At 74.4% G+C, this 54,600-nt stretch carries 47 protein-coding genes, 1 pseudogene and 3 riboswitches; of the genes and pseudogenes, 21 read left to right on the forward strand and 27 right to left on the reverse strand.

Annotated elements, in window-relative coordinates; all coding sequences use genetic code 11:
* Nucleotides 1-70 precede the first annotated feature (70 nt).
* The 4 genes and pseudogenes from CNO22_RS03580 to glpK (CNO22_RS03595) all read left to right on the forward strand — a co-directional run.
* Nucleotides 71-271: pseudogene (locus CNO22_RS03580) on the forward strand (hypothetical protein); the annotation flags it as partial.
* Nucleotides 272-344: 73 nt separating this feature from the next.
* Nucleotides 345-1,853, forward strand: a complete 1,509-nt coding sequence (gene glpK / locus CNO22_RS03585; protein WP_100497987.1) for a glycerol kinase GlpK — start codon at nt 345-347, stop codon at nt 1,851-1,853.
* Nucleotides 1,854-2,005: 152 nt separating this feature from the next.
* Nucleotides 2,006-2,728 (forward strand): MIP/aquaporin family protein, encoded by a 723-nt coding sequence (locus CNO22_RS03590; RefSeq protein WP_100497988.1) that lies wholly within the window; start codon nt 2,006-2,008, stop codon nt 2,726-2,728.
* A 51-nt stretch (nt 2,729-2,779) separates the two neighbouring features.
* Nucleotides 2,780-4,297, forward strand: a complete 1,518-nt coding sequence (gene glpK / locus CNO22_RS03595; protein WP_100497989.1) for a glycerol kinase GlpK — start codon at nt 2,780-2,782, stop codon at nt 4,295-4,297.
* A gap of 57 nt (nt 4,298-4,354) precedes the next feature.
* On the opposite strand, the gene pgm is transcribed toward glpK (CNO22_RS03595), so the two are convergent.
* The 5 genes from pgm to CNO22_RS03620 form a co-directional block, all read right to left on the reverse strand.
* Nucleotides 4,355-5,989, reverse strand: a complete 1,635-nt coding sequence (gene pgm, locus CNO22_RS03600) for a phosphoglucomutase (alpha-D-glucose-1,6-bisphosphate-dependent) (RefSeq protein ID WP_100497990.1) — start codon at nt 5,987-5,989, stop codon at nt 4,355-4,357.
* Between the two features lie 125 nt (nt 5,990-6,114).
* Complete coding sequence (locus CNO22_RS03605; protein WP_100497991.1) at nt 6,115-6,888, reverse strand: S1 family peptidase; 774 nt, start codon at nt 6,886-6,888, stop codon at nt 6,115-6,117.
* A gap of 770 nt (nt 6,889-7,658) precedes the next feature.
* Nucleotides 7,659-9,407 (reverse strand): 5,6-dimethylbenzimidazole synthase, encoded by a 1,749-nt coding sequence (bluB, locus tag CNO22_RS03610; RefSeq protein ID WP_100497992.1) that lies wholly within the window; start codon nt 9,405-9,407, stop codon nt 7,659-7,661.
* Nucleotides 9,408-9,413: 6 nt separating this feature from the next.
* Nucleotides 9,414-11,168: a phosphomethylpyrimidine synthase ThiC gene (gene thiC / locus CNO22_RS03615; RefSeq protein WP_100497993.1), complete on the reverse strand. Its 1,755-nt coding sequence runs from the start codon at nt 11,166-11,168 to the stop codon at nt 9,414-9,416.
* Nucleotides 11,163-11,275: riboswitch (TPP riboswitch) on the reverse strand. Its footprint overlaps the gene before it by 6 nt.
* A 118-nt stretch (nt 11,276-11,393) precedes the next feature.
* Nucleotides 11,394-12,998 carry a methyl-accepting chemotaxis protein gene (locus CNO22_RS03620; protein ID WP_232806763.1) on the reverse strand — a complete coding sequence of 535 codons (1,605 nt, stop codon included), beginning with the start codon at nt 12,996-12,998 and terminating at the stop codon, nt 11,394-11,396.
* A gap of 185 nt (nt 12,999-13,183) precedes the next feature.
* Between CNO22_RS03620 and CNO22_RS03625 the strand changes: the two genes are divergently transcribed.
* Nucleotides 13,184-14,056 (forward strand): phosphatidylinositol-specific phospholipase C/glycerophosphodiester phosphodiesterase family protein, encoded by an 873-nt coding sequence (locus CNO22_RS03625; protein WP_100498026.1) that lies wholly within the window; start codon nt 13,184-13,186, stop codon nt 14,054-14,056.
* A 59-nt stretch (nt 14,057-14,115) separates the two neighbouring features.
* Here the strand turns inward: CNO22_RS03625 and CNO22_RS03630 are convergent, their stop codons facing one another.
* Both CNO22_RS03630 and CNO22_RS03635 read right to left on the reverse strand, forming a co-directional pair.
* Nucleotides 14,116-15,384 carry an alpha/beta fold hydrolase gene (locus CNO22_RS03630; RefSeq protein WP_198588078.1) on the reverse strand — a complete coding sequence of 423 codons (1,269 nt, stop codon included), beginning with the start codon at nt 15,382-15,384 and terminating at the stop codon, nt 14,116-14,118.
* Nucleotides 15,381-15,605 (reverse strand): FitA-like ribbon-helix-helix domain-containing protein, encoded by a 225-nt coding sequence (locus tag CNO22_RS03635; RefSeq protein ID WP_232806768.1) that lies wholly within the window; start codon nt 15,603-15,605, stop codon nt 15,381-15,383. Before CNO22_RS03635 ends, CNO22_RS03630 begins: the two co-directional genes overlap by 4 nt.
* Before the next feature lie 165 nt (nt 15,606-15,770).
* On the opposite strand from CNO22_RS03635, the gene CNO22_RS03640 reads away from it, so the two are divergent.
* The gene (locus CNO22_RS03640; RefSeq protein ID WP_100497995.1) at nt 15,771-17,495 is read left to right on the forward strand and encodes a DEAD/DEAH box helicase; all 1,725 of its coding nucleotides are present in this window, start codon (nt 15,771-15,773) and stop codon (nt 17,493-17,495) included.
* 28 nt (nt 17,496-17,523) lie between these two features.
* Here the strand turns inward: CNO22_RS03640 and CNO22_RS03645 are convergent, their stop codons facing one another.
* From CNO22_RS03645 to CNO22_RS03655, 3 genes are all read right to left on the reverse strand, one after another.
* On the reverse strand, nt 17,524-18,258 hold the full coding sequence (locus tag CNO22_RS03645) for a sulfite exporter TauE/SafE family protein (RefSeq protein WP_157936784.1): 735 nt from the start codon (nt 18,256-18,258) through the stop codon (nt 17,524-17,526).
* Between the two features lie 55 nt (nt 18,259-18,313).
* Nucleotides 18,314-18,826: a DUF3291 domain-containing protein gene (locus tag CNO22_RS03650; RefSeq protein ID WP_100497997.1), complete on the reverse strand. Its 513-nt coding sequence runs from the start codon at nt 18,824-18,826 to the stop codon at nt 18,314-18,316.
* 23 nt (nt 18,827-18,849) lie between these two features.
* Nucleotides 18,850-19,863: an alcohol dehydrogenase catalytic domain-containing protein gene (locus CNO22_RS03655; protein WP_100497998.1), complete on the reverse strand. Its 1,014-nt coding sequence runs from the start codon at nt 19,861-19,863 to the stop codon at nt 18,850-18,852.
* A riboswitch (TPP riboswitch) is annotated at nt 19,856-19,964 on the reverse strand. Its footprint overlaps the gene before it by 8 nt.
* Before the next feature lie 59 nt (nt 19,965-20,023).
* Nucleotides 20,024-20,119, forward strand: a riboswitch (TPP riboswitch).
* Between CNO22_RS03655 and thiM the strand changes: the two genes are divergently transcribed.
* From thiM to thiD, 3 genes are all read left to right on the forward strand, one after another.
* On the forward strand, nt 20,113-20,901 hold the full coding sequence (gene thiM, locus CNO22_RS03660) for a hydroxyethylthiazole kinase (protein ID WP_100497999.1): 789 nt from the start codon (nt 20,113-20,115) through the stop codon (nt 20,899-20,901). (Overlaps the previous riboswitch by 7 nt.)
* On the forward strand, nt 20,898-21,563 hold the full coding sequence (thiE, locus tag CNO22_RS03665; RefSeq protein ID WP_100498000.1) for a thiamine phosphate synthase: 666 nt from the start codon (nt 20,898-20,900) through the stop codon (nt 21,561-21,563). Before thiM ends, thiE begins: the two co-directional genes overlap by 4 nt.
* The gene (gene thiD, locus CNO22_RS03670; protein ID WP_100498001.1) at nt 21,560-22,375 is read left to right on the forward strand and encodes a bifunctional hydroxymethylpyrimidine kinase/phosphomethylpyrimidine kinase; all 816 of its coding nucleotides are present in this window, start codon (nt 21,560-21,562) and stop codon (nt 22,373-22,375) included. Before thiE ends, thiD begins: the two co-directional genes overlap by 4 nt.
* A 121-nt stretch (nt 22,376-22,496) precedes the next feature.
* Here thiD and CNO22_RS03675 read toward each other — a convergent pair whose 3' ends face one another.
* Together CNO22_RS03675 and CNO22_RS03680 are read right to left on the reverse strand one after the other, a co-directional pair.
* Nucleotides 22,497-24,020, reverse strand: a complete 1,524-nt coding sequence (locus tag CNO22_RS03675) for a flotillin family protein (protein ID WP_232806764.1) — start codon at nt 24,018-24,020, stop codon at nt 22,497-22,499.
* Nucleotides 24,021-24,023: 3 nt separating this feature from the next.
* Nucleotides 24,024-24,560: an NfeD family protein gene (locus CNO22_RS03680; protein WP_198588079.1), complete on the reverse strand. Its 537-nt coding sequence runs from the start codon at nt 24,558-24,560 to the stop codon at nt 24,024-24,026.
* Between the two features lie 149 nt (nt 24,561-24,709).
* Here CNO22_RS03680 and CNO22_RS03685 point away from each other — a divergent pair, with 149 nt between their 5' ends.
* Entirely contained in the window at nt 24,710-26,053 is a 1,344-nt protein-coding gene (locus tag CNO22_RS03685; RefSeq protein ID WP_100498003.1) for a DNA polymerase IV, read from the forward strand.
* A 38-nt stretch (nt 26,054-26,091) separates the two neighbouring features.
* Here CNO22_RS03685 and CNO22_RS03690 read toward each other — a convergent pair whose 3' ends face one another.
* On the reverse strand, nt 26,092-26,361 hold the full coding sequence (locus CNO22_RS03690; RefSeq protein WP_100498004.1) for a hypothetical protein: 270 nt from the start codon (nt 26,359-26,361) through the stop codon (nt 26,092-26,094).
* A 134-nt stretch (nt 26,362-26,495) separates the two neighbouring features.
* Here CNO22_RS03690 and CNO22_RS03695 point away from each other — a divergent pair, with 134 nt between their 5' ends.
* Nucleotides 26,496-27,101 carry a class I SAM-dependent methyltransferase gene (locus tag CNO22_RS03695; protein WP_100498005.1) on the forward strand — a complete coding sequence of 202 codons (606 nt, stop codon included), beginning with the start codon at nt 26,496-26,498 and terminating at the stop codon, nt 27,099-27,101.
* A 189-nt stretch (nt 27,102-27,290) separates the two neighbouring features.
* On the opposite strand, the gene CNO22_RS03700 is transcribed toward CNO22_RS03695, so the two are convergent.
* On the reverse strand, nt 27,291-28,478 hold the full coding sequence (locus tag CNO22_RS03700) for a PucR family transcriptional regulator (RefSeq protein ID WP_100498006.1): 1,188 nt from the start codon (nt 28,476-28,478) through the stop codon (nt 27,291-27,293).
* Between the two features lie 109 nt (nt 28,479-28,587).
* Between CNO22_RS03700 and CNO22_RS03705 the strand changes: the two genes are divergently transcribed.
* From CNO22_RS03705 to CNO22_RS03715, 3 genes are all read left to right on the forward strand, one after another.
* Nucleotides 28,588-29,688, forward strand: a complete 1,101-nt coding sequence (locus CNO22_RS03705) for a ferredoxin reductase (protein ID WP_100498007.1) — start codon at nt 28,588-28,590, stop codon at nt 29,686-29,688.
* 25 nt (nt 29,689-29,713) lie between these two features.
* Complete coding sequence (locus CNO22_RS03710; RefSeq protein WP_100498008.1) at nt 29,714-30,940, forward strand: fatty acid desaturase family protein; 1,227 nt, start codon at nt 29,714-29,716, stop codon at nt 30,938-30,940.
* Between the two features lie 329 nt (nt 30,941-31,269).
* Entirely contained in the window at nt 31,270-31,734 is a 465-nt protein-coding gene (locus tag CNO22_RS03715; protein WP_100498009.1) for a DUF3237 family protein, read from the forward strand.
* Nucleotides 31,735-31,818: 84 nt separating this feature from the next.
* On the opposite strand, the gene CNO22_RS03720 is transcribed toward CNO22_RS03715, so the two are convergent.
* The 7 genes from CNO22_RS03720 to CNO22_RS03750 form a co-directional block, all read right to left on the reverse strand.
* A complete protein-coding gene (locus tag CNO22_RS03720) occupies nt 31,819-33,726 on the reverse strand; it encodes an Ig-like domain-containing protein (RefSeq protein ID WP_100498010.1) in 1,908 nt (635 codons plus the stop codon).
* Between the two features lie 170 nt (nt 33,727-33,896).
* Nucleotides 33,897-36,512, reverse strand: a complete 2,616-nt coding sequence (gene dnaB / locus CNO22_RS03725) for a replicative DNA helicase (RefSeq protein ID WP_100498011.1) — start codon at nt 36,510-36,512, stop codon at nt 33,897-33,899.
* Between the two features lie 606 nt (nt 36,513-37,118).
* Nucleotides 37,119-37,574, reverse strand: coding sequence for a 50S ribosomal protein L9 (rplI, locus tag CNO22_RS03730; RefSeq protein ID WP_100498012.1), 456 nt, complete (start codon nt 37,572-37,574; stop codon nt 37,119-37,121).
* Nucleotides 37,575-37,576: 2 nt separating this feature from the next.
* The gene (gene rpsR, locus CNO22_RS03735; protein ID WP_089305905.1) at nt 37,577-37,813 is read right to left on the reverse strand and encodes a 30S ribosomal protein S18; all 237 of its coding nucleotides are present in this window, start codon (nt 37,811-37,813) and stop codon (nt 37,577-37,579) included.
* A 97-nt stretch (nt 37,814-37,910) separates the two neighbouring features.
* A complete protein-coding gene (locus CNO22_RS03740) occupies nt 37,911-38,396 on the reverse strand; it encodes a single-stranded DNA-binding protein (protein WP_100498013.1) in 486 nt (161 codons plus the stop codon).
* Between the two features lie 2 nt (nt 38,397-38,398).
* The gene (gene rpsF / locus CNO22_RS03745; RefSeq protein WP_100498029.1) at nt 38,399-38,686 is read right to left on the reverse strand and encodes a 30S ribosomal protein S6; all 288 of its coding nucleotides are present in this window, start codon (nt 38,684-38,686) and stop codon (nt 38,399-38,401) included.
* A gap of 181 nt (nt 38,687-38,867) precedes the next feature.
* Nucleotides 38,868-39,884, reverse strand: coding sequence for a hypothetical protein (locus tag CNO22_RS03750; protein WP_157936785.1), 1,017 nt, complete (start codon nt 39,882-39,884; stop codon nt 38,868-38,870).
* A 116-nt stretch (nt 39,885-40,000) separates the two neighbouring features.
* Between CNO22_RS03750 and CNO22_RS03755 the strand changes: the two genes are divergently transcribed.
* Entirely contained in the window at nt 40,001-40,813 is an 813-nt protein-coding gene (locus CNO22_RS03755) for a deoxyribonuclease IV (protein ID WP_100498015.1), read from the forward strand.
* A 67-nt stretch (nt 40,814-40,880) separates the two neighbouring features.
* Here CNO22_RS03755 and CNO22_RS03760 read toward each other — a convergent pair whose 3' ends face one another.
* The 3 genes from CNO22_RS03760 to CNO22_RS03770 all read right to left on the reverse strand — a co-directional run bounded on the left by CNO22_RS03760 (nt 40,881) and on the right by CNO22_RS03770 (nt 45,175).
* Nucleotides 40,881-42,401 (reverse strand): glycosyltransferase family 87 protein, encoded by a 1,521-nt coding sequence (locus CNO22_RS03760; RefSeq protein ID WP_100498016.1) that lies wholly within the window; start codon nt 42,399-42,401, stop codon nt 40,881-40,883.
* Between the two features lie 24 nt (nt 42,402-42,425).
* A complete protein-coding gene (locus CNO22_RS03765; protein ID WP_232806765.1) occupies nt 42,426-44,594 on the reverse strand; it encodes a transglycosylase domain-containing protein in 2,169 nt (722 codons plus the stop codon).
* A 167-nt stretch (nt 44,595-44,761) separates the two neighbouring features.
* Complete coding sequence (locus tag CNO22_RS03770; RefSeq protein WP_198588080.1) at nt 44,762-45,175, reverse strand: DUF5318 family protein; 414 nt, start codon at nt 45,173-45,175, stop codon at nt 44,762-44,764.
* A gap of 143 nt (nt 45,176-45,318) precedes the next feature.
* On the opposite strand from CNO22_RS03770, the gene CNO22_RS03775 reads away from it, so the two are divergent.
* From CNO22_RS03775 to CNO22_RS03785, 3 genes are all read left to right on the forward strand, one after another.
* Nucleotides 45,319-45,945 carry a PadR family transcriptional regulator gene (locus CNO22_RS03775; RefSeq protein WP_100498018.1) on the forward strand — a complete coding sequence of 209 codons (627 nt, stop codon included), beginning with the start codon at nt 45,319-45,321 and terminating at the stop codon, nt 45,943-45,945.
* Between the two features lie 112 nt (nt 45,946-46,057).
* A complete protein-coding gene (locus CNO22_RS03780) occupies nt 46,058-47,158 on the forward strand; it encodes an inositol-3-phosphate synthase (RefSeq protein ID WP_100498019.1) in 1,101 nt (366 codons plus the stop codon).
* Nucleotides 47,159-47,292: 134 nt separating this feature from the next.
* Nucleotides 47,293-48,051 (forward strand): hypothetical protein, encoded by a 759-nt coding sequence (locus CNO22_RS03785; protein WP_100498020.1) that lies wholly within the window; start codon nt 47,293-47,295, stop codon nt 48,049-48,051.
* A 272-nt stretch (nt 48,052-48,323) separates the two neighbouring features.
* On the opposite strand, the gene CNO22_RS03790 is transcribed toward CNO22_RS03785, so the two are convergent.
* Entirely contained in the window at nt 48,324-48,983 is a 660-nt protein-coding gene (locus CNO22_RS03790) for a YqgE/AlgH family protein (RefSeq protein WP_232806766.1), read from the reverse strand.
* 118 nt (nt 48,984-49,101) lie between these two features.
* On the opposite strand from CNO22_RS03790, the gene CNO22_RS03795 reads away from it, so the two are divergent.
* The gene (locus CNO22_RS03795; protein WP_100498021.1) at nt 49,102-50,406 is read left to right on the forward strand and encodes an MFS transporter; all 1,305 of its coding nucleotides are present in this window, start codon (nt 49,102-49,104) and stop codon (nt 50,404-50,406) included.
* Here CNO22_RS03795 and CNO22_RS03800 read toward each other — a convergent pair.
* Both CNO22_RS03800 and CNO22_RS03805 read right to left on the reverse strand, forming a co-directional pair.
* Complete coding sequence (locus CNO22_RS03800) at nt 50,357-51,337, reverse strand: matrixin family metalloprotease (protein ID WP_100498022.1); 981 nt, start codon at nt 51,335-51,337, stop codon at nt 50,357-50,359. The two genes, CNO22_RS03795 and CNO22_RS03800, sit on opposite strands and share 50 nt — an antisense overlap.
* Nucleotides 51,338-51,378: 41 nt before the next feature.
* Complete coding sequence (locus CNO22_RS03805) at nt 51,379-52,827, reverse strand: CCA tRNA nucleotidyltransferase (protein WP_100498023.1); 1,449 nt, start codon at nt 52,825-52,827, stop codon at nt 51,379-51,381.
* Nucleotides 52,828-53,093: 266 nt separating this feature from the next.
* Here CNO22_RS03805 and CNO22_RS03810 point away from each other — a divergent pair, with 266 nt between their 5' ends.
* Nucleotides 53,094-53,570, forward strand: a complete 477-nt coding sequence (locus tag CNO22_RS03810) for an NUDIX hydrolase (protein WP_091220955.1) — start codon at nt 53,094-53,096, stop codon at nt 53,568-53,570.
* Between the two features lie 76 nt (nt 53,571-53,646).
* On the forward strand, nt 53,647-54,495 hold the full coding sequence (locus CNO22_RS03815) for a DUF6049 family protein (RefSeq protein WP_100498024.1): 849 nt from the start codon (nt 53,647-53,649) through the stop codon (nt 54,493-54,495).
* Nucleotides 54,496-54,600 lie beyond the last annotated feature (105 nt).

Below are 54,600 nucleotides of genomic sequence, written 5' to 3' on the forward strand. Positions count from 1 at the left end.
TTGTTTGTGTTGTTTTTTTTTTTACTGATCCGGCGACCTCAGAGATCTAAACGTAGGGAGTCGTCGGCAGGGTCAGTGTTGTATAAGAGACAGGTACCGGCTGGGCGGGGGCGGGATCGCCGCACCGGTGCACGGGCCGGGTGGCTTCGTCGTCGGCGCGCTGGGCGTCAGCGGCCCGGTCGAGGAGTTGTTCGCCGACGGCGCACGGCCGGCGCTGCGGGCGATGGTGGTCGAGGCCGCGGCCGCGGTCTCCCGGGAGCTGGCCTCGTGACCGAGCTCGCGAGGTCACGCGGAGACACAGCACCCCCGGGCACGGACCCGACGAGCGCCGGCGAGGAGGGTCCGTGACCGAGCGGTACGTGCTCGCGGTGGACCAGGGCACCACCTCGACCCGGTCGATCGTGTTCGACCGCGCCGGCCGGCTGGTCGCCGTCCGGCAGCGCGAGCACCGCCAGCACTTCCCCCGCCCCGGCTGGGTCGAGCACGACCCGGAGGAGATCTGGGCCAACACCCAGCTCACGGCCGCCCAGGCGCTGCGCGACGTCGCCGGCGGGCCGGGGCAGGTGGTGGCGCTGGGCATCGCCAACCAGCGCGAGACGACGGTGGTGTGGGAGCGCGCCACCGGGCGACCGCTGGTGCGCGCGCTGGTCTGGCAGGACACCCGCACCGGGCCGCTGGTGGAGCAGCTGGCCGCCCGGCCGGAGGCCGCGCTGGTGCGCGAGCGCACCGGTCTGGAGCTGGCCGGGTACTTCGCCGGGCCACGGCTGCAGTGGATCCTCGACGGCGTCCGGGGTGCACGGGAGCGCGCCGAACGCGGCGAGCTGCTGTTCGGCACGATGGAGAGCTGGCTGGTCTGGAACCTCACCGGCGGGCCGGACGGCGGGGTGCACGTCACCGACGTGACCAACGCCAGCCGGACCCTCCTCATGGACGTGCACCGCTGCTGCTGGGACCCCGACCTGCTGGACTTCTTCGGCGTCCCGGCCGCGATGCTCCCGGAGATCCGCCCGTCGGTCGGCGTGCTGGGCACCGCGACCGCCCTGCCGGTGCCGCTGCCCATCGGTGGCACGCTCGGCGACCAGCAGGCGGCCCTGTTCGGGCAGACCTGCTTCGCCCCGGGCGAGGCCAAGTGCACCTACGGCACCGGCAGCTTCCTGCTGCAGAACACCGGCACCGATCTGGTCCGCTCCCGGCACGGGCTGATCAGCACGGTGGCCTACCAGCTGGCGGGGGAGCCGGTGCAGTACGCGCTGGAGGGCTCGATCGCGGTCACCGGCGCCCTGGTGCAGTGGCTGCGCGACAGCCTGGGGCTCATCGGTTCGGCGGCCGAGGTGGAGACTCTCGCGCGCAGCGTCTCGGACAACGGCGGGTGCTACATCGTGCCGGCGTTCTCCGGGCTGCTCGCCCCGCACTGGGAGGGCCGGGCCCGGGGGCTGGTCGCCGGTCTGACCTCCTACGTCACCAAGGGACACCTGGCGCGGGCGGTGCTGGAGGCGACCGGCTGGCAGACGCGCGACGTCGTCCGGGCCATGGACGCCGACTCCGGCCTGCCGCTCACCGCGCTGCGGGTGGACGGCGGGATGACCACCAACAACCTGCTCATGCAGTTCCTGGCCGACGTGCTCGGCAGCCCGGTGGTGCGCCCGATGGTGGGGGAGACGGTGTCCCTGGGTGCTGCGTACGCGGCCGGGCTCGCCGTGGGGGTGTGGTCGGACACCGGCGCGCTGCGGCGCAACTGGCATCGCTCGGCGCAGTGGGTGCCCGACGCCGGGCGGGTCGCCGCGCTCGACGCCGCCTATCCGGAGTGGGAGCGCGCCGTGCAGCTGAGCATCGCCTGGGGCGAACGCCCCTGACGCGGGGGCGTGCTGTCCGACATCGTCGTACAGCACCCGTTGTCCGCCTCCCACCTGTGTGAATAGCGTCACCGGCCCAGCCCGTCGTCCGGCCGCACCACGGTCCGGCCGCGACCCGGAGCACCCGCATCACCGGCGATGAGGAGCAGCGCATGAGCCTGTGGACAGTCTTCGGCAGCGAGGTCGTCGGGACCGGCATCCTGATACTCCTCGGCGTCGGGGTGGTCGCGAACGTCGTCCTCCCCCAGACCCTCGGCAACGGCGGGGGGTGGCTGCTCATCAACTTCGGCTGGGGACTCGCCGTGTTCGCCGGCGTCTTCGCCGGCGCGAGCTCCGGGGCGCACATCAACCCGGCGGTGACCCTCGGCCTGGCGGTGAGCGGCACCGCCGAGTACGCGCCCGGCGTGCCGGTCACCGTGACGACGTCGCTGGTCTACGTGGCCGGACAACTGGTGGGCGCCTTCCTCGGCGCCGTCGTGGCGTGGCTGGCCTACCGGTCGCACTACGACGCGGCGACCGAGCCGGTGCTCGGCACCTTCTCCACCGGCCCGGCGATCAAGAGCACGGCGAACAACGTGATCAGCGAGGTCATCGGCACCTTCGTGCTGGTCTACATCATCCTGCGCTTCGGTGACACGCCCATCGAGCTCGGTCCCCTGCCCGTGGCGCTGCTCGTCGTGGGCATCGGCGCCTCGCTCGGCGGGCCGACCGGCTACGCCATCAACCCCGCCCGCGACCTGGGCCCGCGCATCGCGCACGCCGTGCTGCCGATCCGCGCCAAGGGGGACAGCAACTGGGGCTACGCCTGGGTGCCGATCGTGGGACCGCTGATCGGCGCCGTCCTGGGCGGCCTGCTGTCGCGCGTCCCCATCTGACCCCGGACCGCAGACACGTCAACCACCGCAACGACGCGAGAGGAACCACCCGTGAGCCAGTACGTGGCAGCCATCGACCAGGGGACCACGAGCACCCGCTGCATGATCTTCGACCACGACGGCGCCGTGGTCTCGGTCGGCCAGAAGGAGCACCAGCAGATCTTCCCGCGCGCCGGGTGGGTCGAGCACGACGCCAACGAGATCTGGGCCAACACCCGCGAGGTCGTGGGTCAGGCGCTCGCCCGGGCCAACGTCGGCACCTCCGACGTGGTCGCCGTCGGCATCACCAACCAGCGCGAGACCACCGTCGTCTGGGACCGGACCACCGGCCAGCCGGTCTACAACGCGATCGTCTGGCAGGACACCCGCACCACGGCGATCGTCGAGCAGCTCGGCGCCCTCGGCGGCGGCGCCGACCGGTACAAGGACAAGGTCGGCCTGCCGCTGGCCACCTACTTCGCCGGGCCCAAGGTGCGCTGGATCCTCGACAACGTCGACGGCGCCCGGGAGCGGGCCGATCGCGGCGACCTGCTCATGGGCACCATCGACTCCTGGCTGATCTGGAACATGACCGGCGGGGCCGACGGCGGGCTGCACCTCACCGACGTCTCCAACGCCTCCCGCACGATGCTCATGGACTACCGGACGCTGGCCTGGGACGCCGGCATCGCGGAGGAGATGGGCATCCCGACGTCCATGCTCCCGGAGATCCGGTCCAACTCCGAGGAGTACGGCCGGGGCCGCAAGGCCGGCTTCCTCGCCGGGGTGCCGATCGCCGGCTCGCTCGGCGACCAGCAGGCGGCCACCTTCGGCCAGGTCTGCTTCACCAAGGGCATGGCCAAGAACACCTACGGCACGGGCAACTTCATGCTGCTCAACACCGGTGAGGAGGCCGTCCCGTCGCAGAACGGCCTGCTCACGACGCTGTGCTACCAGCTCGGCGACGGCAAGCCGATGTACGCCCTGGAGGGCTCGATCGCGGTCACCGGGTCGCTGGTGCAATGGGTCCGCGACAGCCTCGGCATGATCTCGAGCGCCCCGGAGATCGAGGACGTCGCCCGCTCCGTCGAGGACAACGGCGGCGCGTACTTCGTGCCCGCCTTCTCCGGGCTGTTCGCCCCGCACTGGCGCTCCGACGCCCGCGGCGCCATCGTCGGGCTCACCCGGTACGTCAACAAGGGGCACCTCGCCCGGGCCGTGCTCGAGGCGACGGCGTACCAGACCCGCGAGGTGCTCGACGCGATGAACGCCGACTCCGGCGTCGACCTGACCGAGCTGCGGGTGGACGGCGGCATGGTCGGCAACGAGCTGCTCATGCAGTTCCAGGCCGACCTGCTCGACGTCCCGGTGATCCGGCCGAAGATCGCCGAGACCACCGCGCTGGGTGCGGCCTACGCGGCCGGGCTCGCGGTCGGCTTCTGGTCCGACCTCGACGAGCTGACCGCCAAGTGGGCCGAAGACAAGCGCTGGGAGCCGCAGATGCCGGCCGACGAGCGCGAGCGCAACTACCGCAACTGGCAGAAGGCGGTCACCAAGAGCCTCGACTGGGTCGACGAGGACGTGCGGTAGGGACGATCGGGTGCCGGGTCCGGCGGTTTCCGCGGAAACCGCCGGACCCGACGGCCGTCAGGCGCCCAACGCGGCGGTGACGACCGCCTTGGCCTCCTCCTGCACCTGCGCCAGGTGGTCGGGGCCCTTGAACGACTCCGCGTACACCTTGTAGACGTCCTCGGTGCCCGACGGGCGGGCGGCGAACCAGGCGTTCTCCGTGGTCACCTTGAGCCCGCCGATCGCGGCGTCGTTGCCCGGCGCGCGGGTGAGCTTGGCGGTGATCGGCTCGCCGGCCAGCTCGGTCGCCGTCACGTCCTCCGGGGAGAGCTTCCCCAGCGCCGCCTTCTGCTCGCGGGTGGCCGGTGCGTCGACGCGGGCGTAGGCCGACTCCCCGTACTGCCGGGTCAGTGCGGCGTGCAGCTGGGACGGCGAGCTGCCGGTCACCGCCTGGATCTCGCTGGCCAGCAGCGCGAGCAGGATGCCGTCCTTGTCCGTCGTCCACACGCCGCCGTCCCGCCGCAGGAACGAGGCGCCGGCGGACTCCTCGCCGCCGAAGCCGACCGACCCGTCGAGCAGGCCGGGGACGAACCACTTGAAGCCGACCGGCACCTCGAGCAGCCGCCGGCCCAGGCCGGCGACGACCCGGTCGACGAGGGACGACGACACCAGCGTCTTGCCGACGGCGACGTCGGCGCCCCACTGCGGCCGGTGCGCGAACAGGTAGGAGATCGCGACGGCGAGGAAGTGGTTCGGGTTCATCAGCCCGCCGTCGGGGGTCACGATGCCGTGCCGGTCGGCGTCGGCGTCGTTGCCGGTGGCGATCTGGAACTGCTCGCGCTTGCCGATGAGCGAGGCCATGGCCGACGGGGAGGAGCAGTCCATGCGGATCCTGCCGTCCCAGTCCAGCGTCATGAACCGCCACGTGGGGTCGACCAGCGGGTTGACGACGGTGAGGTCGAGGCGGTGCCGCTCGGCGATCGCGGCCCAGTAGTCGACGCTGGCGCCGCCGAGCGGGTCGGCGCCGATGCGCACGCCCGCGTCGCGGACCGCGTCGAGCTCGAGCACCGACGGCAGGTCGTCGACGTAGTCGCCGAGGTAGTCGTGCGGCCGGGCGGCGGCGCGGGCCCGGGCGAAGGGGATCCGCCGGACACCCTTGAGGTCGTCGCGCAGCAGCTCGTTGGCGCGGGCGGCGATGACCTTCGTGGCGTCGGTGTCGGCGGGGCCGCCGTTGGGCGGGTTGTACTTGAAGCCGCCGTCGCGCGGCGGGTTGTGCGACGGGGTGACGACGATGCCGTCGGCGAGGCCGGCCGTGCGGCCGCGGTTGGCCCGCAGGATGGCGTGGCTGACCGCCGGGGTGGGCGTGTAGCGGTCCGCCGCGTCGACCAGCACGGTCACGTCGTTGGCCACCAGCACCTCCAGCGCCGAGGCCCAGGCCGGCTCGGAGAGCGCGTGGGTGTCCCGGCCGATGAACAGCGGCCCGTCGAAGCCCTGGGCCACGCGGTACTCGCAGATCGCCTGGGTGGTCGCGACGATGTGCGCCTCGTTGAACGCCCGGTCGAACGCCGACCCGCGGTGCCCGGACGTGCCGAACGCGACCTGCTGGGCCGGGTCGGCCGGGTCCGGCTCGAGCGTGTAGTACGCGGTGACCAGCGAGGCGACGTCGACCAGGTCGCTGGGGGCAGCCGGCTGTCCGGCACGGGGGTCGCTCATGCGCCGATCCTGGCCCGGCACCCGCTGCCCCCGCGACCCCGGCCGCGTCGGACCGGACCAGGGGCTCGCCATCGGGCCACTGCCCGCGGAGGACCTCCGTGGTCCGATCACGCGGGAGCGCCGGGTCAGGCCAGGTCGTCGACGACGGTGTCGACCCAGCCGGCGACCACGTCGACCCGGGCCGTGGTCTCCTGCAGCCGGTGCGGACAGGCGGGCCCGCTGCTCTCCACCGACACGAGCACCGGGCTGGACCCCTCGGTGACGTACGGGGCCCCCGAGTCGTAGGGGCAGGCGCTGGTGTCCGGAGCCGGCCAGTGTCCCTTGACCAGCACGGTCGCCGCCTTCACCGTGCTGACCTTCACCTGTCCCCAGTACAGCTGGTCGCTCCAGGAGCCGCTGCTCGTGGTGGCGCCCCAGCCGGCGAACGAGAGCACCTGCCCCTTGGCGGGCTTGGTCCTGTTCAGCGGCACGGGGGTGATCCCGTCGACCGGTTCGTCGAGGCGGGCCACGGCGATGTCGTTGCTGCCGGACTGCTCGACCCACACCACCGAGCGGGTCACCCCCGTGGCCGGGTCCGCGGTGTTGGTCGTCCCGAGACGCGCGACGGCGGTGTAGGCCGGCACACCGTTGCTGCGGTTGCGGTCCCCGTCGTGGAAGCAGTGCCCGGCGGTCATGATCCAGGTCGGCGAGATGAGGACGCCGGAGCACGCGCTGTCGTAGACCGTGCCGTCGGACCGGGTGATGTCGTCGAACCTCAGCTGCATGGCGAACGGGAACTGCCCCTCCTCCGCCGCGACGCCCTTGGCGATGCCGGCCGCCGGTGCGGCGCCCAGGACGCCGACGGTGGCCACCGCCGCAAGAGTGGAGACGACGCGGAACAGCAGTCGGCGTGCACGCATGCGCAGTCACCTTCGGAGGACGGGAGGGGGCGGTGCAAGGTATCAGCGACGGGCGAGCCGGCCCGGGCAGGCGCGTAGGCCGGCGCGGCTCTTCCTGCGAGCGGTCCGGCAGCCCGCGTCCGGCGACCGTTCCCCTGGGAACGGCGTTCCCGCAGCGGCCGGCTCGGGGTTCGACGGGGACATGGACGCATCGAGCCTCGCCGGCTGGCTGGCGACCTGGGACCGGGACGCGCTGACCGCACTGGTCGGGCACCGTCCCGATGTCACCCTCGGCCGGCCGCCGGCGACGCTCGGACAGCCGGCCGAGCGGTTGTCGCACCCCGGATCACTGGTGCGGCACTGCGCGGGCTGCCGTTGCCGTACCCGCAGGTGCTCGAGGCGCTGCAGGCCCTCGGCGAGCGCAGGACCCGTGCCGAACTGGTCAGCCTGCTGGCCGGGGATCGCGGCGTGGAGCACGAGCGGGCGGTGGACGATGTTCTGGCCGATCTGGCGGCACGCGCGCTGGTCCGGCCAGAAGACGACGGCCGGCTGACGGTACCCACGGCCCTCGGTGAGCTGTTCCCGGCGCCGCCGGGACTGGAGCCGCCCCTGCGCGAGCTGTGGAGCGAGCAGTACGCCGAGGCCATCCGCGCCGCCCTGCTCGCCGTCGGCGGCCCCCTGGGCCGCCGGAAGGCCGAGTCGCTGGAGGCGCTGGTCGCCCGGCTGGCCGACCTCAGGTCGGTGTCCGGGAGCCTGTCCGTGCTCGACGACGGGAGCCGAGCTCGTGCCGGTCAGTGGTCGACGCGGGCGGTGTCCCGGCGCAGCGCCAGGCCGGCGAGCAGCAGGCCGCTGGCCAGGGCCGCGCCGACGCCCTCACCGGCGCGCATCCGCAGGTCCAGCAGCGGCTCCCGGCCCAGGTCCTGGAGGACGAGCCCGTGCCCGCGTTCGCGGCTGCGCTGCCCGGCCACCAGGGCGGGCTGCGCGCCCGGCTCCAGCCGCACGGCCACGAGGGCGGCGACCGAGGTGGCGTAGCCGTCCAGCACGACGGCCGAGCCGGCTGCCGCAGCACCCAGGACCACCCCGGCCAGGACGGCGAGCTCGGGGCCGCCGAGCTCGGCGAGCGCCACCACCGGGTGCCGCGCCAGCCCGGGGTCGGCCCGCCGAGCCCGGCGCACGGCCTCGACCACCACCTGCCGCTTGCGGGCGAGGACCTCGGCGTCGGCTCCCGACCCCAGCCCGACGGCGTCGGCCGGGTCGGCGTCGAGCAGGGCGCACGCGAGCGCCGCCGCCACGGTGGTGTTGCCGACCCCGACCTCACCGAGGGCCACCAGCCCGGCGGCGGCCGCTCCGCGGCCCAGCGCGCGGCCGGCGTCGAGCAACCGCTGGGCGTCGTCCGACGTCATCGCCGGCCGGTCGACGAGGTCCCCGCGCGGATCCGTGGCTCGGAGCACCGTCGCACCCGGGACGGGGCCGCCGCGGACCCCGGCGTCCACGACCCACACCCCCAGGCCGGCGGTCCGGGCGGCCGTGGCCCCCAGCGAGGTGCCCGCGACGGAGGCACGCACGACGTCCCGGGTCACGTGGGGGGAGTAGGCCGACACTCCGCGGCTCGCGACCGGGTGGTCGGCAGCGGCCAGCAGGAGGGTGCCCCCGGAGGCCGCGGCGCCACCGACGGCCACCACGCCGTCCACGGCCCGGTCGAGGACGCCGAGCGAGCCCGGCGGGGTGAGCAGCCGGTCGGCCTGGTCCCGGGCCGCGACGACCGCCTCCCGGTCCGGCGCCCGCAGGTGCGAGGGCGGTGCCGCCGGCGCTCCGCCGTCCTCGACGGGCCACCGGTCGTGCAGGACGACGTCGGAGAGCGGCAGCCGCCGCGACCAGCCGGCCCGCTCGAGGCCCGGGGCGGGCGGCCGCTCGTCGGGCCAGCCGAGGCACAGCCAGCCCAGGGTCACGACGCCGTCGGGCAGGCCGAGCAGCCCGGCCAGGTCCTCCGGCCGGAACAGGGTCACCCAGCCCAGCCCCAGGCCCTCGGCCCGCGCCGCCAGCCACAGGTTCTGGATGGCCGCCGCGCAGCTCCACAGGTCCGCGTCGGGGAAGGTGGCCCGGCCCAGCACCCCGGCCGCCGGGGTGCGCCGGTCGCAGCAGACGACCACCCCGAGGGGCGCCTCCCGGACGCCCTCGAGCTGCAGGTCGAGCAGCCGGCGGGCGGCGTCCGGCTCCAGCTGCGCGGCCTGGCGCAGCCGTTCCCGGTCGGTGAGCACCGCGGCCCGGTCCCGGGTCGCCGGGTCCTGCACGACGAGGAAGCGCCACGGCTGGCTGTGTCCGACCGACGGCGCGGCGTGCCCCGCGCCGAGGACGCGTTCCAGCACCTCCGCAGGGACGGGGTCGGGCCGGAAGCGGCGGACGTCGCGGCGGGCACCGACCACCCGGTGCAGGGCCTCCCGGACCTGCTCGCCCATCGCCCAGCCGGTGGGGTCGGCGGCCCGCTGCGACGCGGAGGTCGGGTCCCCGATGAGCGGCACCGGCCGCGGCCACTCCGCCACGCCCGGCTACTCCGCCAGCGGCAGGTACACCCGCCCGCCGCGGTCGGCGTACTCGGCGGCCTTCTCCTCCATCCCGACCTCCAACGCCTCGGCGTCGGTGAGGCCGCGCTCCTCGGCGAACCGGCGGACGTCCTGGCTGATCCGCATGGAGCAGAAGTGCGGGCCGCACATCGAGCAGAAGTGCGCGGTCTTGGCCGGGGCGGCCGGCAGCGTCTCGTCGTGCATCGAGCGGGCGCTGTCGGGATCGAGGGCCAGGTTGAACTGGTCCTCCCAGCGGAACTCGAACCGCGCGTCGGAGAGGGCGTCGTCCCAGGCCTGCGCGCCGGGGTGGCCCTTGGCCAGGTCGGCGGCGTGCGCGGCGATCTTGTACGCGATCATGCCGTCCTTGACGTCGTCCCGGTCGGGGAGCCCCAGGTGCTCCTTGGGCGTGACGTAGCAGAGCATCGCAGTCCCGTGCCAGGCGATCATCGCCGCCCCGATGGCCGAGGTGATGTGGTCGTAGGCCGGCGCGATGTCGGTGGCCAGCGGCCCCAGCGTGTAGAACGGCGCCTCGCCGCAGATCTCCTGCTGGAGGTCGACGTTCTCCTTGATCTTGTGCATGGGCACGTGCCCCGGACCCTCGACCATCACCTGCACGTCGTGCTCCCACGCGATGCGGGTCAGTTCGCCCAGCGTGCGGAGCTCGGCGAACTGCGCCTCGTCGTTCGCGTCGGCGATGCTGCCGGGGCGGAGCCCGTCGCCGAGGGAGAACGTCACGTCGTAGGCCCGCAGGATCTCGCAGAGCTCGGCGAAGTGGGTGTACAGGAAGTTCTCCCGATGGTGGGCCAGGCACCAGGCGGCCATGATCGAGCCCCCGCGGCTGACGATGCCGGTCGTGCGTCGCGCGGTGAGCGGGACGTAGCGCAGGAGCACGCCGGCGTGCACGGTCATGTAGTCCACGCCCTGCTCGCACTGCTCGACCACGGTGTCGCGGTAGACCTCCCAGGAGAGCTCCTCGGCCTTGCCGCCGACCTTCTCCAGCGCCTGGTAGAGCGGCACCGTCCCGATCGGGACGGGGGAGTTGCGGAGGATCCACTCCCGGGTGCTGTGGATGTTCCGGCCGGTGGAGAGGTCCATCACCGTGTCGGCGCCCCACCGGGTCGCCCAGGTCATCTTCTCCACCTCCTCCTCGATCGAGGAGGCCACCGCGGAGTTGCCGATGTTGGCGTTCACCTTCACGAGGAACTCGCGGCCGATGACCATCGGCTCGGACTCGGGGTGGTTGACGTTGGCCGGCAGGACGGCGCGGCCGCGGGCGATCTCGCTGCGGACCTGCTCGGCCGGGACCCCCTCGCGGACGGCGACGAACTCCATCTCCGCGGTTATCACGCCCCGGCGGGCGTACGCGAGCTGGGTGACGGACGCGCCGGGGCGGCCGCGCTGCGGGCGGCGTCCCTCCCGCTCGAAGACGGCATCGAGGGTGCGCAGGTCCGCGGACCGGCGGCCGTCGTCCTCAGGCCGACGCGGCCGGCCGTCGTAGGCCTCGGTGTCGCCACGCTCGGCGATCCAGCCCGCGCGCAACGCGGGCAGGCCGCGGTTGACGTCGGCCTCGTACGTCGGATCCGTGTACGGCCCGGAGGTGTCGTAGAGGACGACCGACGCCCCGGTGGTCAGCACGACCTCCCGCATGGGCACCCGCATGTCCGGGCGGGACCCCGGCAGGTGGGTCTTGCGACTGCCGATCGTGTCGGTGGGGGACTCGTCGGTGGATGCAGCCGTCATCGGGCTCTCCCTTCCTACGCCGGTATGACCCGGATCAGGTTGTGGCGGTCAGCGGCCGTCTCAGCTCGCTTCTCAGCCCGGTACGCCGGGCTCCCGCGGTGGCGACGACGACTGTAACCACGGCACGGACGGCGGGCCGCCGGGGCCTCCGACGACGTCGCCCGGAGAACGCAGACGGGCGCCGCGGACACGGGGTCCACGGCGCCCGTCGGGCCTGCCTGGCGGTCAGTAGCGGAAGCGCTGCACCAGCTCCTGCAGGTCGCCGGACATGCGGGCCAGCTCCTCGGCCGCCTGCCGGGTCTGCGCGACGCCGGCCGTGGTGGCCGACGCAGCGTGCGCGACGCCGCCGATGCTGCCGGCGATCTCGCCGCTGCCGGTCGCGGCCTCGCTGACACTGCGGTTCATCTCCGCGGTGGTCGCCCCCTGCTCCTCCACCGCGGAGGCGATGGTCAGCTGGAAGTCGTTGATCTGGCTGATGATCCCGGCGATACCGGAGATCGCCGTCGTGGCGCCGGCGGTGTCGGCCTGGATGGCCTCGACCCGGCGGGCGATGTCCTCGGTCGCCTTCGCCGTCTCCTGGGCCAGCTCCTTGACCTCGTTCGCGACCACGGCGAAGCCCTTGCCGGCCTCACCGGCACGGGCGGCCTCGATCGTCGCATTCAGGGCCAGCAGGTTCGTCTGCTCCGCGATCGAGGTGATGGTCTTGACCACCTCGCCGATCTCCTGGGACGAGACGCCGAGCTTGCTCACCGTCCGGGTGGTCTCCTCGGCGGCCCGGACCGCGGTGCCGGCGACCCGCGCGGCCTCGGAGGCGTTCTGCGCGATCTCGTTGATGGAGGCGCCCATCTCCTCGGACCCGGACGCGACGGTCTGCACGTTGCGGGAGATCTGCTCGGCGGCCGCGGCGACGACGCCGGCCTGGGTCGCGGCCTCCTCCGCGCTGCCGGAGATCGACTCCGACGACGCGCTGAGCTCCTCGGCCGCGGCGGCGAGGGCGGACGCCGACCCGGCCGTCGAGGAGACCGTGCCCCGCAGGCTCTCGGCCGCCTGGTTGAGCGCCTCGGCCATCTGGCCGACCTCGTCACCGGAGGAGACCTCCACGCGGGTGGTCAGGTCACCGGCGGCCATGGCCACCAGCCCGTCCCGGACGGCGGTCACGGCGCGGACGACCAGGCGGACGACGAACCAGCCGAGCGCCAGCGCCGCGGTGAGGCCGATCGCCAGGACGGCGAGGATGAGCGTGCGGGCGCTCTGGTAGGTGCTCCGGGCCTGCTCGACGGTGGCCGCGGCGCTGGCCGCCTCGGACTCCTCCAGCCGGGTCAGGGCCTCGTTGAGGGCCACCGCGATCGGCTTGACCTCGGTGTTGCGCAGCTGCAGGTAGGCGTCCATCTGACCGGCCCGGGCGAAGGCGAGCAGCTGGCCGCCGACGATCTCCTCGTAGGCGGTCCAGGACTCGGTGAGGACCTCGACGTCCGCGCGCTGGGCCTCGGTCTGGCCCGCGTCGGCGGCGTAGGCCGCGATCGCGGCGTCCATGGCCTCGACATCGGCCAGGTACGCCTGGTGCTCGACGTCCTCGGGGCCCTTGGGCAGCAGCTCGTCGGCGAGGGCGTCGACGCGGGTCTGCAGGTAGGCGCGGCGGATCTCGGCCAGGTGCATGGAGGGCACCAGCGCCTCGCTGTGGATCTCGGCACTGCGTCGCTCGAGGGCCGCGAGCTCCCGGAGCGCGACCAGGCCGATGGTGAGGGCCACGACGCAGGCCACGGCGACGGCGGTGAGCACCTTGACCCGCAGGGGCAGGGCGAGCAGGCGGGAGGGGACGGAGAGCCGCACGGGACACCTCAGGGGCCGATGTGGAGGGGGCAACCGGGAGTTTCGACCGATTCCGACCGGACTTGACCCGAGAGCGTCCCGGAGGGGCCGCGGTGCCGGCCGATCGGCGCCGTGGCCGCCGGGAGTTCAGCAGGGAGTCACCGCTCGACCGCCGGGACGTGGCCTGCTGCGGCGACCGTGGCGGCATGGACTTCCCCCGCAACGCACTGACGCTGGTGATCGGCGTGGTGGTGGCGACCCTGGCGCCGGCGGCGACTCCGGCCGCCGCGGCCCCGGCCACCTATGGCGTCGAGCCCTTGGAACGGGCCCACGCCCACAACGACTACGAGCACGAACGCCCGCTCCACGACGCCCTGGACCACGGGTTCACCAGCGTCGAGGCCGACGTCTGGCTGGTCGACGGCGAGCTGCGGGTCCCCCACGACCTCGTGGACGCCCGGCCCGGCGTGACCCTGCAGTCGCTCTACCTCGACCCGCTGGCCGACCGGGTCGCCCGGAACGGCGGCTCGGTCCACCGCGGCTGGGACGGCTCGCTGCAGTTGCTCATCGACATCAAGAGCGAGGCGTCGGCCACGTACGCCGCCATCGACGAGGCACTGCGGGCCCACCCGCAGCTGATGACCCGCTGGACCGACGGCCGGATGCGGGAACGGGCGGTCACGGCGGTGGTCAGCGGCAACCGGCCGCTGGCCGTCATGGCCGACCAGCGGACCCGTCTCGCCGGGTACGACGGCCGGCTCGCCGACCTGGGGTCGGGGATGCCCGCGACGCTGATGCCTCTCGTCAGCGACAACTGGACCCGGCACTTCACCTGGCAGGGGATCGGGCCGATGCCCGAGCACGAGCGCGCGAGACTCCGCCAGATCGTCGCCACCGCGCACGGCCACGGCTATCGGGTGCGGTTCTGGGCGACCCCCGACCTGCCCGGCCCCCAGCGGGACGCGCTCTGGACCGAACTGGTGCGGGCCGGTGTGGACCACGTCAACACCGACGACCTCGCCGGGTTGCAGGCCTTCCTGCTGGCCCACGACCCGCAGGAGCAGCAGGCCGCGGCCTGAGCAGCGGGGCTCCGGGGCCGGTCGGGGCAGGGACGCCCCGCCGGCGCCGGTGCCCCGGCTCAGGTCTCCACGCGCTCCAGGAACCGCCTGACCGTCTCGAGGAACACCTCGGGCTGCTCGGAGTGCACCCAGTGGCCGGCGTTCTTCACCCGCACCAGCCGGGTGTTCGGGAACAGCTCCTCCATGCGCGCCCGGTCCTCGGGCAGCACGTAGTGGCTGGTGGCGCCGGCGACCCACAGCACCGGGCCGTCGTAGCGGGCGCCCGGCGGCGGCTCGGGGAAGCCGCGCAGCTCGCCCAGGTCGCGCCCGAGCAGCTCCAGGTTGAGCCGCCAGCGCCAGCCCCCGTCGGCCCCCACCCCGTCGCGCACCAGGCTCTGCAGCAGGAACGAGCGGACCATCCTGCTCGGGACGGCGGTCCGCAGGGCGGCGTCGGCGTCCTCGCGGGTCTCCAGCCGGTCCAGGTCGAGGGCGCGCATCGCCGCGATGTAGGCGGCGAAGGGCGAGGCCTCCTCGTCGGGGTCGTCGGTGCGGCCGCCGGAGACCGGGTACTCGACCGGGGCGATGTCGACGACGACCAGCGCGCGCAGCAGTTCGGGGTGCCGCAGCGCCAGCTGCATCGAGACCTTGCCGCCCATCGAGTGCCCGACGAGGGTGACCGGCTCCCCGAACGAGCGCAGCTCCGCGGCGACCAGCTCGGCCATGTCGACGTAGTCGACCCGGTCGGTCCACGGCGAGTGCCCGTGGTTGGGCAGGTCCAGCAGGGTGACGCGGTGGTCCGCGGCGAGGCCCTTGGCGATCGTCGTCCAGTTCTTGCCCTGGCCGAACAGGCCGTGCACGAACACCACCCGCGGCCCGGCCGAGCCCAGCGTGCGGGCGTGCAGCCGCTCCTCCGGATTGGACGTCACCCGGCGATTCCACCAGAACGGCGGCGGGTCGGTGCCCAGCAGCTCGACCGGACAGCGCACGCCGGGCGTCCGCGCCAGCGCCGGGTCGGCCGTCACCAGCGGCACGTCGAGCAGCTCGGCGAGGGCGACGTACTGCGCGGCGGAGGGGCCGATCGAGGTCCGCAGCTGCCACGCCCGGGCCAGGAGCGGGGCGTGCGGCCAGCGCTCCAGAGCGAGATCGGCGTGGTCCTGCAGCGCCGCGGCACCCCGCCCGGCGGGGATCCGTCCGGCGAGCACCGCCCACCGGACGACGGAGAGCACCTCCACGTCGACGAGTTCGGGGACGTGGACGTCGGAGGCGAGGAGCCGCTCGCGGGCGAGCGCCCCGGCCGCGCCGTCGTCCAGCAGGGCCGGGACGAGGACGGAGGCGTCGGCGACGATCACCCGGCGTCGGGACGCCCGGCGGCGAGCGCGTCGACCGCCTCACCGAAGGACAGCCGGCCACCCCGGCGCGCCGCGCGGGCGAGCACCTCCGCCCTGCTCGGCCGCGCCACGACGCTCTGCAGCTCGCGCAGCACGTACTCCGACAGGCTCAGCCCGCTCTCGGCCGCCCGTGCGCGGAGCGCGGCGTGCAGGTCGTCGGGCACGTGCCTGACCTGGAGCATCTTCGGCACCCGACCAGGCTACATGTGTCGCACATGTGATCTGCAGCCCGACACATGTGCCCTCCTCCGGCGGGGTGCCGCGCGTCGCGGCGCGTAGCGGCTGAACATGCTCGGGGCGGTCCGGCGATCGACGCGGCCGTGTCCCGAGGAGAGGAACGCGCACAGATGCCCGGACGGCGTCGGCGGACGACGAGCCGCTCGACCAGCACCACCCGCACCTCGACCGCGACCCGTCGCAAGGCCCCCACCCGCCGCCCGGCGAAGCCGGTGCCCGAGCGGCCGGTCGCCGGGCCGGGGGAGCGGGTGTGGGTGCTCGCCGTCCCGTTCCGCGCGCCGGCACCCGGCGCGCAGTGGCGGCCCGACCTGCAGGCGCACGTCTGGGTGGGCCGGGGGCTGCCGCCGGAACTGGCCGCCTACGACCCGCCGCCGTACACCTTCGAGCGGTTCCTCGAGGACGAGCTCAACGACTTCCCGCGGCCGGTGCCGCCGGGCCGCCCGCTGGTCCCCCGCGAGGAGCAGGCCACCGGCGCGGAGGCCGTCGTCGCCTCTGTCCAGGCGGGGCACCGGGTCTTCCTGCTCGGCGACGACCCCGGCGTCGGCAAGACGGGGACCGCCGTCCTGGCCGCCCGGGAGGTCTGCGAGCTGCGCGGCGGCGAGCGCGTCCTCGTCGTCGCCGACCGCCCGGCGGCCATCACGATCCCGCACTGGACCCGCTCGATCGCCGGCTTCGGCGACGGCGGGCTGCGCTGGTGCGTCACGACCTGGGACCGGCTGGCCAAGGTCGCGAAGCTGCGGTTCGACGTCGTGATCGCCGACGAGGCGCACATGGTCCGGCACACCACGACGCAGCGGTGGAAGCACTGGAAGGCGGTCTCCGGCGGCAGCCGCCAGAAGGACGTGCCGTTCGTCATCGCCGCCACCGCCACCCCGGCGCACACCCCGCTGGAGCTGCCCTACCTGGCCCCGCAGTTCGCCCAGCGGCACGGCGAGCCGCTGCGCGCCTGGGCCGACCTCCCGGCGAAGCTCGCCGAGCACGGGTTCCACGTGGAACGGAGCCGCTACGGGTGGGCGTGGACCGAGGACGCCGACGCCCGCCGCGCCGACCTCGCCCGGCTGCAGGGCTGGCTGGCCGATGGCGACCCGCCCGCGACGCTGCACCGACCGGCGCCGTGGGGTCCGGTGTCGGTCACCGGGACGCCGGTCGCCCTCACGCCGGCCGAGCAGGCCGCCTACGAGTCCGGGTGGCAGGAGTTCCGGGCCGAGATGCAGCTGGCCCGGCGGGCACGGCAGACCGCGCGCGGTCGGGCCGCGCTGCTGCGCTTCCGGCAGAAGGCCGGGCTGATCCGCGCGCAGGCCACCGTGGACTGGGTGCGCGCGCAGGTCGAGGCGGAGCGGCAGGTCGCGGTCTCGGTGGAGTTCGTCGAGACGGCGGCCGACCCGATCCGGGAGGCGCTGCAGGACGCCGGGATCGCGGTGGCCTGCATCTACGGCCGGGACCGCTTCGACGTCGAGGCCGAGCGGCTGCGCTTCCAGACCGGCGCGGCGCCGGTCTGCGTCCTCACGGTGACCGCCTCGATCAGCCTGCACGCCGGCGAGCTGCTGCCCGGCGGTGCGACGGCGTCCCCGACGCCGCGGGTCGGGCTGTTCCACCAGCCGCGGTTCTCCGGCATCCAGGCCCGCCAGGTCACCGGCCGCACGCACCGCGACGGCCAGGTCTCCCCGTGGCGGGTGGCCTTCGCCGAGGACACCGTCGAGGAGCAGGTGGCCCGGGTGATGGTGGAGCGGCTCGCGGTCAGCGGCTCCACCGCCGGGGCCGACACCTCGGCCCTCCAGGAGATCGCCGAGCTGCTCGACGCCGACTGGCTGCCGCCCGTCGCGCTCACCGACTGAGCCGGGCGGTCCGCGCCGGGCGGTGACCTCAGCCGAGCGCCGCGCCGATGCTGGCCACCCCCGCCAGGGCCGACAGCGTCAGCCCGACCGCCCGGAACCGGCGGACGTCGAGCAGGTGGAACAGCCGGCGGCCGACCACGTGGCCGACGACCGCCGCGGCCAGCAGCACCAGCACCACCTCCGGCCGGAGGGCCTGCCCGGCCCGGCCCGTGGCGGTGAGCACCGCTGCGCCGAGCAGGTTGAGGGCGAGGAACAGCGCCGCGAGGGTGTCGCGCATCTCGGCCGGGGCCACCTGCCGCCGCTCGAGCCAGAGCACCAGGGGCGGCCCGTTGGTGCTGGTCGTGGTGGTGAGCAGGCCGGCGACCAGTCCCACGCCCAGGGTGGCCCACCGGGAGGGCGGCGCCCGGCCGGGAACGGGGCGCCGCAGGACCTGCAGCGCCACGGCGGCGAGCACGCCCACGCCCACCGCGAGCTGCAGCGCCGACTTGCTGACCACGGCGAGCACCGCCACGCCGGCCAGGATGCCGGGGACGGCGGCCAGGGCGACCACCCGGACGTCGGCCCACCGGACGGCCGGCCGCGGCCCGCGGCGCACCAGCAGCAGGAGCAGGGTGGTGGTCGTGGCGAGCACCATCAGCGTGGTGACCGCCTCGGTGGGATCGAGCACGGCCACGAGAGCGGGCCCGGCGATGAGCGCCAGCCCGAACCCGGCGGCGGCCTGCACGGTCGCGCCCGCCAGGACGGCGAGGCACGCGAGCAGCACGCCGGCCATCCTGTCGTACGCGCCGGCTGCGCCCCGTGCGCCCGGGCGGTGCCGCTCAGGCGGGGCAGAGCCAGTCGCCGGAGGTCTCCACCTGCGCGCCGGTGGGCGCACCGGGCGGCGGGAACGGGTGCCGGAAGGTGAACGCGGCCGGCGTCGGGCCGTGCGCACGCAGCAGGCGGACGCGGTCCTCGGCGCCGTCCGTCGTCGGCACCGTGCCGGCCGGGAGCCACCACAGCGCGGTCGTCGCCTCGGCGGCGCGCTGGAACCAGGTCCGGCGGCGGCGCATGACCTCGAGGTGCCGGCCGCCGAAGACGTAGGCGGCCAGCGCCTCGACGTCCTGCCAGACGGTCAGGTTGATGATGACGCCGTGACTGTCCCGCGCGTCCCAGCCGAAGGCCCGGACGGCGGTGGCGTTGCCGTCCTCGGTCTGCAGCCGCCAGACGAACCCGGGGCTGCCGTCGGCCTCGGCGTTGACCTCGTCGAGCGCGGCGACGAAGTCGGCCAGCAACGGGCTGTCCAGCGGGGCGAGCAGCCGGGAGACGTTGACCTGGGCGAGGTGGTACCGCACCGGGCGGCCGCTACGCGGGCCGCTCAGGGGACGAGGACGGCGCGGCCCAGGACCCGGCCGGCGCGCAGGTCCTCGAGCACCCGCGGGGCGTCCTCCAGCGGGTGCGTCGTCACGGTGCTGACCAGGCGGCCCCGGGCGGCGAGGTCCAGGACCTCCACCAGCTCGGCCCGCCGGTTGCCCACCGAGGTCACGATCCGCTGCTCGGGCACGACCAGCGCCAGCGGGTCGATCTCGACCCGGTCGAAGGAGTAGCCGACGTAGACCAGCGTGCCCCGCTTGCCGAGGGCGGCCAGCGCGGCCGCGCCGGTGCCCTTCGTGCCCACCAGCTCGAACACCACGTCGGCGCCACGGCCGCCGGTGGCCTCCCGGACGGCGGCGGCGACGTCCTGCTCCGAGGCGTCCACGGTGACCGCGGCGCCCAGCTCCCGGGCCAGCGCCAGCCGCTGCGCGCTGCGGGCCACCGCGGTCACCCGCGCACCGGCCTCCCGCAGCACCTGCACGAGGGCCAGCCCCACCCCGCCGGTGCCGTAGACGACCGCCTCCGTGCCGGCCCGGACGCCGGCGACCTCGGCCGCGTGCAGCGCCGTCGTCCCGCTGCAGCACAGCGTCGCCGCGGTGGGCAGGTCGACGCCCTCGGGTACGGGCACCACCGACGAGGCCGGGACGGCGAGCTGCTCGGCGAACCCGCCGTCGGTGGCGAAGGCCAGGAAGCCCAGCGGCTCGTCGCAGAGGTGGTCGTCGCCGGCGAGGCACCAGCGGCAGCGGTGGCAGGCGTGCAGGTAGTGGACGGCGACCCGGTCGCCCACGGCCACGCCGCGGACGTCCTCACCCAGTTCGGCGACCGTGCCCGCGACCTCGTGGCCGAGGGTGATCGGCGTCCGCGCCGGGGTCAGCAGCCCGTCGAGGAAGTGCAGCTCGGTGCCGCAGACGCCGGCCGCGGCGACGTCGATCAGCACCTCGCGGGGACCCGGCCGCGGACGCTCCACGTCCTCGACCGTCAGGGGTTCCCCGGCCCCGGAGAAACGCACGGCACGCATGGTCCAGCCTCCCTACGCCGGTATGACCCGGACAGGTTCGAACGGTCGGCGGCCGCAGCCGCCCTCTCAGCCCACTCCGGTGGGCTCCCGCGATCAGCGGCGGGGACGCTACCTCCCGGCGACCGGGGCCCGGTGGCCGACCCGGTGTTACGTTCGGGGGGCACGTGGCACGGGGTGTCCCCGACCGGGGACTGAGAGCACACCCGTCGAACCTGCTCCAGTTCGCACTGGCGAAGGGATGTCACCGGCATGCCGGCCGTCGACCTGCGCGCCGCCCGCGCGGCGCTGCGCACCCGCACCCCCCTGGTGCACTGCCTGACCAACACCGTCGTCCAGACCATCACCGCCAACGCCCTGCTCGCCGCAGGCGCCGCCCCGGCGATGGTGGACGCCCCGGAGGAGGCCGGCGACTTCGCCGCGGTCGCCTCCGCGGTGCTGGTCAACGTGGGCACCGTGCACGCCCGCACCGCCGAGGCGATGCGGCTGGCGGCCCGCTCGGCCGGCGCGGCCGGGACGCCGTGGGTCCTGGACCCCGTCGCCGTCGGCGGTCTGGCCTACCGGACCGAGCTGACCGGTGAGCTGGTCGGGCTGCGGCCCACCGTCGTCCGCGGCAACGCCTCGGAGGTCATGGCGCTGGCCGGCGCGGGCGGCGGCGGCCGCGGCGTGGACAGCACCGACAGCACCGACGACGCCGCCAAGGCCGCCGTCGAGCTCGCCGGGCGCACCCGGGGCGTCGTGGCGGTCAGCGGCGAGGTCGACCTCGTCACCGACGGACGGCGGACCGTGCGCGTCGGCGGCGGCTCGGCGCTGCTGACCCGCACCACCGGCGCCGGCTGCGCGCTGGGGGCCCTGGTCGCCGCCTACGTCGCGGCCACCGGCGACGCGCTGACCGGGACCGTGGCCGCGCACGCGCACGTCGCCGTCGCCGCCGAGCGGGCCGCGCGGGTGGCCTCCGGCCCGGGCAGCTTCGCGCCCGCCTGGCTCGACGCGCTGGACGCCGTCGACGGCGAGGCCCTGGCCGCGGCGGACGTCCGATGAGGCGCGCGGTCGAGCCGACCCTCTACCTGGTCACCGACACCGCGCTGTCCGCCCCGCGACCGGTCGCCGACGTCGTCCGTGCCGCGGTCGCCGGCGGCGTCACGACCGTCCAGGTCCGGGACAAGACCGCCTCGCGCCGGGAGCTGCTCGAGCTCACCCGCGCGGTGCAGGCGGCGCTGGCCGACCGGCCCGACGTCGCGCTGTGGGTCGACGACGCCGTGGACGTCGCGCTGCTCGCCGGCGCCGACGGCGTGCACATCGGCCAGGACGACCTGCCGCCGGCCGAGGTGCGCGCCCTGCTCGGGCCCGACCGGCTGCTCGGGTTCAGCGTCTCCTCCGTGGCCGAGCTGGACGTCGCCCGCGCACTGCCGGCGGGGACGGTCGACCTGGTCGGCATCGGCCCGGTGTGGACGACGCCCACCAAGCCCGACGCCGGCAGCGCCCTGGGCCCGGACGGCGTCCGGGCGCTGGCCGACGCCGCCCGCGCCGCCGGGTTCGGCACCGTCGCGATCGGCGGCATCGACGCCGCCCGCGCCGCCGAGGTGGCCACGACCGGGGTGGACGGCGTCTGCGTCGTCTCCGCGATCTGCGCGGCGCCGGACCCGGCCGACGCCGCCCGCGCGCTGCGGTCCGCGATCGACCGTGGCCGGGTGGCGGCGTGAGCGGCGTCGCGGTCGCGCTGACCGTCGCGGGCAGCGACCCCAGCGGCGGCGCCGGCATCCAGGCCGACCTGAAGACCTTCAGCGCGCTCGGCGTCTACGGCACGGCGGTGCTGACCGCGCTGACCGCGCAGAACACCCGGGGTGTCACCGGCGTGCACGGCGTCCCGCCGGAGTTCGTCGCCGAGCAGCTGGCGACCCTGTTCGCCGACGTCGGGGTGCACGCCACCAAGCTCGGCATGCTCGGCACCGCCGACGTGGTGCGCGCGGTCGCCGCCGCGCTGGCCGATCACCCAGGCGGACCGGTCGTGTGCGACCCGGTGATGGTCGCGACCAGCGGCGACCGGCTCATCGACGACGCCGCGGTCGACGCCGTCCGCTCCGACCTGCTGCCGCTGGCCGACCTGGTGACGCCGAACGTGCCGGAGGCCGCCGTCCTGCTCGGCGTGCCCCCGGCGACTGACGTCGACGAGCTGCCCGGCCAGGCCACCGCACTGCTCGAGCTGGGGCCCCGGGCGGTGCTGCTCAAGGGCGGCCACTTGGGGGGCGGGGAGAGCGTCGACGTGCTGGCCACCGCGGACGGCGTCACGGTCACCCGCCGGCCGCGGGTCGACACCACCTCGACGCACGGCACCGGCTGCACGCTGTCCTCCGCCCTCGCCGCGCTGGCCGCCCGGGGCCGCACGGACGACTGGGCGCGGCTGGTCGACCCCGCCCGCGACTACCTGCACCGGGCGCTGGAGGCGGGGCAGGGCCTCGGCGTCGGCTCCGGCCACGGCCCCGTGCACCACTTCGCCGGCATCTGGGGGGTGTGACCGCGCAGCGGGTGGACCGATCGCGGGGGCCCGGAGGGTCCCCCGATCGGGACACGGGCAGCGGCTCAGTGCAGGTCGGGGACGGCACGTGGCCGCGGTGTCGGCCGGTAGGCCGACGATGTCATTGCTCGTCGGTCGTGATCGGGACGCGGGTGGCGCCGTCGGCGGCGGGCGTCGCGCCACCGAGCCGGCGCAGCAGGGCCGCGACGTCCACGCCGGTGAGGTCCCCGGACAGCTGCAGCCCCTGCGCCACGTTGGCCGCGACCGAGCGACCCAGCGCCCCGGCGCCGTCGGCGGAGATGACGGTCATCTTGTCCACGCCCGCCAGCGGGGCGGCGGCGGCCTGCACGACCTCCGGCAGCACCTTGACCAGCATCTCCAGGACGGCGGCCTCCCCGTACTTGGCGAAGGCCTCCGACCGGGCGTCGAGCGCCTCGGCCTCGGCCTGACCGCGAGCCAGGATGGCCGCGGCCTCCGCGCTGCCCTCCCGCTCGACGGCGTCGGCGATCGCCTGCCGGCGCAGCTTCTCGGCCTCGCCGCGCTTGGCGCCCTCGACGGCCTCGGCCTCGGCCTCGGCCAGCGCCGACCGGCGGGCCCGCTCGCCCTCGCCGGAGAGCCGGGCCTGCTCGGCGGAGGCCTGGGCGGCGGCGATGGTGGCCTGCCGCTGCGCCTCCGCGGTGAGGATCGCGGCGTTCTTGCGCGCCTCGGCCTCCTGCTCGACCTTGTAGCGCTGCGCGTCGGCGGGACGGCGCACCTGGGTGTCCAGCTGCCGCTCGGTCAGCGCCGCCGTCCGGACGGCGACCTTCTCCTGCTCGGTGAGGATGGCCTGGTCCTGCGCGGCCTGGGCCAGCGGTCCGGCCGCCGCCGCGCGGGCCGTGGCCGCGTCGGTCTCGGCGGTGATCTCGGCCTGCCGGAGCGCGAGCTGGCGCTGGGCCACCGCGATCGCCTCGTCGGCGAGCAGCTGCTCCTGCTGGGCCGCCTGCCGGGCGCGCGCCTCGGCGATGCTGGCCTCCTTGAGCACCCGGGCGGCCTCGGGCCGGCCCAGGTCGGCGAGGTAGCTGCCCTCGGCCTGGATGTCCTGCAGCTGGAAGGTGTCGAGCACCAGCCCCTGCCCGGTGAGCGAGGACTCGGCCTCCTCGGCGACGGCGGAGGCGAACGCGGCGCGGTCGCGGATGATCTCCTCGATCGTCAATCGGCCCACGATCGAGCGCAGCGCACCGGCGAGCACCTCCGAGGTGAACGTGTCGATGCCCTCCTGCTGGTTGAGGAAGCGCTGCGCGGCAGCACGGACGGAGTCCTCGGTGCCGCCGACCTTGACGATGGCCACGCCCTCGAGGTCGCACTTCACGCCCTGCTTGGACACCGCCCCGCGGATGCCGACCGGGATCCGGCGGCTGGACAGGTCCAGGGTGTGCAGCTTCTGCACGACCGGGAGCACGAAGACGCTCGCGCCCATGACGACCTTCTGCCCGGAGGCGTCCCGCGAGGTGATCCCCGAGGCGCTGGTCACCTCCCGGCCCTGGCGGCCGGTGACGATGAAGGCCTGGTTGGGCCCGGCGACCTTGATCCGGGACAGCACGAACAGCACGAGCAGGAGCGCCAGGACGGCGATGCCGCCGATGGCGATGAGCAGGGTCAGGTCCACGGTCTAGGTGCCTCCGGTCTCGGGCAGGGGGTCGGGCGCGGTGGAGACGACGTGGACGGCGGTCTCGCTGAGCGCCTCGACGACGTACACGGGGGTGCCGGCGCGCAGCGGGGAGTCGCTGCGCGCGGCGAACTTGAGGGACTGGCCGGCGACGACCAGGCGGACCTCGCCGTAGCCGGGGCTCGGGACGGCGGAGACGACGACGCCCTGGCTGCCGACCAGGTGGTGGCGGGTGAGGGTCTCGGCGGTCGACATGTCGCGCAGCCCGCGGGACAGCCGGACCGCGGCCCAGGCCAGCGGGACGGCGAGCAGCAGCCCGGCGACCAGGGCGAGCAGTGCGCGTCCGGCGTCCGGGAGCGTCTCGGGCAGCAGCGCGGCCGCGGCGGCGCCGCCGAAGCCCACCCCGCCGAGCAGCGCGGCCACCGCCGGGACGGAGAAGGGGCCGTCGGCGTCACCGAGGTCGCCGACCTCCCCGACCACCAGCGACAGCACCAGGACGCCGAGGCCCAGCGCGCCCACACCGAGGAAGACCGCCTCCACGCTGTCCCTCCCCGTCGGTGTACCGCGACGCAGACTCGCAGCCGGGGCTGCCCATGATCAACAGATTGCTGTACCGGGGCGTCCGCATCTCACCCGTGCGGAGGACGGGCGACCATGGGGAGCCGGCGACGACGACGAGGAGGTGGGGCGTGCGGCGGGAGGCGAGCATCCTGCACCTGGACCTCGACGCCTTCTTCGCCGCCGTCGAGCAGCGCGACAAGCCCTCGCTGCGCGGCCGACCGGTGGTGGTCGGCGGCACGGGCGGGCGCGGGGTGGTGGCGACGGCGTCCTACGAGGCCCGCGCCTACGGAGCCCGCTCGGCGATGTCCACCGCGGAAGCGCGCCGGCGCTGCCCGTCCGGGACGGCGTTCCTCGGCGGCCGGTTCGCCGCCTACCGCCGGACCTCCGACGTCGTGATGGCGCTGCTGCGCGAGGTCTCCCCGCTGGTCGAGCCGGTCTCGATCGACGAGGCCTACGTCGACCTCGCCGCCGGCCCCGGCCTCGACCTGTCCGTGGACGGCGTCACCGCACTCGCCCGCGGGCTCAAGGAGCGGATCGCCGCGGCCACCGGCGGGGTGACCGGGTCGGTCGGCATCGGCAGCTCCAAGCTGATGGCCAAGATCGGCTCGGACCTCGACAAGCCCGACGGGCTGGTCGTCGTCCCCCCGGGGCGCGAGCTGGAGGTGCTGCACCCGCTGCCGGTGACCCGGCTCGGCGGGGTGGGGCCGGCGACCGCCGAGCGGCTGCACCAGGTGGGCGTGAAGACCGTCGCCGACCTGGCCGCCAAGTCGCTGCCCGACCTCGTGGCGCTGGCCGGCCGGGCGCACGGCACGGGGCTGTACGCGCTGGCCCGGGCCGAGGACGACCGGCCGGTGGTCGCCGAGCGGGAGGCCAAGTCGATCTCGCAGGAGGAGACCTTCGCCCGCGACCTCACCGACCGGGCCGTGCTCGGCCGGTACGTCGACAGCATGGCCGCACGGGTCGGCAGCCGGCTGCGCGCGGCGGCCTACTCCGGCCGGACGGTGACGCTCAAGCTGCGCCGCTACGACTTCACCACGCTCACCCGCTCGCAGACGCTGCCCCACCCGACCGACGACCCGCGGGTCATCGCCTCGATCGCGCACCGGCTGCTCGCCGAGGCCGGCACCCAGGGCGGGCTGCGGCTGCTCGGGGTCGGCGTCTCCGGGCTGTCGCTCTACGCCCAGGGCGACCTGTTCGCGGTGGACGACGACCCGCAGCCGGACGACGCGGTCGAGGACGAGCCGGCCCAGGAGGTCCCGGAGCCGGTGACCGCCGAGTCCCGGTGGTGGCCGGGCCAGGACGTGCGGCACGACGAGCACGGCGCCGGCTGGGTGTGGGGCCGCGGCCTCGGCCGGGTCACCGTGCGCTTCGAGGGGCCGCTGACCCCGCCCGGGCCGGTGCGCACGCTGGCCGCCGACGACCCCGCCCTGCACCCGGCCGAGCCGCCGGACTGGCGCGCCGACGCCAGCTGAACCGTCCGCGGGTCGCCGCACACGACCGGACCGGGGGGTCAGCGCGCCAGCGCCGTCCACCCCATCACCGTGAGGTCCCGGTCGACCGGGACGACGACCTGCTGGCCGAACCAGGTGACGAGGTGGGCGGCGTAGCGGCCCTCGCCGTCCACCTCCACCCGGTCGATCGTCGCGCCCGGGTGCTCGGCGAGGGCGGCCGCCGCCACCCGCACCGCGAGGTCCGCGTCGAGGGCGTCGGCGGGCGGCGGGGTGAGGGGCAGCGCGCGCGGGCGGCGGCGGGACCGGCGTCCGGTCGGGGTCTGGGTCATGGCGGTGTCTCCCGTCGTCCTCCGGCCCCCGGTGGGCCGCTGACGGGGACGAGCCTCGGGCGCGCAGCTGTGGCCGGGCTGGACGCCGGGTGCCGGTTGCCTCGGGGTGCGCACGGGTCGGCCACCATGGGCGCATGACCGAACAGAGCGCGTGGGTGCGGATGACCCAGCAGGACCCGGGCCACTCGGCCGCCTACGTGCAGCGGTTCCGGGACCTCGCCGCGCAGGGGTTCGACCTCGCCGGCGAGGCGCGGCTGGTCGACGCGATGCTGCCGCGCGACTCGCGCGTGCTCGACGCCGGCTGCGGGCCGGGGCGCACCGGCGGGTGGCTGGCCCGCGCCGGACACTCCGTCGTCGGGGTGGACGTCGACCCGGTGCTCGTCGCGGCCGCCGAGCAGGACCACCCCGGGCCGCGGTGGCTGGTCGGCGACCTCGCCGAGCTGGACCTGCCGGCGCGCGGCATCCCCGAGCCGTTCGACGCCATCGTCTCCGCGGGCAACGTGATGGCCTTCCTGGCGCCGGGCACGCGGGTCGCCGTCCTGCAGCGGCTGCGGGCGCACGTGGCCCCCGGTGGTCGGGCGGCGATCGGCTTCGGGGCCGGCCGCGGCTACGCCTTCGACGACTTCCGCGCCGACGCCCGCACCGCCGGCTGGGCCGAGGACCTGCTGCTGTCCACCTGGGACCTGCGGCCGTTCACGCCGGACGCGGACTTCCTGGTCGCCGTCCTGCGCCCCGCCTGAAAGCGGACCCCGTCCTCCTCACCGCTCGCAGGCTCGCGGCGAGCCTCTGGACGGGGCCGGCGGTGCCCTGGACGGGCCGGTGGCCGCATCCAGGGACAGCGACGCGGGACCGCCTTCCGCGCGCGAATGGCGATCCTGGCCGCCGTCCGGAAACCGGAGATCGCCACCGCCCGTGGACGACGGGCACGCTCACGGCTCCACCGCGCCCAGCGCCAGGGTCAGCTCCAACACGCACTGCGGGTCCTCGAGGCGCTCGCCGTACAGGTCGCGCAGCTGCCCCATGCGGTAGCGGACCGTCTGCGGGTGCACGAACAGCTCGGTGGCGACCTTCTCCCGGCGCCCGTGGTGCAGCAGCCAGGAGCGCAGCGTCTCCACCAGCTTCTCGCGGGGACCGGGGCCCAGCCCGTCGAGCGGGGCGAGCACCTGGGCGCGCAGGTCGGCGAGCGCCTCGCCGTCGGCCCGCAGCACCAGGTCGGCCAGCCGCAGCTCGGTGTCGACCGGCAGGTCGCCGTCCGGGCGCAGGTCCAGCTGCAGCGCCCGCAGCGCCCGCGAGTAGGAGGAGCGGGCCTGCTGCCACGGCCGGGCCGGGCCGACGACGGCCTCCCGCCCGGTCAGCGCTCGGACCAGCTGGGTGCGGCCGTACCCGTCGGCGTCCGGCACGAGCAGCACCGAGCGCTCGGCGCCGGGCTCGGTACCGGGCAGGTCGTCCCCGGACTGCAGCGTGCGGACGTCGAGCACCGCCAGGGCGCCACGGACGCGGGACTCGGGCACCAGCACCGCGGTGAGGGTGCGGGGCGGCGCCCAGTCCGCGCGCTCGGCGGCGACGGTGAGGTCGTACGGGGGCGCGCCGGTGAGCAGCAGCTCGGCCAGCCGCTCCAGGTGCCGGCGACGCAGCCGGCCACTGCTGCCGAGCTGGTCGGCGTGCCCGGAGGCGCTGGCCGCCGACAGCTGGTCGATGTAGGCGAACACCAGCTCGGCGAAGCGGGCCAGCGACCCGGCGGGCATGCCGGCGGCCACCGCCGTCTCGCTCATGTGCCGCCACGCCACCCGCGCGCCCACCCGGTAGGCGGCCAGCAGCGCGTCCATGGTCCGGCCGGAACGGGCCTCCCCACGACCAAGGGCGTAGGCGCCCTCGAGCGCGGGGCCGATGGGCCGGCTGGGGTCCACCCCGCCGCGCGCCGTCGCCAGCTCCAGGAAGCCACCCAGGGCCAGCTGGACGGCGTTCTCGATCTTCCGGCCCATGACTCCGCTGAACGCCTCGGTGTAGCTGGGCACCTCGACGACGATGGCGGCCACGGTGCGCTCGGCGACGGCCGGCAGCTGGCCCTGCATCGCCGCTGCGACCTCGGGCGGGAAGGTGTCCTGCTCCGGTGCCATCGGCGCTCCCCCTCTGTTCAGGGTCGTTGTTCGCGGAGGACAGTATCCAGCCGCACGTTCACGCCCAGAGCACAGGTAATTGCGCCCAGTGCTGGGAAGCATCAGAGGTATGACCGCGACCGTTCCGCGCCCTCCCTCGGCCCGGCCGGCCCTGAGCGCGCTGCGCGACCGGGTGATCCGCTTCGCTGAGCTCGCCACCACGCCGCTGCTGCCCGCCGACTACCTCGACATGGTCAACCCGCTGCGGGCGGGTGCCGACCTGCGCGGCCGCATCGTCGCCGTCCACCGGGAGACCCGGGACGCCGCCACGCTGGTGATCCGGCCGGGCGCCGACTGGCAGCGGCACGTGCCCGGTCAGTGGGTGCGCATCGGCATCGACGTCGACGGCGTGCGCATGTGGCGCGCCTACTCGCTCACCTCGCACCTGGACCGCCCCGACGGCTGCATCAGCATCACCGTCAAGGCCATCCCGGGCGGCAAGGTCAGCAACCACCTGGTGCACCGGACCCAGCCGGGCACCCTCGTGCACCTCGACCAGGCCACCGGCGAGTTCGTCCTGCCCGCGCAGGCCCCCGCCAAGGTCCTGTTCGTCACCGCCGGCTCCGGCATCACCCCGGTCATGGGCATCCTGCGCAACCACGACGAGCTCACCGACGTCGTCGTCGTGCACTCGGCCCCCACGCCCGAGGACGTCGTCTTCGGTGCGGACCTGCGGGAGCTCGCCGCCGCCGGCCGGATCCGGCTGATCGAGCAGCACACCGACACCGCCGGGATGCTCGACGCCGCCGCCATCGCCGAGCTGGTCCCCGACCTGGCTGAGCGCGCCACCTGGGCCTGCGGGCCGGTCGGCATGCTCGAGGCGCTGGAGGAGCACTGGAGCGCCGCCGGCATCGCCGACCGGCTGTTCACCGAGCGCTTCCGGCCCACGGTCCTCGTCGCCGGCGAGGGCGGCACGGTGACCTTCACCAAGAACGGCACGAGCATCGAGGCCGACGGGGCCACCCCGATCCTCGACGCCGCCGAGGACGCCGGCGTCCTCATGCCCAGCGGCTGCCGGATGGGCATCTGCTTCGGCTGCGTGCTGCCGCTGCGCGAGGGCGCCGTCCGGGACCTGCGCAACGGCGAGGTCACCACGGCCGCGCCGGGTGACGGCGTCCTGATCCAGACCTGCATCAGCGCCGCCGCCGGCGCCTGCGACATCGACCACTGACCCCCGAGACCGAGGAGACCACCGCATGACCGCGCTGCAGAAGAAGGACCTCAACCCGATCGAGCACCTCACCCCCGAGGACATCGAGCTCATCGGCAAGGAGCTCGACGAGATCCGCCAGAGCGTCATCGACACCCGCGGCGAGGACGACGCCCGCTACATCCGCAAGGTCATCGACGTCCACCGCAAGATCGAGCTGGGCAGCCGCGCCGTCCTGCTCGCCTCGGGCTTCCCGCCCGCGTGGATCGTCGGCACGATCGGTCTCTCGGTCGCCAAGATCCTCGAGAACATGGAGATCGGGCACAACATCCTGCACGGCCAGTGGGACTGGATGCGGGACCCGAAGATCCACTCCACGACGTGGGAGTGGGACATGGCCAGCCCGGCCGAGCAGTGGAAGCACTCGCACAACGAGCTGCACCACACGTACACGAACGTCATCGGCAAGGACAACGACCTCGGCTACGGCATCATGCGCGTCGACGAGGACCAGCCGTGGCAGCCGTTCCACCTCGGCCAGCCGATCTGGAGCTTCATCAACGCCTGCTTCTTCGAGTACGGGATCGCCGCCTACGACCTCGAGCTGGGCGCGGTCATCGCCAAGAAGCAGACGAAGGACCCGGAGTTCCGCAGGCGCGTCAAGGCCGTGCTGCGCAAGATCGGCGCCCAGGTGCGCAAGGACTACGTCATCCACCCGCTGCTGTCGGGCCCGAACTTCGTCTCCACGCTCGCGGCCAACTTCACCGCCAACCTGGTGCGCAACCTGTGGTCGAACTCGGTGATCCTCTGCGGGCACTTCCCCGAGGGCGTCGAGACCTTCGAGAAGAAGTCGATCGACGGCGAGACCCGCGGCGAGTGGTACCTGCGCCAGATGCTGGGCTCGGCCAACATCTCCGGCTCCAAGGCCATGCACATCATGACCGGGAACCTGTCCCACCAGATCGAGCACCACCTGTTCCCGGACCTGCCGAGCAACCGGTACGCCGAGATCGCGCCGAAGATCCGTGACCTGTTCGACCGCTACGGCCTGAATTACCACACCGCGCCGCTGCCGCAGCAGGTCGGCTCGGCCTGGCACAAGATCATCCGACTCTCGCTGCCCAACGGCTGGCTGGAGCTGACCAACCGCCGCAACCTGGTGCCGCAGCTGGCGGTGCTCTACAAGATGACCACCGGCGGGCCCAAGGTCCGCCGCACGCTCCAGCGGAAGCTGACCGCGGGCGTCCGACTGACCCGGGCGGCCGCCGCCTGAGTGGCTGCTGCAGCTCCCGTTGAACGCCAGGGGCCCGGAACCGCTTCGGTTCCGGGCCCCTGGCGTTCAGTGCTCCGCGGCCTGGGCCGCGTCCCGGGCACCTCAGGTGCTCCTCGGCTGACATCACCTCCCTCATGGCCGTGCTCGAGAACGTCCGGTCGACCGCGCAGCCTGCTGCAGACGTCGTCGCCTGGGTGGGCGCACCCGGCCCTCCGTCGTCGTGCGGCCCCGGCGGGTGACGCAGCCCCGCATCCCGGGACCCACGGCCCTGTCGCCGTCCGGCGCATGCCGCTGGCATGGCTGCCTGCTGAGTGAGGGGGAGCAGCGCCGTGGACGGTTATGCCTTCGAGGCCACGATGACCCGGGTGGTCCCGATCGGGCTGGTGCCCGAGGGGCTGCGGCTGGACGCGTACTACCAGGGGAGGATGACGGAGGGCCCGCTGACCGGGGACACCGTCGACGGGGTGGACTACCTGCTCCTGCGCCGGGACGGCGTCGGGGTCATCGACGTCCGCCAGGTCTTCTCGGGCGAGGGCGGGCGGACGGTGACCACGCGGGTGCACGGGTACCTGACGCCGTCGGGGCCGATGCCCCCGCTGGAGGCGATGGCGGATCCGGGCTTCGCCTGGCCGGACGCCGAGATCCCGATGCACGGCGCGGTCGACCTGCGCACCGCGGCGCCGGAGCTGCAGGAGCTCAACGCGTCGGTGTACGGCTTCACCGGCACGGTGAACGTGGCGCGCGGCGAGCTGCGGGTCCGCGCGCAGAGCCTGGCGCGGGTCCCGGTCACCTGAGCCGCGTGCTCCACGTGGAACATCGCTGCGTGCGACGGGAGTCCCGGGACGGACGTCGTCCCGGGCCTCCCGTCGGTCAGCGGGTCAGGGGCGCGTCGCGGGTGAGGGGTAGTTCAGCGGCAGCAGCAGCGCCGGGTCGCTGATGGGCACCTCCCACACCGGGCCCGGGCCGTCCGGGTCCACGACCGCTCCGTCGCCCAGGAACGCGGCGACCTGCGCCTGGCCCTGCTGCGTCGCCGGCGCGAACCGCGGGTCGAGCAGGAACCCGTGCGGATTGAGCGCCGCCTGCGGGCTGCGGTCGTTGCGGTAGAGGCTGGTCCGCGACCACAGGTCCCCGGCGTCGATGATCGTGTAGGACGTCGGGTTGGGCACCGTCTGGTCCCCGAAGGCGACCTGGAAGACCGCCCGCTCCAGCTCGACGAGCGGGGAGAAGGTCTCCGGGCTGCCGGAACGGGACAGCCAGGTCGCCCGGGCCAGGTACTCCTGGATCTCCACGGCGCCCGCCACGGTCACCGTCACCGGGGGCTCGCCGCGCAGCGGCATCTGCTCCTGGAAGAAGTTGCGGGTCGGGTCGTCGCTGTTGAGCAGGCCCGCCGCTCGCAGCGCCGCCGTGGTGAGCGGGCGGAAGGCCGGCGACAGTCGGGCGATCTCGCTGATCGGGCCGCCGGGGACGTTGAGCACCGAACGGGCGACCGTCGGGTCAACGCCGGTGAGCATGGTCCCGTAGATGCCGCCGAAGCTCTGCCCGAAGTAGGTGACGTCCTCCCCGGACAGGTCCGGCGTCCCGTTGCCGTCGAGGTCGGTGCTATCCACCGCCCGCACGAGGGTCATGACGTCCGCGGCGGTCTGCCGCAGCGCGTCGCGCGAGGACGCCGGCGCGGCGTCGCCGGTGGCCGAGGAGCCCTCGGTGCTCTCGATGTCCCCGTCGCCGTCCTGGTCGACACCGCGACCGTGGGTGAGCAGCCGGGTCCGACCGGCGGCGGTGTCGACCAGCCACGCGCTCTCCGGCCCGGAGCCGTGCCCCACCACGTTGGTCGCGATGGTCGCGATGCCGTTGCGTGCGTTGGCGCCGGCCGCCAGCAGGAGATCGGCGGTGGACCGGGTGAAGCCGTGCCCGAAGACGGCCACCGGCCAGCCGCCGGGCGGCGGGCTGCCGGCCGGGAGGACGGCGAGGAAGGGCAGCGTCTCGGCACCGACGGGCTTCGGTCCGGCGTCCCGGGTGGGGGTCTGCTCGATCGTGACGTCGTCGCCCAGCCAGGACGGCGCGAGGAACGAGCCGAAGGCGAGGGTGCTGGTCGGGGGGAGCAGAGCGAGCGGCTGCGCTGCCGGTGCCGGGTCCACCTCGCCTTCGTCCTTGGCCCAGCTGAGGGTGGTGCCGGCGACGGGGAAGACGCCGTCCACCTGCAGGCCGCGGTCCTCGATGCCGGCCACGGTGGCGGCCTCGCCGCTGTCGATCTGGCGGCGCAGGTCCAGCAGTCCGTCGGTGGCGCTCATCGTCGTGAACGTCTCGGAGCTCGCTCCGTGGCCCGGGCCGCGGTCGACGCGCAGGCGGTAGGTGGTGCTCGGGGCGAGTTGCTCGGCGGGGTGGGCGTAGAGCGTGGTGGTCGCCGGGTCCCACACGACCCGGTCGACGCCGGTCCGCCAGGCGCCGTCCTCCTCCTGCACGGTGATCCGCGCGGCGGCCGTGGCCGGGTCGACCGGCCGGTTGAACCGCACCGCGATCCGGGGGTCGAGGTCGAAGCCGTCGAGCTCGTTCAGCTCCCGGACCAGTCCGCAGCGGACCGGCTCGGGGCAGCCCTCGGTGGGCAGGGCGACCCGGCGTCCGGTGAGCTGGGCGGGATCAGGGACCGTGAGGTCGTCGGTCGGGAAGACCACGACCGGCTTGAGGTTCGGGCCGGCGGCCGCGGGGGTCGCGGTGACCGACAGGGTGGCCGTCAGGGCCAGGACACCGAGGACCGACGAGGTCGCCCGGTGCCAGCGTCGTTGCTGCACGGGTTCTCCAGGGGTTGGGGACCCTCTTCCTAACCCCTGGTGACGACAGTCACAACTTGCGTGAGGGGGCAGCCGAGGAGGGTGGGGGCCGACAGCAGCCGCACAGGGAGCGTTGAACGCCGGAGGCCCGGAACGACGTGCGTTCCGGGCTCCGGCGTTCATTGCTCGGGTCAGTTCGCCATGTCCACGAAGCGGCTGTAGTGACCCTGGAAGGCGACGGTGACATTCGCCGTCGGGCCGTTACGGTGCTTCACGAGCATGATGTCGGCCTCACCTGCGCGCGGTGATTCTTTTTCATACATGTCTTCCCGGTGGATCATCATGACCATATCGGCATCTTGTTCGATCGAGCCACTTTCGCGAAGGTCAGAGAGCATTGGCTTCTTGTCCTGCCTTTGTTCTGAACCACGGTTCAGCTGACTCATCGCAATCACTGGAACTTCCAGCTCCTTGGCCAGCAGCTTGAGGGCACGGGAGAACTCCGAGACCTCCTGCTGACGGCTCTCGACGCGCTTGCCGGACGTCATGAGCTGGAGGTAGTCGATGACCACGAGCTTGAGGTCGTTGCGCTGCTTGAGCCGCCGCGCCTTCGCCCGGATCTCCATCATCGTCATGTTCGGGGAGTCGTCGATGTAGAGCGGGGCATCGGCGATCTCGCCCATCCGTCGGGCCAGCTTCGACCAGTCCTCGTCCGACAGCGTGCCGGCGCGCATGTGGTGCAGCGGCACCTTCGCCTCGGCCGAGAGCAGACGCATGGTGATCTCGTGCTTGCTCATCTCGAGCGAGAAGATGCACGTGGCCAGGTGGTGCTTCACCGTCGCTGACCGAGCGATGTCCAGGCCGAGCGTCGAGTTGTGGGTCGGGATGAAGCTCCGCCCGGCGAGGAACAGGTGGTCCTCGGCGTCGACCTGGATGCAGCGCACGGGCACGCTCTCGATCGGCCGCACGTCAGTGATGAGACGGACGCCGCGGGCGGTGAAGCTGCGGGCACCGCGCTCCTTGTGCACCAGCTTCTTCCGCTCGAGCCGGAAGACCTCGTCATCGGTGCTGAAGGTCAGCGTGTAGCAGGTGGACGACGCCTCGCTTCGGCCCCTGACGCGCTTGCGGGTCATCCGGACCCGGTGCCCGAGGCCGGCGATGAGCTCGCGCGCGTCCTCGGCCAGCCGCTGGTTGGTGACCGCGAACTGCACGGCGCCGCTCGGCGTCACCGTCCCGTCGGTGTCCAGGAGCCCGGCCAGCAGGGCACGGCGCTGGGCCACCGAGGCGCGCAGGTACGCGGCCGGGATGTGCTTGCCGCCGAACACCCCGAGGGTGCGCAGGATCCCCTGCACGGTGCCGTGATGGTCACGGCACGCCTGGCACTGCGCCCCACCCGCGGACGGGCCACTGCAGTCCGGGCAGGTCGCCTGACGGCCGACCCCACCGCTGGCCCGCAGTCGGCCGCCACAGGTCTTGCCGCAGATCTGCACCTGCGACGTCTTCGGCACGAACAGCTCGCCGCACATGGGGCACGGCCGGGTGGCAACGTCCGGTCGGGGCGGAAGCCGCAGGGCGTATCGACGATCGACGCCCGTCGGCTCCACGGCGAGCCCCTCGGCCTCGATGTGGACGGCGATCTCGGGGTCGTTGCTGGTGAAGTGCGGAGCGCGGGAGGTGCCGTCGCCGAGCCACACGCCCAGCGCGTACGGCGGCAGGGGGAGGTCGGCCTCCGGCAGGTCCAGCGGCGCAGCGTTGGTCACCGAGTGGTTGAGCCGGGCGTCCTTGGTGGCGCAACGGACGGTGCGGGCGATCTCCTCGGTCGTCCGGACCTCGGCGAACGTGCGCTGGTTGCGGTAGCCGTTGTAGCCGGTCGCCGCCTGCTGAGCAGAGCGGCGGCTGGCACGGGTCTCGGTCAGCCACTGGTGCTGGGCGTCGGCCACGATCACCGAGCCGTCGGAGAAGTGCACCTCGTAGCAGGGACGGCCGGTCATCACCTCGGTGGCGGCCACGACCGTGGTCGGCCGGCCGTCGGAGCCCATCACCTGGTCGCCGACGGCGACCTCGCCCATGGTCGTCCAGCCGGTCGGCGTGGCGATCGGGGTGTCCAGGCCCAGGGCCTTGCCGACACCCGGGCGCGCGGCGATGACCACCATCTGGCCGGCCTGGAGGCCGTTGGTCAGTTCGTCGAGGTCGCGGATCCCGGTGGGCACGCCGCGGGCGGTACCGCCACGGGAGGCGATGGCGTCCAGCTCGTCCATCGTCGGCTGCAGGACGTCCTCGAGGCGCGAGTAGTCCTCGCTCATGCGCTTCTCGGTGACGTCGTAGATCTCCTGCTGGGCGCGGTCGACGATGTCGTCGACGTCGCCCTTGCCGCCTGCCGCGCCGTAGCCCAGCTGGACGACGCGGGTGCCGGCCTCGACCAGCCGCCGCAGCACCGCCTGCTCGGCGACGATCGCTGCGTAGTAGCCGGCGTTGGCCGCCGTCGGCGTCGACTGGATCAGGGTGTGCAGGTAGACCGCGCCACCCATCTTCGACAGCTGGTCGGTGCGGTTGAGCTCGGCGGCGACGGTGATCGCGTCGGCCGGCTCGCCCCGCCCGTACAGGTCGAGGATGCAGTCGAAGATCACCTGGTGCGCCGGCCGGTAGAAGTCGTTGCCGTGCAACACCTCGACGACGTCGGCGATCGCGTCCTTGCTCAGCAGCATGCCGCCGAGCACCGACTGCTCCGCTGCGACGTCCTGCGGCGGCTGCCGGTCGTACGCCGGCGCCGTCGGGGACGGGCGCTCGAAGTCGCCGGCCACCGCCACGGGGTTCCTCCATCCACTCACGGCGCACCCGCGCACAGGCCCCGGCACGAGGCCGGGGCCTGGTGGGGGAAGCACCAGAACGCTGCACACCTGACTCGAACGTTTGTTCGGGTCTTTGCTACCGCGGGGGACTGACAGTTCCGCACCGACGGGAGTCGAGGAGGACGTTAGGAAGTGCGGACGGACCAGTCCAACACCGGTGTGCACGCGCTTCTGCACAACTTGTGGACAAGTCGGTGGACACAGCCGTGTCGACATGTGGAGACAGCGGGGGACGCCGCGACGGCTTCCCCCGTATCCCGGGCCTGACCTGCACGAAGACGACCCACCGGGTGTGGACGGGAGAAAGTTCGGAGAAATCCGGGTGTAGCCCGTCGGCGTGTCGACCGGCCGGCCGCAGGCGTCCCAGCGGTCACACGTCCACAGGTGGGCACACCCGCCCGCCCGCCGCGGGCACCAGGTCGCAGGCGCGCTCAGCGGCCCTCAGCAGCCTCCGGGGCCGCGAACGCCGTGAGGGGCGCCGGACCGGAGTCCGACGCCCCTCACGGGCGGTGCCGTGCGGCCCCCTGCAGGGTCCCACCGCGAGCGGTGGGGGGCAGGGGGTCCTTACTCGGGGACGACCTCGATGGTCAGCTGCGAGGTGACCTCGGGGTGCACCCGCACGGTCACCGTGTGCTGGCCGGTGGTCTTGATGCTGCTGGGCAGCTCCACGCGGCGCCGGTCGAGCTCGGGGCCGCCGGCGGCAGTCACGGCGTTGACGACGTCGGCGGTGGTGATGCGGCCGAACAGCCGGCCACCCTCACCGGCGCGCGCCGGCACCTGGACGGTCAGGCCCGACAGGCGGCCGGCCACGGCCTGCGCCTCCTCCTGCGACCGCACCTCGCGGGTGGCACGCGCCCGGCGCAGCGACTCGACCTGCTTCTCGGCACCGCGGGTGGCGACGATGGCCAGGCCGCGGGGCAGGAGGTAGTTGCGGGCGTACCCGCCCTTGACCTCCACGGTGTCACCGGAGGACCCGAGACCGGTGACCTCCTGCGTCAGGATCAGCTTCTGGGTGCTCATGGTCAGCGCGCCGTCGAGGTGTAGGGCAGCAGGGCCATCTCACGGCTGTTCTTGACCGCCACGGCGACGTCCCGCTGGTGCTGGCTGCAGTTGCCGCTCACGCGGCGGGCACGGATCTTGCCGCGGTCGGAGATGAACTTCCGCAGCAGCGTCGTGTCCTTGTAGTCGATGTAGGTCGCCTTGTCCTTGCAGAACTGGCAGACCTTCTTCTTGGGCTTGCGAACGGGGGGCTTGGGCACCGGGTTCTCCAGGTGTGTCGTTCAGGGGATCACGAGGGAGGCCCCGTCCCGAGGCTCACCCCGAGCGTGCGAGGGGTGAGGAGGACGGGGTCCTGTTTCAGAAGGGCGGCTCGTCGGACGGCGGGGCCGGGGTCGACCACGGGTCGCTGGACCCGCCGCCACCACCGAAGCCGCCACCGCCACCGCCGCCGAAGCCGCCACCGCCACCGCCCTCACCGCGCGAGGCCTTGGTGACCTTCGCGGTGGCGTAGCGGAGCGAGGGGCCGATCTCGTCGACCTCGAGCTCGACGACGGTGCGCTTCTCGCCTTCCTTGGTCTCGAACGACCGCTGCTTGAGCCGGCCGGAGACGATCACCCGCGAGCCGCGGGTCAGCGACTCGGCGACGTTCTCCGCCGCCTGCCGCCAGACGTTGCACCGCAGGAAGAGCGCCTCGCCGTCCTTCCACTCCTGCGACTGACGGTCGAAGGTGCGCGGCGTGGACGCCACGGTGAAGTTGGCGACCGCGGCACCGGAGGGCGTGAAGCGCAGCTCCGGGTCCGACGTGAGGTTGCCGATGACGGTGATGACGGTCTCGCCGGCCATGGTCAGTGGACCTCGGGCCGCATCAGCTTCGTGCGCAGGACCGACTCGTTGAGGTTCAGCTGCCGGTCGAGCTCGGCCACCGCGGCGGGCGTGGCCTCGATGTCGACGATGGCGTAGATGCCCTCGACCTGCTTCTTGATCTCGTAGGCCAGCCGGCGGCGGCCCCAGATCTCGGTCTTCACGGTGCCACCGGAGTTGGTGACGACGGTGAGGAACCGGTCGAGGGAGGGAGCGATCGTGCGCTCCTCCAGCTCGGGGTCGAGGATGACCATCAGTTCGTAGTGACGCACGGAGAACCCCACCTCCTCTGGTCTCGGCGGCTGCAGTCGGTCTGCAGCAGGAGGGTCGTACACGCGTCGCGCGCCCCGCCCGGTGACAGCCACCGGTGGAACGCGCTTCGAAGAGCGTACCAGCGCGGACGGCGGACGCCGCCGCCGTCCGCAGGGGGACGACGGCGGCGCGGGCCGGACGTCAGCGGTGGGCGAGGTGGGTCCGGACCAGGGCGGCGGTGGTGGACGCCAGCACGACGACGGCCACCAGCGCGGCCAGCGGCAGGGCCTGCCCGGTGGCGCCGTCGGCGGCGACGTCCGTGCCGGCGGCGCTCTCCTCGGTCAGGTCGGGGTCGTCCAGGCCGGCCAGGCGGCCGAAGACCGGCACCGAGGCGCCGTCGTACGTGCCGGCCGCACCACCCGAGCCGCCGGCCGCGGCGACGCTGCGGACGCCGTCGGTGCCGGACGCGCCCGAGGTGGCGGCGAAGCGGGACGGGTCGAAGGCGGCGGCCACGGCGCCGTCGACCGGGGCCATCCGGGCCGAGCCGCCGCCGGTGTCGTAGCTGTACGGCGTCCCGCCGAGGGACTGCGCCGGCTGCGGCGTGGGCTGCGGGTCGGTGGGCTCCGGGTCGCCGTCCGGCCCGTCGACCGGCGGGGTCGGCGGCCCGGGCGGGACGGGCGGCACCGGATTGATCGACGGCACCGACGGCACGTTCACGCTGGGCAGGGCGGGCAGGTCCGGGAGGATGGTGTTGACGACGAGGGGCACGCCGACCGGCAGGGCGGGCAGCTGCGCGACCGCCTGGCCGAGCAGCGCGTCGGTCAGGCCGGGCCCGCTGCGTGCCCGGTACGTGTAGGTGATCGCGCAGGTCACGCAACTGGCGTCGAAGCGCTCGGTCACGCTCTGCCCCGGGGCCAGCACCCGCGTGCCCGAGGGCAGCCGCAGCGAGACCTCCGTCGTGACCGTCACGTCGGTGACGCCCACCGGGCCGATCCCGACCTGGACCCGCTTGTCGGCGATCCGGTTGACGAAGGTGACCGAACCCCCGGCGTCGACCGAGACGACCGGTGGCGTGACGTCGCGGATCTCCACCGTCGCGCTCGGCGCCGCACCGGCCGACGGGGCCGTCAGCACTGCACCGCCCACGGCGGCCAGCCAGCCCAGGAGCAGCACGGTCAGCCCCCGTCGCGCGGTCCGACGGATCCGTCCGCTCGCCATCGAGTCCACCTCCACGTCCACCTACCGAGGAGTAACCCCGGTCACGCTGCAGGAACGAGCGTGTGACCCAGGCGATACGGGTGAAACGGCGGCAGGGGTCGAACTAGGGTCGCGGGGTGCCAGCTCACCCGATCGGCGTACACGTCGGACCCGGCCTCACCGAGGACAACGAGCTCGACGCCGGCGGCCCGCTCGCCCGCGCCGCGGAGATGGACGCCGACGGGGTGCAGGTCTTCCTCACCGACCCGCAGGGCTGGACCGCACCCAAGCCCCGTCCGGACGCCGCCGACCTGCTGGCCAGCGACGTCACGGTGGTCGTCCACGCGCCCTACGTGCTCAACGTGGCGACGACGAACAACCGCATCCGCATCCCGAGCCGCAAGCTGCTGGCCGCGCACGCGAAGGCCGCCGCCGCGGTCGGCGCGGTGGGCATGGTGGTGCACGGCGGGCACGTACTGGCCAAGGACGACCCGGCGGCCGGTGTCGACAACTGGCGCAAGACCTTCTCCCGGCAGGCCGAGGACGGCGGCTTCCCCGTCCCGCTGCTCATCGAGAACACCGCCGGCGGCGGCAACGCCATGGCCCGCAACCTCGACGCGCTGGCCCGGCTCTGGGACGCCGTGGGCGAGTTCGGCGCCGGGTTCGTGCTCGACACCTGCCACGCGTGGGCCGCCGGGTGGGACCTCACGACCGCGGTGGACGACGTCCGGGCGATCACCGGCCGCGTCGACCTGGTGCACCTCAACAACAGCCGCGACCCGCAGGGCTCCAGCCGCGACCGGCACGCCCCACTGACCGACGGCGAGATCCCGACCGAGCTGCTGGTGGAGGTGGCCCGTGCGGCGGACTGCCCGATCGTCCTCGAGACCCCGGGAGACGCCGCCGGCCACGCCGAGGAGATCACCCTGCTCCGGCAGGCCCTCGGCTGATGACACTGCGACGCTCCGCGTCGCACCGCGGCCAGGTGCCGTCCCCGGCCTGAGCTGAGCCGCTGCGTCACTCCTGCGCGGACCCCTCCGGGGCCCACTCGGCGCGACCGACGCGTAGCCGGGTCCCCTGCAGGGTCACCACGTCCCGGGCGCCTTCCAGCGGGCCGCCTGCGGGGTCGTCGACGCCCGGCCAGCTGGTGCGGACGACGTCGTCGTCGGGACGCCGCATCTCGCGGGCGACGAGCACCATGAGCGCCACCACGACCGCGTCCCGGACCAGGACGGCGAGGAAGAACCACTCCACCTCGACGCCGCGGTTGTCGGTGCCGAGGTAGTAGAGCATCGTCAGCACCCACACCAGGGCCTCGCTGACCTGCCAGACCAGCAGCGAGCGCCACCGCGGCCGGGCCAGGACCGCCAGCGGCAGCAGCCACAGGGCGTACTGCGGGCTGTAGACCTTGTTGAGCAGCAGGAAGCCGGCCACCAGCAGGAAGGCCACCTGCGCCACCCGCGGCCGCACCGGGGCGGTGAGCACCAGCCAGGCGACCCAGGCGGCCAGCGCGAGCAGCAGCACGGCCACGACCGCGTTGAGCACCGACGGCGTCTCGCCCTCGGCGAGCGGCCCGTCGAGCACCCGGTTGTCGGTGACTGTGAGCAGGACGTTCCAGATGGACTCGGGGTTGGCCGGGCGCTGCCGGCTGAAGGCGAAGAACCAGCCCCAGTTCTCCGGCGCCAGCAGCGCCACCGGCAGGTTCACGGCGAGCCACGCGCCGGCGGCCGCGAGCGCCGCCCGCAGCCAGACCCGCAGCAGCCCGGCCCGCAGGCACAGCAGGAACAGCGCGCCCAGCACGAGGACCGGGTAGAGCTTGGCGGCCACCCCGAGCCCCAGCAGCGCCCCGGCGAGCACCGGCCGCTGCCGGGCCCACGCCCACATCCCGAGGGTGGCGAGGGCGACGGCCAGCAGGTCCCAGTTGTTGAACGCGTAGACCAGCAGCACCGGCGACAGCGCCACCATCGCGGTGTCCCACGGCCGCCGGCCGGTCAACGGCAGGACGGCGCGCACCACCACCAGCGCGCACAGCGACATCAGCAGCGCGGTGACGACGGTGTAGCTCTCCACCGGCGGGACCGCCGGGAGCACGCCGACCGTGGCCGCCAACCGGTCGTACCAGCCCGAGACCAGCGCGGCGAGCGCCATGACCGCCCCGGTGAGCACCGGGTACTCCACCCGCGCGTCGAGGTAGGGCAGCGCACCCTCGCCCTGCCCGTAGACCCCGAACAGCGGGACGGGGTCGGAGTAGCAGAGGTGGGTGTACTGCAGCGAGCCGGTCCAGTTGCCGTCCGCGCAGGGCGCCTGCTTGAGCCAGGCGAACGCCAGCACGGTCGAGGCGAAGAGCAGGCACACCCGCAGCGGGGTCCAGAACGGCGCCCGCCCGACGACCGCGTGCCGGCCCCACGGGCCGCCCACCGCCTCGCTGGCCTGCGCCACGACCGGGTCGGTCCAACTGGGCACGACGCGGTCGGGGCGGTCCGGGGACGCCGCGGGCCCGTCCGCTGGTGCGGACGGGCCCGTCGGGATGGTGCTCATGCGGGCCAGTCTGCCCGCAGGGGGTCAGCCGTTCTGCTGCTGACCGTTGTTGCCGTTGCCGGTGTCGCCGCGGATCAGCGCGCGGTCGGGCAGGTCCTCCTCCGGCGTCCCCTCCAGCACGGTGTTCATGAACTCCTGCCAGATGGCGCCGGGCAGGCCCGAGCCGTAGATGATCCGGCCGTTGAGGTCCTCGATCGGCTGGGCGGGCGAGTCGTTGCCCATCCACACCGCGGTGGAGATCGACGGCGTGAAGCCGACCATCCAGGCGTCGGAGTTGTCCTCGCCCTGACCCTGCGTACCGGTCTTGCTGGCGACCTCGCGGCCACCGTCGAGCGAGCGCCGGGAGTACGCGGCGACGTCGGTCATGGCGTACGTGGTGTCGTTGACGACGTCGGACTCGAAGACCCGGTCCCCGGCGTCGCCGTTGTACTCGAGCAGGACGGTGCCCTCGCTGTCGGTCACCCGGGACACGAAGTACGGCTCGTGCTCGACGCCGTCGTTGGCCAGGGTCGCGAAGCCGTGCGCCTGGTCGACCGGGCGCATCTCGTACTGGCCGATGCCGATCGAGGCGCCGGCCGCGCCGGTCTGCGGGTCGGCCAGCGTGTTGCTGCCGGCGAGCACCCCGTAGGCCGACTCGTCGGGCCAGGCCTCCGGCAGGCCGGTGGCCTCGAGGATGTTCTGCCGCACCCGCTCGGCGCCGACCTCGTAGGCCAGCCCGTAGTAGGTGGTGTTCAGCGAGCGGGTCAGCGCCTCCATGAGGGTGCAGGAGCTGCAGGAGGCGCCGCCGGCGTTGCTCACCGGCAGGCCCGGGCGGTCCGGGAACTCCTGCGGCGAGGAGCCGTCGCGCCGGGCGTTGACGCTGATGCCGTCCTCCAGCGCGGTGGCCAGCACGTAGGGCTTGACCGACGAACCGGGCTGGCGCAGCGCCTGCGCGTAGTCGACGGCGCCGTCACCGGCGCCGACCGGCCCGCCGTAGTAGGCGCGCACCGCACCGGTCGTCGGGTCGATGGAGACCAGGGCCTCGCGCAGGTTCTCCGGCTCGCCCGCCATCACGTCGGCGACGGCGGAGATGGCGGCGTCCTGGTAGCGCTTGTCCACCGTGGTGGTGATCCGCAGGCCGCCGGCCCGGAGCTGCTGCTCGTCGTAGCCCTTGGCCTCCAGCTCGGCGATGGCGCGCTGGACGACCAGACCCTCCGGCCCGCCGGGGATGCCCAGGTTGGAGCCGGTCCGCGGCAGCACCGGCGGGAAGACCGAGGCCTGCCGCTCCTGTTCGGTCAGCCAGCCCTCCTCGACCATCGCGTCGAGCACCAGGCCCCAGCGGTCCGTCGAGCCCTCGCGGTTGGACTCCGGGTCGTAGGTGGAGGGGCTGCGGACCAGGACGGCGAGCACCGCGCCCTGCTGCGCGGTGAGCTGGCTGGCCGGCACACCGAAGTAGGTGTTGGCCGCCGCCTCGATGCCGTAGGCGCCGCGGCCGAAGTAGATGGTGTTGAGGTAGTTCTCGAGGATCTCGTTCTTCTCGTACTCGTTGTCGAGCTTGACGGCGAGGAAGAGCTCCTGGAACTTGCGGCTGAACGTCTGCTCCGAGGTCAGGAACGCGTTCTTGACGTACTGCTGGGTGATGGTCGAGCCACCCTGCGTCGAGCCGCCGGTCAGGTTGTTCCACGCGGCACGCACGATGCCCGTGAAGGAGATGCCCGGGTCGGAGTAGAAGCTGCGGTTCTCGGCGGCCAGGATCGCCTCGCGGGCGGGCTCCGAGACCTCGGCGAGGGGCACGTTGGTGCGGTTCTCCGCACCCAGCCGGGCCATCTCGGTGGTGCCGTCGGCGTAGTACACGACCGTCGTCTGGGCGTTCTGCACCGAGCTCGGGTCGGGCACCTCGGTCGTCGCGTAGACGACGCCCACGAAGACGCCGAGCAGCACGAGGGCGCCGGCGATCAGGCCGAGGAGGGCCTTGAGCCGGCGCTGGCGGCGCTGCTTCCTGCTCCGTCCGGCCTTGCCGGCGGGGCGGGTGCCCCTGGCGGCCGGGCCGGTGCGTGCCGCCGTCGTCCGGCCTCCGCGGCCCGCCGGTGGCCGGCCCCGGCCCGCTGCGGGGCGGCCACCTCCACCGCCCCCGCCGGCGGTGCGGCCGGACGGCGGACGGCGGACCGAGCCGCCGCGCGGCCCGACCGGTGAGGTCTCGTCGTGGGGAGGCACGCAGGGCCCCTCTCTGGTTGGGTGTCGGTGGGCGCGCAGACGGACCGCGTCCGGCACCCAGAGTGGCGTCTTCAGCTGTGCGAGCGAGGGCGACCCGCGGCGCAGCGACGCCCAGGTGTCTCAACGACCACGCGGGGCATCGGGTGTTCCCCGTGTGACGCGTCCTACTACTCGGTGGCCGCCCGCCGCCGCGTCCGCCGCGGCTGGCGCCCCGGGTCCGGCTCGGCCCCCAGGACGTAGGAACAGTCCAGGTGGTTCCACCCGCAGCCGCGGCACACCTGGACGGCGTAGACGGAGAACTCCTCCTGCATCGCGTCCATCCGCGCGAGCTCGGCCTGCGTCTTCGCCTGGCCGGCCGTGGGGCCGAGGTGCTCCCCGTAGACGTAGTTCACCAGCGTGAGCTCCACCTTGCGGCACACCGGGCAGACGACGTCGGTCGCCTCGCCGTGGTACTTCGCCGCCCGGGTGAGGTACGGACTGGCGTCGCAGACCTCGAACAGACCCGTGCGGCCCGCGTACACGTCGGCGAGGACGGCTCGCCGCTGCAGCGAGTAGTCCACGACGGATCGACGTCCGGGCACGGCGCCAATGTACGCACCGGCGGGGACACCGCGAGGTCTCCGACTCCGTCGGGAATCCGTTCCGGGGACCCCGCCCCGCTCCGACGTGCGCCCGTCGATGTATCGTTCCGATACATCGATCCGCAGGACGCGAGGGAGGCGACGTGCTCGAGTTCGCCATCCTCGGCCTGCTGCACCAGTCGCCGATGCACGGCTACGAGCTGCGCAAACAGCTGGCAGGGGTCCTCGGCGGGCTGCGCAGCATCTCCTACGGCTCGCTGTACCCCGCGCTCAAGCGGCTGCACGCGGCCGGCTACGTCAGCACCGACGAGCCCGACCCGCGCGCCCCCCTGCCGGCGGACGCACCACCGCTGACCGGCCGGCGGGGCAAGGTGGTCTACACGATCACCGCCGAGGGCAAGGAGCGCTTCCACGAGCTGGTGAGCCAGGCCGGCCCGGAGGCGTACGACGACGGCGGGCTCTTCGGCGTCCGCCTGGCGTTCTTCCGGCACACCGCCGCGGACGTGCGGCTGCGGATCCTCGAGGGCCGCCGCCGCACCGTCGAGCGACAGCGCGAGGGCCTGCGTGCCTCGCTGAGCCGGACCCGCGAGCGGCTGGACCGCTACACCCTCGAGCTGCAGCGCCACGGGCTGGAGTCGGTCGACCGCGAGGTCCGCTGGCTGGCCGAGCTGATCGACCGCGAGCTGACCGACAGCGAACGGCGTCGAGGTGACGGCGCCGACCGAGGGGACCCACCGGCGCCTCCGGGAGAGGCGCCCGAGCGGCCCTGACCAGCACCGCCCCCGATGACCCGGCGGGAGAGCTCCGCGCCCGTCACCCCAGCAGGACCCTCAGCGGTCCGCGTCCACCGACCGCCCCCGGTCCGAGAACAAGGAGAACTCCATGGGATCCGTCAAGGTCGCCATCGTCGGCGTCGGCAACTGCGCCGCCTCGCTGGTGCAGGGCGTGCACTACTACCGCGACGCCGACGAGACGACGTCGGTGCCGGGCCTGATGCACGTCCGCTTCGGCGAGTACCACGTCTCCGACGTCGAGTTCGTCGCCGCGTTCGACGTCGACGCCAAGAAGGTCGGCCGCGACCTGTCCGAGGCCATCGTCGCCAGCGAGAACAACACCATCACCATCTGCGACGTCCCGCCGCTCGGCGTGACCGTGCAGCGCGGCACCACCCTCGACGGCCTGGGCAAGTACTACCGGGCGACGATCGAGGAGTCCGACGAGGAGCCGGTCGACGTCGTCGCGGCGCTCCGCGAGGCGCAGGCCGACGTCCTGGTCTGCTACCTGCCCGTCGGCTCGCAGCAGGCCGCCGAGTTCTACGCCCAGTGCGCCCTCGACGCCGGCGTGGCCTTCGTCAACGCGCTGCCGGTCTTCATCGCCGGCACCCCGGAGTGGGCCGACAGGTTCACCGCCGCCGGGGTCCCGATCATCGGTGACGACATCAAGTCGCAGGTCGGCGCCACCATCACCCACCGCGTGCTGGCCAAGCTCTTCGAGGACCGCGGCGTGCAGCTGGACCGCACGATGCAGCTCAACGTCGGCGGCAACATGGACTTCAAGAACATGCTCGAGCGGGAGCGGCTGGAGTCCAAGAAGATCTCCAAGACCCAGGCCGTCACCAGCCAGGTCGACCGCGACATGGGCACCGACAACGTGCACATCGGCCCGTCGGACCACGTGCCGTGGCTGTCGGACCGCAAGTGGGCGTACGTGCGCCTCGAGGGCCGCGCGTTCGGCGACGTCCCGCTGAACCTGGAGTACAAGCTCGAGGTCTGGGACTCCCCGAACTCGGCGGGGATCATCATCGACGCCGTCCGCGCCGCGAAGATCGCCAAGGACCGCGGGATCGGTGGCCCGATCCTCTCCGCGTCGTCCTACTTCATGAAGAGTCCGCCGGTGCAGTACAGCGACAGCGAGGCCCGCGACGCCGTCGAGGCGTTCATCCGGGGTGACAGCAAGGACCCCGTCCCCCCCACCGCTCGCTAGCTCGCGGCGGGCCCCTGGACGGGGCCGAAGAGTGCCGGCAGGGCCCGTTCCCCGCGTGGGGGCGGGCCCTGTCCCATGCGGGGCACCCGCGTGGGACGCCGCCGGTGACCTGCCCGGATGCCTACGCTGACCGCATGCCCGCGCGCCGCCGTCCCCTGCTCCCCGCGCTGGGGCTGACGGTCGCGCTGCTGGCCGGCTGCGCGGGCGCGGACGAGCGGGCGGAGGGCGCACCCGTCACCGAGGAGGAGGCCGGCCTCCTCGCGCAGCTGCTGGCCGAGAACCACGACCGCGGTGGCGCGGACTTCGTGGTCACCGCCCCGTACGGCGAGGACACCGTGCTCACCCTGACCGGGGAGGTCGACCTCGCCGGCGGGGCCGGGCGCGCGCAGGCGGTCACGTCGTACGGCGACGGCCGCGCCGACGACACCCGGACGCTGTTCTTCACCGACGAGGAGCTGTGGTTCGGCGAGGTGCCCGGCCTGGCCGCCACCCTGGGCGCCGAGGGGCTGCCCGAGGCCTCCTACGTGCGCCGTCCCGTCACGCTGGGGGAGCAGGCGCCGCTGGTCGACGTCCTCACCCAGGTGGTGCTCAACCTCTCCGCAGAGGAGCCGGACGACGCCGGCGACTTCCGGGACGCGGGCTACACCTGGGAGGGCGACCGCTCGATCGACGGCGAGCTGACCCAGCTCTACGCGTCGGACGCCGGCTGGTCGGTCGCGGTCGACCGCTCCACCGACCTGCTGGTGCAGTACCGCACCCCGCTGCCGGGCCAGGAGTTCGAGGTGACCGTGACGCTGTCGGACCACGGCCCGCGCGAGATCACGCTGCCGGCCGAGGGGGAGTCCGTGGACGGCGCGGAGCACCCGGAGGTGACGGCGGCCGTCGGGCTCTGAAAGGACCCCGTCCTGCCCACCCCTCGCAAGCTCGGGCGGGGCCCGGGACGGGGCCGGCGGGATCCTGCACGGGGCCGCCGTCCCCCTCACCCCTCGCAAGCTCGGGGCGAGCCTCTGGACGGGGCCATTGGGGAGCTCGCGGCGGGACCCTGCAGGGGGCCGATCCGGGACGGGCCGGGACATGGGGAAGGGGGCGGCCTCTTCCCCAGACCGCCCCCTCCCACGACTTTCCTACCAGATGCGCGGCATCGGCGCACCCGCTGACGCGCCGATCAGTTCACCGTCGGGTCGGCCGGTGCCGTCGACAACACCGCCAGGCGCCCGGTCTGGTGCCCCATCACCCGGCGCCACAGCTCCGGGCCGGCCAGCTCGCTGAGCACGTCGTCCGGGTGGCCCGGCACGCAGGCCCAGGCCCCCTCGGCGACCTCACCGGCCAGCTGTCCCGGCGACCAGCCCGCGTAGCCGGCGAACACCCGCAAGCCCCGCACCCGGCCGACCAGCTCGTCGGGGTCGGCATCCAGGTCGACCAGGTGGACGTCGCCGGCGACCTGCCGCAGGCCGCAGTCCCCGCCCGGGGCGCAGCAGACGGCCAGGCACAGCGCGGTGTCGGTCTCGCACGGACCGCCCACGTGGAACACACCGGGGTCGACGGCGAGGTCGCACCAGCCGGGCAGCACGTCGCGGATCTCCACCTGGCTCGGCCGGCCCAGCACCACGCCGAGCGTGCCGCTGTCGTTGTGGTCCAGCACGTAGACGACCGTGCCCGCGAAGGTCGGGTCGGTCAGGCTCGGCATCGCCACGAGCAGCGACCCGGGGCGGACGTCGTCCAGGGTGCCCGTCGAGAGCACGGGCACCGCGTCCGGACGGCGTCGGCCCGTCGCGGGCCGGGCCGGCGGGCCCGACTCGGGATCGGGCGAGGACGGGGGAGTCATCGCTCCCCAGTGTGCCCCACCCACGGCCCCTCCGGCGGGACAGGTGGCGCCCGCGACCGACGGCTGCGCGGCCCGTCGTCCACCCTGTGCGGAGGGGCGGCCACCGTAGGGTGACCGGGTGCGGCAGGCAGGGACGACCGTGCGCTCGCTGCTGACCCGCCGCGACTTCCGCCGGCTGCTGGCCACCCGGCTGTCCGCGCAGTTCGGGGACGGCGTGCTGCAGGCCGCGCTCGCCGGGACCGTGCTGTTCAACCCGCAGCGGGCCGCCGACCCGGTGGAGGTCGCCGCCGGCTTCGCCGTCCTGCTGCTGCCCTGGTCGCTGGTGGGCCCCTTCGCCGGCGTCTGGCTGGACCGGTGGCGCCGGCGACAGGTGCTGGTGCACGCCGACCTGCTGCGGGTCGGGCTGGTCGGCGTGCTGGCGCTGCTCGTGGCGGGCGGGTCGGGCGGCCTGCCGTTCCTGCTCGCCGGGCTGGTGCTGTTCTCGGTCGCCCGCTTCGTGCTGTCGGCGCTGTCGGCGGCCCTGCCGCACACCACCGACGACCTGGTGCCGGCCAACGCGCTGTCGACGACGTCCGGCGCGGTGGCCACGGTGGTCGGCGGGGCGGCCGCGATCGCGGTGCAGCAGGTCGCGGGCGTCGCGGGGGACGACGGCTACGCGCTGCTGACCCTCGGCGCGGCCGGGGCCTACCTGCTCGCCGCGGTGCTGGCCGCCGGGTTCCCGCGCGAGGCGCTCGGACCGGACGGGAGCGCGACGTCGTCCTCCGCCCGCCAGGTGGTCGCCGGCCTGCGCGCGGGAGTGCGGCACGTCCGGTCCCGCCCGCCGGCGGGGACCGCGCTGGCCGTCATCACCGTGCACCGGCTCTGCTTCGGGGTGCTGACCCTGGCGACGCTGCTGTTCTCCCGCGCCACCGCACCGCCCGGCGGGGGGCTGCTGGGCGTGGGCGCGGCGGTCGCCGCGGGCGCGGTCGGCACGCTGCTGGCGGCCGTGGCGACCCCCGCGGCGGTGCGCCGCCTGGGGACGGCGCGGTGGGTGACCCTGCTCCTGGCGCTCGGGGGCGTCCTGGTGACGGCGCTGGCTCTGCCCTTCCTGCCGGTGACCGTGGTGCTGGCCGCCGCGGTGCTCGGCTTCCTCGGTCAGGGCGTGAAGATCTGCGTGGACGCCACGCTGCAGCAGGCGGTGGACGACGACGTCCGCGGCCGGGTGTTCTCCGTCTACGACATGCTCGTCAACGTCGGCTACGTCCTCGCCCTGCTCGCGGCGGCGTACCTGCTGCCGCCGGACGGCGTCTCCCCGCCGGCCGTGGTCGCCGTCGGCGGGGCCTACGTCCTCACCGCCCTGTACGCCGCCCGCTCCCCGCTGGGCGGCCGGGCCGTCAGAGCTCCGGGAGGCAGGGTCCCTGGCCGAGGCGGGCGAGGCCGGTGAGGTCGCCGGCGGCGTAGTCGGTGACGCCCCGCACGGTCTCCGGGTAGAGCAGCTGCGAGTCGTCGTCCACGTGGTCCAGACCCACCAGGTGGGCCAGCTCGTGCAGCACGATCCCCGAGGCCGTGGCCGGGCTGTCCGCGGTGATCTCGCGGAACTGGTCGGCGTCGAGGGAGACCGTGCCGGTGACGTAGACCCGCGGCCCGTCGCCGAGCGACACGGCCAGGCTCCCCGCCTGGCCGACGGTGTCGCCGGCCAGCGCCGGGTTCTCCTCCTCCGTCTGCCAGGCGACGAGGACCGGTGCCCAGCGGTCCCCGTAGCGGTCGGGCTGGAACGCCTCGCGCTCGGCGCTCGGCGCCTCGTCGGTCGGGCCGTCGTACACGAAGACCAGCCCGGTCACCTGGCTGACCCGGGCGACCGCCGCGTGCACCAGCTCCTCGCCACCCTCGGGAGAGCCGCCGGGCCGGAGGGCGTAGTGGACGACGCGGCACGGGTCGTAGGTGACCGGCGTGACGCCGTCGGCCTGGGTGAGGGCGAACGCGTGCGCCCCACCGGCCGCGGGCGCCGGCGGGAGCTGACCCCACGGGGCCGGGCGGGAGCCGGCGCCCGGGGTGGGGCGGTCGGTCGGCGCCGCCGCGGTCGACGGGACGCTGCGGTCGGGCCCCGGGTCGGGCGGCGCCCCGACCACACGGGAGGACTCCCAGGGCCACGGCACGGTGCCGGTCAGGAACGCGGCCCCGAGGGAGCCGCCCACGACCAGGACGACGGCGAGCAGGCCCCGTCCCCGGCGCCGGCGGGCCGGGGGCTCGGGGGTGCGCCACGGGACGGCCGCGACCGGCAGCCCGAGCGCCTCGTCGACCACCCACTGCGGCGTGCGCCCGGACGGGGACCTGCGCAGGCCGGGGTCCGGGGCGCCGGGTCCCTGTTCGTGCACGTCTCTCCTGTCGGCAGCCGGCGGCTCCGGCTGAAGCCGGCTCAGCCGTTGCGGGCGGCCCACCAGGCGCGCAGCTCGGCCTCGGCCTCCTCGGGGTCCAGCGGGCCGCGCTCGAGCCGCAGCTCCTTGAGGTGCTTCCAGGCCTCCCCGACCTCGCGGCCGGGCGGGATACCGAGGATCGCCATGATCGCGTTGCCGTCGAGGTCGGGGCGCACCCGCGCGAGGTCCTCGGCCGCCGAGAGCTCGGCGATCCGCCGCTCCAGCGAGTCGTAGGTGGCCGACAGCGCCGCGGCCCGCCGCTTGTTACGGGTCGTGCAGTCCGAGCGCACCAGCTTGTGCAGCCGCGGCAGCAGGTCCTGGGCGTCGGTGACGTACCGGCGGACGGCGGAGTCGGTCCACTCGCCGCGGCCGTAGCCGTGGAAGCGCAGGTGCAGGAAGGTCAGCCGGGCGACCGCCTCCACGACCTCCTTGGGGTAGCGCAGCGCCTGCAGCCGCTTGCGGACCAGCTTGGCGCCGACCACCTCGTGGTGGTGGAAGGAGACCCGGCCGCGCGGCTCGTGCCGGCGGGTCGCCGGCTTGCCGATGTCGTGCAGCAGCGCGGCCAGCCGCAGCACCAGGTCCGGCGACTCCGCGTCCGGGTCCGCCTCCTCGAGTGCGATGGCCTGGTCCAGCACGGTCAGCGAGTGGCTGTAGACGTCCTTGTGCTGGTGGTGCTCGTCGATCTCCATCCGCAGCGCGGAGAGCTCCGGCAGGACGACGTCGGCCAGCCCGGTGCCGACGAACAGCTCCAGCGCCGCCCGGGGCGAGTGCTGCAGCAGCGTCTTCGACAGCTCGACCTGCACCCGCTCCGGGGTGATCCGCGCCAGCTCGGGGGCCAGCGCGGTCATCGCCTCGACCACCTCGTCGACCGGCGTCAGGTCCAGCTGGGCGACGAACCGGACCGCCCGCAGCATCCGCAGCGGGTCGTCGGCGAAGGAGCCCACCGCGGTCCCCGGCGTCCGCAGCCGCCGGGCCAGCAGGTCACCCAGGCCGCCGTAGGGGTCGGTCACCGTGCGGTCCGGCCCCAGGGAGACCGCCATCGCGTTGACGGTGAAGTCCCGCCGGGCGAGGTCGTCGACGAGCGAGTCGCCCCACGCCACCTCGGGGTTGCGCGACTCCCGGTCGTAGCGGTCGGCGCGGAAGGTGGTGATCTCCAGCCGGACGCCGTCCACCTCGGCGCCCACCGTGCCGAAGGCGATGCCGGTGTTCCACGTGGAACTGGCGAACCCGCGCAGCAGCCGCAGCACCTGCTCGGGCCGGGCGTCGGTGGTGACGTCGAGGTCGCCGGGCACGCGCTGTGCTCCGGAGCCGGCGGCCAGCAGCGCGTCGCGCACCGAGCCACCCACGAGGTGCACCTCGAAGCCGGCCTCGGTGAAGCGTTCGCCGAGCCGGGTCAGGACGGGGGAGAGGTCGACGAGCTCGCGCACGGTCTGCTGGACGGCGGGCGACACCGGTTCAGCGACTGGGGGAGGACTCTGCGGCTGACCGGACACGACGGTCCAGGGTAGTGCCGTGCCGGATCGACACCGGTCCGACTCCGCGCTCCGTGTGAGGACCCCGCTGCCCCCACCGTAGGAGGACCCCGTCCTCCTCACGCCCCGCATGCTCGGCGCGAGCCTCGGGGCGGAGCCGGCGGCCCCTGCAGCGCGGCCGCCATCGCTCGTTCCTTGCTGCGATGCTCCGGGAGCTGTGGCCGGACCCGCGCTACCCTCCTGACATGGCTGGGACGGGTGGGCGAGGGCGCCCCGGCCGCCGGTTGCGGCGGGTCGACGAGACCTCCGCCGGGGGCCTGGTGGTGGCCGACGACCCCATCACGGGGCCGCGTGCCGCCCTCATCGGCCGCACCGACCGCCGCGGCCGGCTGCTCTGGTCGCTGCCCAAGGGCCACATCGAGGAGGGCGAGACCCCGGAGGACACCGCCGTCCGGGAGGTCGCGGAGGAGACCGGGATCATCGGCGAGGTCGTCGCCCCACTGGGCATCATCGACTTCTGGTTCGTCGCCGACGGCCGCCGCGTGCACAAGACCGTGCACCACTTCCTGCTGCGTGCCATCGGAGGAGCCCTGTCCGACGCCGACATCGAGGTGACCGAGGTCGCCTGGGTGCCCCTCGACGAGCTCGGCGCCCGGCTCGCCTACGCCGACGAGCGGGCGCTGGTCGAGCGGGCACCCGCGCTCCTCGCCGACAGCGCGTGAGCGAGCTCGCGAGCTCACGGGGGGGCGCAGCAGCCGGCCGGGTCGGGGTGGCGACGAGCGCCAGCGAGGAGCTGGCGTGAGCCGGCGGTCGGCTGCCGGGGGCGCCGGCGGCCGGTCCGCCGTGCGGGGCCCCCGCCGCACTGCCCGGGGGACGACGGTCGCCGTCGCGCTGGCCGGGGTGCTCACCGCCCCGCTGGTGGCCCTCGCACCGGCCGCGGCCGCTGCCCCCGAGACCCCCACCGCGGCGGAGGCGGCCGCCGACGACCGCCCGGTCGGCGTCCGACTCACCCGGCTGGAGCCCCGCACGCTGCTGCCCGGCGCGACGGTGACCGTCGAGGGCGAGCTGACCAACACCGGCACCGAGACGCTCACCGACCTCGACGTCCGGCTGCAGCGCGGCGAGCTGCTGGACTCCCGCGCCGAGCTGCAGGCCGTGGACGGCGACCCCGAGCTGCGGACGACCGTCGCCACGCCGTTCCAGGACGTCGCCGGCGAGCTGCGCCCCGGCGACTCGGTCCCCTTCACCCTCACCACGACCACCGACGCCCTGGCCATCGACGCCGGGGGCGTCTACCCGGTGCTGCTCAACCTCAACGGCGTCGGGGCCGACGGCACGCGCCGCCGGGTCGGCGAGCTGACCACCTACCTCGTCCAGCCGCCGGTGCTGCCGGTGACGCCGATCGGCGTCGCCTGGCTGTGGCCGCTGGTCGAGCGCACCCACCGCGACGCCTCCGGCGCGTTCGTCGACGACGGGCTGACCGACGAGGTCGCGGCCGGCGGCCGGCTGGACCGCGCGCTGGCCACCGTGGAGCGGCTGCCCGAGACGGTCCCGCCCGACGGCGGCGAGCCGGAGCCGGTCGTGCCGGTGACCCTCGCCGTCGACCCCGCGCTGGTCGAGGAGCTCCAGGTCATGGCGACGGCGTAGGGGCCGTCGCCGGTGCCGGTGGTCGGACCGTTGCCGAGCTCGGCCACGGTGGCCGGCCGCAGCCAGGGGAACTGGGCGGAGGCGGCCATCATCGCGCTCACGCCG

It is taken from the genome of Geodermatophilus chilensis (genome assembly GCF_002802985.1).
GTDB classification, from domain to species: Bacteria; Actinomycetota; Actinomycetes; order Mycobacteriales; family Geodermatophilaceae; genus Geodermatophilus; species Geodermatophilus chilensis.

Bases quoted from the DNA above. Each gene is read 5' to 3' on its own strand.
- CNO22_RS03590 (WP_100497988.1), top strand. From the start codon at position 2,006: ATGAGCCTGTGGACAGTCTTCGGCAGCGAGGTCGTCGGGACCGGCATC.
- pgm (WP_100497990.1), bottom strand. From the start codon at position 5,989: ATGAGCGACCCCCGTGCCGGACAGCCGGCTGCCCCCAGCGACCTGGTC.
- CNO22_RS03605 (WP_100497991.1), bottom strand. From the start codon at position 6,888: ATGCGTGCACGCCGACTGCTGTTCCGCGTCGTCTCCACTCTTGCGGCG.
- thiC (WP_100497993.1), bottom strand. From the start codon at position 11,168: ATGACGGCTGCATCCACCGACGAGTCCCCCACCGACACGATCGGCAGT.
- CNO22_RS03625 (WP_100498026.1), top strand. From the start codon at position 13,184: ATGGACTTCCCCCGCAACGCACTGACGCTGGTGATCGGCGTGGTGGTG.
- CNO22_RS03635 (WP_232806768.1), bottom strand. From the start codon at position 15,605: ATGCTCCAGGTCAGGCACGTGCCCGACGACCTGCACGCCGCGCTCCGC.
- CNO22_RS03640 (WP_100497995.1), top strand. From the start codon at position 15,771: ATGCCCGGACGGCGTCGGCGGACGACGAGCCGCTCGACCAGCACCACC.
- CNO22_RS03655 (WP_100497998.1), bottom strand. From the start codon at position 19,863: ATGCGTGCCGTGCGTTTCTCCGGGGCCGGGGAACCCCTGACGGTCGAG.
- thiM (WP_100497999.1), top strand. From the start codon at position 20,113: ATGCCGGCCGTCGACCTGCGCGCCGCCCGCGCGGCGCTGCGCACCCGC.
- thiE (WP_100498000.1), top strand. From the start codon at position 20,898: ATGAGGCGCGCGGTCGAGCCGACCCTCTACCTGGTCACCGACACCGCG.
- CNO22_RS03690 (WP_100498004.1), bottom strand. From the start codon at position 26,361: ATGACCCAGACCCCGACCGGACGCCGGTCCCGCCGCCGCCCGCGCGCG.
- CNO22_RS03695 (WP_100498005.1), top strand. From the start codon at position 26,496: ATGACCGAACAGAGCGCGTGGGTGCGGATGACCCAGCAGGACCCGGGC.
- CNO22_RS03700 (WP_100498006.1), bottom strand. From the start codon at position 28,478: ATGGCACCGGAGCAGGACACCTTCCCGCCCGAGGTCGCAGCGGCGATG.
- CNO22_RS03705 (WP_100498007.1), top strand. From the start codon at position 28,588: ATGACCGCGACCGTTCCGCGCCCTCCCTCGGCCCGGCCGGCCCTGAGC.
- CNO22_RS03710 (WP_100498008.1), top strand. From the start codon at position 29,714: ATGACCGCGCTGCAGAAGAAGGACCTCAACCCGATCGAGCACCTCACC.
- rplI (WP_100498012.1), bottom strand. From the start codon at position 37,574: ATGAGCACCCAGAAGCTGATCCTGACGCAGGAGGTCACCGGTCTCGGG.
- CNO22_RS03740 (WP_100498013.1), bottom strand. From the start codon at position 38,396: ATGGCCGGCGAGACCGTCATCACCGTCATCGGCAACCTCACGTCGGAC.
- CNO22_RS03750 (WP_157936785.1), bottom strand. From the start codon at position 39,884: ATGGCGAGCGGACGGATCCGTCGGACCGCGCGACGGGGGCTGACCGTG.
- CNO22_RS03760 (WP_100498016.1), bottom strand. From the start codon at position 42,401: ATGAGCACCATCCCGACGGGCCCGTCCGCACCAGCGGACGGGCCCGCG.
- CNO22_RS03780 (WP_100498019.1), top strand. From the start codon at position 46,058: ATGGGATCCGTCAAGGTCGCCATCGTCGGCGTCGGCAACTGCGCCGCC.
- CNO22_RS03785 (WP_100498020.1), top strand. From the start codon at position 47,293: ATGCCCGCGCGCCGCCGTCCCCTGCTCCCCGCGCTGGGGCTGACGGTC.
- CNO22_RS03790 (WP_232806766.1), bottom strand. From the start codon at position 48,983: ATGACTCCCCCGTCCTCGCCCGATCCCGAGTCGGGCCCGCCGGCCCGG.
- CNO22_RS03810 (WP_091220955.1), top strand. From the start codon at position 53,094: ATGGCTGGGACGGGTGGGCGAGGGCGCCCCGGCCGCCGGTTGCGGCGG.